Here is a 46686-nt window from a genome sequence, read left to right on the forward strand (position 1 = left end):
TCGTAGCGGGCCATGATCTCGTGCTCGGGGGCGAGTTCGCGAGCCCGCAGCAGCACGCTGCGGCCGGTCGCGAGGCCGGGCGAGTTCAGGTCGACCAGCAGCGGGCGGGCCTGCCCGAAGGCGGCCAGCAGCTCGTCCTGGGCGTCCAGCACCCGGCGCGCGTACGGCAGCAGCCGCTCGCCGTCGGCGGTCGGGGTGACCTGCCGGGTGGTCCGGACGAACAGCTCGGTGCCCAGCTCGCGTTCCAGCCGTCGTACGTCGCGGCTGAGCGCCTGCTGGGCGATGTAGAGGCGGGCCGCGGCGCGCGTGAAGTGCAGCTCCTCGGCGACGGCGACGAAGGCGCGCAGCAGCCGCGGGTCCAGGTGGCGGACGGGCAGGTGGGCGGACATGCCGTGAACCTACAACGAGGACTCACAACGCGAGTGCGTCAATGGGCTCCGATCAGGTGTTGGACCGCTTGATCCATTCGGGGTGACGGTGGGGACATGCCAAGAACACCCAACGACGCCACCCCCGCGGCACCGGCCGCCGCGACCGCCGGAGCCGACGCCGGAGCCGACACCGGAGCCGACACCGGAGCGGAATCCGAGGCGCACGCGGCGGCGAACGCCGGGGCGGCCGGGCGGACGGGCGGCGGGCCGGCCGGGAACCCCTACCGGCGCCTGTTCGCCGTCCCCGGCGCGCGGGCCTTCACCGCCGGGAACCTCATGGCCCGGCTGCCCCAGGGCATGTTCGGGGTCAGCGCGGTGGTGATGATCGCCGGGGTCCGCGGCTCGTACGCGCTCGCCGGCGCCGTCACCGCCACCGGACTCGCCGCCACCGCCGTCGCCGCGCCCTGGATCGCCCGGCTGGTGGACCGGTACGGCCAGGCGCGGATCGCCGTGCCCGCCACGGTCTGCGCGGTCCTGGGCAGTCTGGCCCTGGTGCTGTGCGTGCGCGGCGGGGCTCCCGACTGGACGCTGTTCGCCGCCTACGCCGCCACCGCCACCACACCGAACACCGGCGGGATGTCCCGCGCCCGCTGGGCCCACCTGCTGCGCGAGGACGACTCGGCCCTGCACACCGCGAACTCCTTCGAGCAGGCGGCCGACGAACTGTGCTTCATGCTCGGGCCGGTCCTCGCGGCCTTTCTGACCGGGACGTTCTTCCCGGAGGCCGGCACGCTGACGGCGGCGGCGCTGCTGCTCGCGGGCGTGCTGCTGTTCGCCGCCCAGCGCTCGACCGAGCCGCCGCCGCGGCCCCGCACGCCCGCGAGGGCGCCGCTGCGGGCGCCGGGCATGCCGGCCCAGCTCGCCGTCTGCCTCGCCCTGGGGACGGTGTTCGGCGCGACGGAGGTCGTCACGGTGGCGTTCGCGGACGCCCAGGGGCACCGGTCGGCGGCGGGCGTGGCGCTCGGGCTCCAGGCGGCCGGGTCGTGCGTGGCGGGGCTGGTGTACGGGGCGGTGCGGCCGGCCGGACCGGCGGCGCGGCGGCTGGCGTGGTGCGTGGCGGCGATGACGGCGCTGATGACGCTGCCGCTGCTGGCCGCCGCCCTGACCGGCGCCCTGCTGCCGCTCGCCGTGGCCCTCTTCGTGGCCGGTACGGCGACCGCGCCGACCATGGTCACCAACATGACGCTGATCCAGCGGCGCACTCCCCCGGACCGCCTCAACGAGGGCATGACGCTCGCGGTGACCGGCCTGCTCGGCGGCATCGGCTGCGGCAGCGCGGCGGGGGGCTGGGTGGTGGAGCATCTGTCTCCGGTGGCCGGTTACGGGGTGCCGGTGGCGGCCGCGGCCACCGCCCTGCTCATCGCGCTCGCCGTACGGTCGCGTACGGCGCGTACACCTCGTACGCCCCATGGGCCCCGCAGGCCCCGTACGCTCCGTAAGCCCCGTAAGCCGTGCGCAACCGGTTGACCGTCCACCCCGTCCACCCCGCCCGCGCCGCCCGCGCCGCCCGCCCCGCAGTCCCGGCCGCCCGTCAGCCGAGTCCCCAGGTGCGCCCGAGGCGGTAGGCCGCGCACAGGTCGACGTCGAGGATGTACGCGGCGGCTGTGCCGCACTGCTCCTCGCCGGTGCCCGGGTCGACGGGCTGGCCGTGGCCCATGCCGGTGAGGGAGTAGGTCTCCACGGCCGGGTCGCCCGCCGGGTCGCGGAAGACCTGGTGGGGGTAGCCGGCCACGGTGTCGGTGACGTCGGCGGTCCGGTCGGCCCCGTGCACATCGGTCCACTGCCGCACCAGGTCGGTCATGTTGACCGGCTTGACCGTGTAGTCGGCCGTCCCCTGGAGGACGGTGAGGGCCGGCCAGGGGCCGGTGTACCCGGGCCGTGCGGCGCGCACCCGGTCGCCCCACTGCTCCGGCGTCTGCGTCGCCCCTACGTACATGCACACGTACGGCGATCCGGCGGCCTGCGCGCACCCGTACGGCAGTCCGGCGACGATCCCGCCGGCGGCGAACTTCTCCGGGTAGGCGGCCATCATCACGGCGGTCATCGCGCCCCCGGCGGAGAGCCCGGTCACGTACACCCGGCGCGGGTCGCCCAAGACGTCGGCGAGCTGCCGGTCGACCATCTGGACCACGCTGGCGGCCTCGCCCCGGCCGCGCTCCATGTCACCGCTCTGGAACCAGTCGAAGCACGAGGAGATGTTGTTGGCGGTGGTCTGCTGCGGCAGCACGAGCGAGAAGCCCCAGCGGTCGGCGAGCCGGGTCCACCCGCTGCCGTCGCCGTAGCCGGCGGCGTCCTGGGTGCATCCGTGCAGCGCCACGACGACCGGCCGCCCGGCCGGCAGACCGGCGGGGACGTAGCGGAACATGCGCAGCGCACCGGGGTTCGATCCGAAGGCGGTGACCTCCCGCACGGAGGCGGTGGCGGCGCGGGCCGAGGCCCGGCCGGGCGGTGCGAGCAGGACGGCGAGGAGGGCGACCAGCAGGGTCGCGAGGGCTGTGACGCGGCGTGCGGCTCCGGTGTGTGTCATGCGGAGGGAAGGTAGGGGCGGCCGGCGCACCCCGATATGGGGCCCGGCCCCACAACCCGCGTCCGGGGACGGGGGCACCGGACCATTCCCGCGCGCAGGTCCGCGCGCAGGCGCGGGCCCCGCACAAAGCGTACGCACGCCCGTACACCCCGTAGACCCGCACGCCCGCACCAGGCCCGCATCAGGCCCGCACGCACAGCGAAGGCCCCGCCGCTCGGAGCGGCGGGGCCTTCGCCCACATGGGGTACCCGTACGGGTGAGTGGAGATGGCGGGAATCGAACCCGCGTCCAACGGTGCGGAACCAGGGCTTCTCCGTGTGCAGTCCGCTTCGCTTTTCTCGGCCCCGGAGATCACGCGGACAAGTCTCCGACGGGCTCAGTCACTGTGTGGTTTCCCTCTTCACCCCGTGACCGGGATCGAGGTTGAGTTCCCTAGCTGATGCCAGGATCCGGGTCGGGAACAGCCCCGGGCTGACACTCCCTTAGTAGGAGGCTCGCTCGCGCTGCCTATCAGGCAGCGAGGGCGAAGGCCTGCTGGGAGGAATCGCGCTTGGTGTTGGCGATTATTTTTTTCGGCCTGTGGTTTACGAGATCATGGCCGCTTCCTCGACACGCTTCCCCTGCTTCGACAGCCGTTGTCGAAACCGATCATCCCCATGTTGATTTTTCAAACCCCTCCGGAGAGGGGCCGCGCGCACCGTCCTACGCGGTGCGATCCCATCGTACGTGACCAACGCCGGTCGATGCCAGCGTATTCCCCGCGTCCCGAATCGGTTCCCCGGCCGGCGCCCGGACCGCTTCCCCGGCCGGCACCCGGACCGCTCCCGGCTACGCCCGCTGCTTGCGCCGCACGGCGGAGATCGCGCGCTCGGCCTCGCGGCGGTCCTGCTTCTCGCGGAGGGTCTGGCGCTTGTCGTACTCCTTCTTGCCCTTCGCCAGCGCGATCTCGACCTTGGCGCGGCCGTCCTTGAAGTACAGGGCGAGCGGCACGATCGTGTGACCGGTCTCCTGGGACTTGGCCTCCAGCTTCTCGATCTCCACACGGTGCAGCAGCAGCTTGCGCTTGCGGCGGGCGCTGTGGTTGGTCCAGGTGCCCTGGCTGTACTCGGGGACGTGCACGTTGTGCAGCCACGCTTCGTGACCGTCCAGCTGCACGAAGCCGTCGACCAGCGAGGCCCTCCCCTGGCGCAGCGACTTCACCTCGGTGCCGGTGAGGACCAGGCCGGCCTCGTAGGTGTCGAGGATGTGGTAGTCGTGCCGCGCCTTCTTGTTCTGCGCGATCAGCTTGCGCCCTTTTTCCTTAGCCATAGTGCCGCCCATTTTCGCACCACACGGGGGCCCCGGGGAAAGTCCATTGTTCGGGCGTCCGCCCGCGTGCCGGTCTGTCGGCGTCCGCGGGCCCCGCCGCCGCCCGCGGGCCTCAGGACTGGTCGCCGAGGCCGCCGAGGACGGTCCGCGCGCGGCTCAGCGCGTCGGGGCCGGCGTCCAGGTCGGGGGTGATGCCGCGGCCGTCGACGGCGCGGCCGGAGGGGGTGCGGTAGTGCCCGACGGTGAGTTCGGCGACGGAGCCGTCGGGCAGCCGGCTCGGCATCTGGACCGAGCCCTTGCCGAAGGTGCGCGAGCCCACGACGACCGCCCGGCCGCGGTCCTGGAGGGCTCCGGCGAGCAGCTCGGCCGCGCTCATCGTGCCGCCGTCGACGAGCGCGACCAGGGGTCTGGCGGTGTCGCCGCCGGAGTCGGCGTGCAGGGCGCGCTGTCTGCCGTCGACGTCGTAGGTGGCCACCAGGCCGCCGTCGAGGAACACCGAGGCGGTGCTGACCGCCTCGGTGACCAGGCCGCCGGAGTTGCCGCGCAGGTCGAGCACGAACCCGGAGGCGGGCGGCGAGTGGCGTACGGCCGTGCGGACCTGTTCGCCGACGCCCTTGGTGAAGGCGGCCACGCGGATGACGGTGACGCCGTCGGCGGGCCGCCGCACCGTGACCGAGTCGGTCGACAGGCGGGCCCGGCGCAGCGTCTCGGTCCACGCGCGCGTGCCGCGCTGCAGGCCGAGGGTCACGGCGGTGCCTGCGGGGGCGTCGTCGGCGTCGCCGCGCAGTAAGGAGACGACGTCGGTGACGGGGAGCCCGTCCACCGTGCGGCCGTCGACGCTGCGCAGCCGGTCGCCCTCGCGGATCCCGGCGCCGGCGGCGGGCGAGCCCGTCTGCACCCCGGTGATGTCGATGCGGCCGTCGCGCTCGCGCCGCGCCCTGAGGCCGACGCCGGTGTACCGGCCGTCCAGGGACTCCTGGAACTCCTCGTACTCGCCCGGGGAGTAGACGGCGCCCCAGCGGTCGCCGCTGCGGCTGACGGCGCGTTCGGCGGCCTCCATGGGGGAGGTGCCGTCGGCCATGGCCTCGGCGGCGGCCCTCGCCACCTCCTCGTGGCGGCCCGCGGCGTCGGCCGCCGGCGCCGAACCGGACGCCTGTGCCGGGGACTTGCGCGCGGCGCCGGCGGGCGCGCCGGGCAGTGAGCCGGTCGCCGCGCCCGCCACGAGCACGCCGACGAAGACGAGTGTCAGGGCGGCCCCGGCGCGGTTGCGGCGGGGTTGGCAGAACAGGACACGACCTGACATGGCGGTGAGTCTAGGACACCGTTTCGGGGCCGCACGGCCGGTTGACCGTACGACCCCGGGGTGCGGCCGGAGGCGTGCGTCACACCTTGAGGTACTTGCGCAGCGCGAAGAACGCTGCCAGCGCGGGCATCAGCAGGCTCGTGGCGAGGATCAGCGGCAGCTTGGTCAGCACGGCGTCCCAGCCGATGAAGTTGATCAGGTTCAGCTTGTGCGACAGGTCCAGGCCGTGGTCGATGATGAAGTAGCGCGCGATCACCAGGAATCCGCACGCGACCGTGCCGCCGATCAGCCCGGCGACCGCCGCCTCCATGATGAACGGCGCCTGGATGTAGAAGCCGGAGGCGCCCACCAGGCGCATGATCCCGGTCTCGCGCCGGCGGCTGAAGGCGGACACGCGCACCGTGTTGACGATCAGCATCAGCGCGACCACGAGCATCAGCGCCATCACCGCGCGCGCGGCCCAGTTCATGCCGTTGAGCAGCCCGAAGAGGTTGTCCAGGATGCCCTTCTGGTCCTGCACGGACTGCACGCCGTCGCGCCCGTTGAAGGCGCTGGCGATGACCTTGTACTGCTCGGGCTTCTTCAGCTTGATGCGGTACGACTCCTGCATCTGGTCCGGGGTGAGGGAACTGGCCAGCGGGGAGTCGCCGAACTGCTCCTTGTAGTGCTTGTACGCCTCGTCCTGGGACTCGTGGGTGACCTTCTGGACCACCGACATCTTCTGGAGGTCGGCGAGGATCACCTTCTTCTGGTCCTCGGTGACGGCGCCCTTGGCGCACTTGGGGTCGTTCTGGGCGTCGCTCTTGTTGCAGAGGAAGATCGAGACGTTGACCTTGTCGTACCAGTAGCCCTTCATCGTGTTGACCTGGTCGCTCATCAGCAGCGACCCGCCGAACAGGGCGAGGGACAGGGCGACGGAGACGACGACCGCGAAGGTCATCGTCAGATTGCGGCGGAGACCGACGCCGATCTCCGACAGGACGAACTGGGCGCGCATGGCCTTGGGTCAAGCCTTTCCGTGGACGGGTGCTCGGTCGGCGCTCAGTGCTGGTAGCCGTAGACGCCGCGTGCCTGGTCGCGGACGAGACGGCCCTTTTCCAGCTCGATGACGCGCTTGCGCATCTGGTCCACGATGTTCTGGTCGTGGGTCGCCATCACCACGGTGGTGCCCGTCCGGTTGATGCGGTCGAGCAGCTTCATGATGCCGACGGAGGTCTGCGGGTCGAGGTTGCCGGTGGGCTCGTCGGCGATCAGCAGCTTGGGCCGGTTGACGAAGGCCCGCGCGATCGCGACGCGCTGCTGCTCACCGCCGGAGAGCTCGCCGGGCATCCGGTCCTCCTTGCCGCCGAGCCCGACCAGGTCGAGCACCTGCGGCACCGACTTGCGGATCTCGCCGCGGGACTTGCCGATGACCTCCTGCGCGAAGGCGACGTTCTCGGCGACCGTCTTGTTCGGCAGGAGGCGGAAGTCCTGGAAGACCGTCCCGAGCTGGCGGCGCATCTGCGGCACCTTCCAGTTGGACAGGCGCGCGAGGTCCTTGCCCAGGACGTGCACCTGACCGTGGCTGCACCGCTCCTCGCGGAGGATCAGCCGCAGGAAGGTGGACTTTCCGGAGCCGGAGGACCCCACGAGGAACACGAACTCGCCCTTCTCGACCTCCAGGGAGACATCCCTGAGGGCCGGGCGGGTCTGCTTGGGGTAGACCTTGGAGACGTTGTCGAATCGGATCACGGATGCACCACGGGTCGCCGGGGGTAGATGAGCGTGACCATACGCGAGTCGGCGGTGCGAGCGCAGTCGCCGGTTGGGGTTGGACGACAGTTGTACGTTTTGTCCGCGCCCCGGCGCCGCGCGTGCCGCGTGCGGGGGCGGTCCGCGGGCTGTCCGGCGGCTGTCCGGAGGTACGCGGTTGCGGGGACCTCGCGCTGAATTCCGGGGAACCTGGCATTGTGGGGAGGGGAACGTTCGCGTGTCCGCGGACGTTCTACGGATGGAACCGGTGCAAGGAGGGCGAGCGCATGACGTACGACCGGTTGGTGTGCGCGAACTGCGCGGCGCCCGTGAGCGAGGGCCGGTGCCCCGTGTGCCGCGCGAACCGCGAGCGGCTGCAGCAGGAGAACTTCTTCGCGGGACTGAACCCGATGGCGCTGATCGCGCTGCTCGCGGTGCTGATCGCCGCGGTGGCGCTGCTGGCGCACCAGACGGCGTAGCGGGCACGCCCCGCCTCGCGCGGCGGGCGGCAGGCCCGCGGCGCGCGCAAGGCGCGCCGCCCTCGCGGCACGCCCCGACGACGCACGCAGGGCCCGGAGCGTGGGAAACGCTCCGGGCCCTGTGCCGTCCCCGGCACTCACGCACCGCGACGGGGCGAGCGCACCGGGGGACGGACCTCACGATCGTCGGGCAGGCGCCGCACTCAGGCGGCGGCGCCGCCCCGGCCGCCCATGAGGCGCGGCAGCACCCGGAAGCCGATGCCGCCGGCGATCATCGTGGCGGCGCCGACCAGCAGGAACGTGGTCTGCGCGGCACCCGTCTCGGCGAGCTCCTTGCCGCTGCCCTGGGCCGAGGGGTTGGTGTCCGGACCGGTCTCGGTGAGCGCGGAGCTGCCCGCCTCCTGGGCGGAGGTGCCCGAGCCGCCGTCCGGGTTGGTGTGGTTGCCGTTGCCGGTCTGGCCGCCGCCGTTGCCGGTGTGGCCGCCACCGCCGCCGTTGCCCGGCTGGGACGGCTGCCCGGTCGGCTGAGTGGGCTCCTCGGTGGGCTGGGTGGGCTCCTCCGTCGGCTGGGTCGGCTCCTCCGTCGGCTGAGTGGGCTCCTCCGTCGGAAGGGTCGGCTCCTCGGTCGGGAGGGTCGGCTCCTCGCTGGGCTGGGTCGGAATCTCGGTCGGCTCCTCGGTGGGCTCACCGTCGACCTTGACGCCGGCCTTCACCGTGCCGCTGTCCGTGTCGGCGCTCACGCCGATGGTGACCCCGGCGGCCGAGGCGGCACCCGCGGCGGTCAGCGAGGCGCCGGCCGCGATCACGGCGCCGGCCGCCAGGCGCGCGACACGTATCCGCGTCTTCTTCGTCATAAGCTTGCTACCCCCAGTAGCTACATGGTCATTGAGCGTCACTCGGGACCGTGATCAACGGGGGCAGCCGACGAAGCGTGCGAGTCCCCCCGGTTCACATGCGCCCCGGACATACGCATCCCGCGTTTCACCCTCCCGAGTTTTCAAAAGACCGTCAAGGTCATTGCGGGCGCAATGTCCACTTGCACCGCGTTTGCGGGACGTTGAAGGCTGTGAGTGTGATGTAAAACCCAGACACCCGCACACAGAAAAGGCAACTGCCGCCCGGTGGGCGGCAGTTGCCAAGTCGACAAATTGCTGTTCGCGGCGTCCGGTTCTGCGGGTCCGCTACTTGTCCTGCTGTTCCTGCTGCTTGCGCCAGCGAATGCCGGCCTCCAGGAAACCGTCGATCTCACCGTTGAACACGGCCTCGGGGTTGCCGACCTCGAAGTCGGTCCGCAGGTCCTTGACCATCTGGTAGGGGTGCAGGACGTACGAACGCATCTGGTTGCCCCAGGAGTTGCCGCCGTCGCCCTTGAGCGCGTCCATCTTGGCCTGCTCCTCCTGGCGGCGCCGCTCGAGCAGCTTGGCCTGGAGGACGGCCATGGCGGTCGCCTTGTTCTGGATCTGCGAGCGCTCGTTCTGGCAGGAGACGACGATGCCGGTGGGCAGGTGGGTGATGCGCACCGCGGAGTCGGTCGTGTTCACGCCCTGGCCGCCGGGCCCGGAGGACCGGTAGACGTCGACGCGCAGTTCGCTCTCGTCGATGTCGACGTGGTCGGACTGCTCGACGACGGGCAGGACCTCCACACCGGCGAAGGAGGTCTGGCGCCGGCCCTGGTTGTCGAAGGGCGAGATGCGCACGAGCCGGTGCGTGCCCTGCTCCACGGAGAGGGTGCCGTAGGCGTAGGGCGCCTGCACGGCGAAGGTGGTCGACTTGATGCCGGCCTCTTCGGCGTACGACGTCTCGTAGATCTCCGTCTTGTAGCCGCGTTGCTCGGCCCAGCGCAGGTACATGCGCTGCAGCCGCTCGGCGAAGTCGGCGGCGTCCACGCCGCCGGCCTCGGCGCGGATGTTGACCAGGGCCTCGCGGGAGTCGTACTCGCCCGAGAGCAGCGTACGGACCTCCATCTCGTCCAGCGCCTTCTTGACCTCGGCGAGCTCCGCCTCGGCCTCCGCGCGGGTGTCCGGGTCGTCCTCGGCCTCGGCGAGCTCGAAGAGCACCCCGAGGTCGTCGATCCGCCCGCGCAGCGCCTCCGCCTTCCTGACCTCGGCCTGGAGATGGGAGAGCCGGCTGGTGATCTTCTGCGCCTCGTCCGGGTTGTCCCACAGGGACGGCGCGGCCGCCTGCTCCTCGAGCACGGCGACGTCTGCCCTCATCTTGTCGAGGTCCAGAACGGCCTCGATCGACTCCATGGTCGAGGAGAGGGACTTGAGCTCTTCGGATACATCGACGACTGCCACGCCTCCAGCGTAACGGCTCCACCAACCGACCAACGCCGCCGCCGAGGGGCGCAGCCCCCGCCGGGGGCCGGGGCGGAGCCCCGCGGGGTGCGGGGGCGGAGCCCCGCGGGGGGTGCGGGGCGCAGCCCCGTGGCGGTGCCGTCTTGGCCCACCGAGTCGGGCGGGCCGGATGGGGCAAAGGGGGGTGCAGGGGGCGCAGCCCCCGCCGGGGTGCAGGGGGCGCAGCCCCCGCCCGGGGTGCAGGGGCGGAGCCCCGCATGGGGTCCGGGGCGCAGCCCCGTGGCGGTGCCGTCTTGGCCCACCGAGTCGGGCGGGCCGGATGGGGCAAAGGGGGGTGCAGGGGGCGCAGCCCCCGCCCGGGGTGCAGGGGCGGAGCCCCGCATGGGGTCCGGGGCGCAGCCCCGTGGCGGTGCCGTCTCAGCCCACCGAGTCGGGCGGGCCGGATGGGGCAAAGGGGGGTGCAGGGGGCGCAGCCCCCTGCCGGGGTCCCGGGGCGGAGCCCCGGGGGACGGCGCCCTCACCCCACCGAGTCGGGCGGGCGGGTGGGCAGAGCCCAACCGGGGCCGCGGGGGCACAGCCCCCGCCGGGGCCCCGGGGCAGAGCCCCGGGACCACCTCACGGCACCGCAGGCGCCGAGTGCCCCGGCTCCCCCGCCCCACCACCCCCGTCGTCCGACGTGACCCACCACGCCCCCGCCCCCACGACCACCGCCACCACCAGCCCGGCCACCCCCAGCGTCACCCGGCGCCGCCGCGCCGCGGCCCGGTGCCGGGCGGAACCGGGCCGCGGCGCACCCGTGGCCCGCGGCGCCCGCGCCGTACCCCGCGCACCCCCGGCCAGCTCGTCCGGCGCGGGCACCCGCATCGACGTATGCGTGTCGCGGTTGGAGTCCGGCCGCGCACCGGGCACCAGCGGAACCGCGCCCCGCCGCCGCCCGGGCCCACCACCGGCGCCCACACCCACGCCCGCACCGGCGCCGGCACCCGTGCCCGCACCGCCCCCGTCCGCCCCCGGCACGGAACCCCCCGCCGCACCGTCCTCCGTCTCCCCCGCCGCCTCCGCGTCCGGCTCGTCCACGTCCAGCGGCGGCATCCCCGCGAGCATCGGCAGCAGCTCCCTCAGCCGCGCCGCCAGCTCGGAGGCGCGCAGCCGGGACGCCGGCGCCTTCGCCAGGCACTGCACGATCAGCTGCCACAGCTCGTCGGGGATGCCGGGCAGCGGCACCACCGTCTCCGTGACATGCCGCCGCAGTACCGCGCCCGGATGTCCCCCGCCGAACGGGGTGAAGCCCGCCAGCAGCTCGTACAGCACCGTGGCCAGCGCGTAGATGTCCACGGACGCCCGCGGGGGCAGCCCCTCCACGATCTCCGGCGCCAGGTAGTCCGGCGTTCCGATGATCTTCGTGGCCCGGGTCCGCTTCGGCGTGTCGATGAGCTTGGCCACGCCGAAGTCCGTGAGCAGCGCCGGATGCGCCCCGCCGGGGCCGAGGGGGCCCTGCATGTCGAGCAGTACGTTCTCCGGCTTGACGTCGCGGTGCACGACGCCCGCCGCGTGGGCCGCGGCCAGCCCGTCGGCCACGTCGGCCACGATGGCGACCGCCGCCTCGGGGGCCAGCCGCCGCTCCCGTTCCAGGCGGGTGCGCAGGTCCGTGCCGCGGACGAGGTCCATCACCAGGGCGAGGTCGTTGCCGTCGACCACGAGGTCGCGCACGGAGACCACGTTCGGGTGCTCCAGACCCAGCAGCGCCGTCCGCTCCTGCACGAAGCGGCCCACGAGCTCCTCGTCCGAGGCCAGGTCCTCACGCAGCAGCTTGATGGCGACGGGGCCGTCGGGTCCCTCGCCGAGCCACACCGTGCCGGCGCTGCCCCGCCCCAGGATCTGGTTCGCGGTGTACCGGCTGCCGATCTTCCGTGCCAAGACTGCTCCTACAGACGCGTGTTGCCGACAAAACTACGCGTCCGGGAAGCCAACCTTCACCGCGGAGACGGAAATCACCCATCAGATGTCGACAAATTTCCAAACCCGCGGTCAGCGGTCAGCGGCCACCGATCAGCCTCCGGTCCGGGGCCGGCCGGCCGGTCAGTTCCCCTTCCCGCCGCCGCCTCCGCCGCTCCCGCTGTCGCTCCCGCCCAGCTCCTTGAGCCAGTTGCCCACCGAGTGCGCCCAGGAGTTCAGCTGGGACCAGTAGCCCCTGCCGGTCCCGATCCAGTCCTGCAGCGGGCTCAGCTCCCAGACCAGCCAGCCCGCCACGAACAGGATGACGATCGTGAACAGGCACCCCTTCAGGCAGCCGAGCCCGGGGATCTTCATCGGGTTGGCGCCGCGCTGCCGGCGCTGGCCCGGCTCGCGCTCCGGCCGCCGGGGCTCGGGCGCGGGGGCGGGCGGCGGGGCGTACCGCTGCGGCCCCCCGCGGGGCTGCCGCGGCTGGGGCTGCGGCGGGGCGTACTGCTGCGGCTGGTGCTGCTGCGGGTACCCGTGGCCGGGCTGCTGCTGCGGCTGCGGGCGCTGCTGGGGCCGGGGCTGCTGCTGGGGCCGGGCGACCTGGCGCTGCGGGCGGCGGCGCAGCGGGTCCTCCGCCGGGTCGAGGTACTGGACCTGGGTCTGCTCGTTGCGGTCGCGGGCGGCGCGCAGCTGGGTCTGCCAGGGGTGCGGCTGCTCGGGCTGCTGCCCCTGGGGCGGCTGCTGACCGCCGCCCGGGCCGCCGCCCGGCTGTCCCTGCGGCATCGGCGGCATGACGCGCGTGGGGTCGGCCGCGCCGTGCTGCGGCAGCACGCTGGTCGGGTCGGCGGCCCCGGCGGGGCCGCCGGTGTGCGGCAGCACACTCGTCGCGGCGTTCGGGTCGTACGCCCCCGGGCCCGCCCCCGCTCCCGCGCCCTGCGGCAGGACCTGCGTCGGGTCGGCGGCACCGGGCACGCCCGATCCGGGTACGGCCGCGGGTGCCGGGTCGGGCGCCAGCAGGGCGCCCACGCCCTCCGCGGCGGCGATCTGGGCCGCGTTCGCGTGCACGCCCACGCCCTCGGCGACGACGCGCAGGGCGCGGGCGAGGTTCTCGGCGCTCGGCCGCCGCTCGGGGCGCTTGCTCAGGCAGCGCTCTATGACGGTCCACAGCGGGTCGGGGACCGTGGAGGGGCGGCGCGGCTCGGCGCTCAGATGCTGGTGCAGCACCTCGAGGGCCGAGGCGCCGGAGAACGGCGGGCGGCCGGTGACCAGCTCGTACAGCAGGATGCCGGCGCCGTAGATGTCGACGGCGGAGGTCTGCGGGCGGCCCTCGGCCGACTCGGGGGCGATGTAGGCCGGGGTGCCGACGAACTCCTGGGTGCGGGTGAGACCGGGCGAGTCGGCCAGCCGGGCGATGCCGAAGTCGGTCAGCATCGGGTGCATCTGCCCGCCGTCCTGCCGCAGCAGGACGTTGGCGGGCTTGAGGTCCCGGTGGACGACCCCGTCGGCGTGGCTGGCGGCGAGCGCGTCGGCGATCTGCGCGGTGAGCAGCGCCGCGGCCACGGGTGTGAAGGGGCCGTTCTCGCGCAGGTAGCGGTGCAGGTCCGGGCCGTCGACGAGGTCCATGACCAGCGCCAGCAGATCGCCCTCGACGACCAGGTCGCGCACCCGGACGATGTTGGGATGGGTCAGCCGGAGCAGCACGGAGCGCTCCCGCAGGAACCGCATCACGACGTCGGCGTCGTTGGCCAGCTCCTCCTTGAGGACCTTGATCGCGACCAATTCGCCGGGCTGACCGGGCACGGCCGCCTCGGCGCCCGCGGTCTGACGCTGGCGGGCTCGCCAGACGGTGCCCGTGGCGCCGCGTCCGAGCGGCTCCTCGAGCAGGTACTTGCTGCCTACCGGCCGCACGTATGCGCTCCCTGCTGCTTGCTTGCCTGGTCTTCCCGCGCCTTCCGTGGCCTGCTGCGGGTGTTCCGACCCACTTTAGTGCCGCGGTGCGCGCCGCCGGGCGGTCGTGCTGCCGCGCCCGGTGGTCCTGCCCTGCTCACGGTCCTCTCGAGGCGACTTACGCATGGGGTGCCGTACATGTTCGACGGGAAGACGCTCGGCTCGGGTCGCTTGGTTGCCCCGGGTGGACGTGACCGATCTCAAGCCGGTCGCAAGCGAACATCCACAGGCCATGCGACAGGCACTTTTGCGGGCAGAGCCGACCAATCAAGATCACTTGGCGGCGGGCGGCGGGCGCGGTGTCAGTGGCAGGTGCGAGGATGCCCCCAGTATTGGCCGACGTGCTCGTGCGGCGGTGGGGGAAGCCCGCGGTGGGGGACCGGGGGCCGCTTCGCCCCCTGCCGTGCGCGGGCGCCCGCGCAGAAGGGACCGCTGACGGCGATGCAGATCCGGCTGACCGTCGTAGACCCGCTGGGCCCGCCCTCCGGCGCGCGGCCGCGCGCCGCGAGCTGCGACGTGCTGGTCACGGCGCCCGCGGGCACGGCCCTGGCCGCGGTGGCCTCGGCGCTCGCCGCCGCGGTCGCCGGGGACGGCGGCGCGGCGGCGGAGCGGGCCGGACGGGAGCGCGGGGGCCGCGAGCGGGCGGCCGAGCGGGGCAGGGAGCCCGGCGCGGGCCCGGTCGTGCTGTACGCCGGCGCGGAGCGGCTGGACGCCCGGCGCTGCACCCTCGGCGAGCCGCCGCTGCTGGACGGCGCGGTGCTGTCCCTGGGCGCGCCCGCCGAGCCGGAGCCGCATCCCGAGCTCGACGACGCCCCGACCCAGCTGCACGTGGTCGCGGGCCCGGACGCCGGCGGGGTCCATCTGCTGCACGGCGGGCAGATCACCGTCGGCCGCTCCGCCGACGCCGACGTCCCGCTCGACGACCCCGACGTCTCCCGCGTGCACTGCGCGGTGACGGTCTCCCCCGACGGCCGGGTCTCGGTCGCCGACCTGAACTCCACCAACGGCACGGCGCTGGACGGCGAGCCGGTCGGCTCCCGCCCGGTGCGCTTCGCCCCGGGCGCGCTGCTGCGCATCGGCGAGTCGGCGCTGCGCCTGACCCCGGCCGCCGGACCCGGCGCCCGCGTCGCGACCGCGCCGGACGGCGAGGGCCATGTACGGGTGACGGCCTCCCCGGACGCCCCGCCGCCCCCGCATGCTCCCGGTTCCCCGCATGCTCCGGGCTCCCCACACGCTCCGGGCTCCCCGGACGCGCCCGGGTCCGCCGGCGTGCCGGTCTCCGGCGGTGCGCCGCTCCCGGACGGTGTGTCCGCCGGCCCCCACGCGCACGGGCCGGCCGGGGAGGGCCACGGCGGTACGGTCCACGGCTTCGGCCAGGCTCCCACGGGCACGCTCCCGCCCGGTGCCTCCGGACGGACCGGTCTGTCCTACGGCTCCCTGAGCTGGGGTGCCTCCGGTGACGCCCCCGGCGCCCAGGAGCACGGCCCGGCGGCACCGCCCGTGGTGCCCGCCCAGGGCGGCGCGCCGGGGCCGGAGCGCCCCGGCGGGAACACCCACGGGGGACGGTCCGGGGCGCTCGGCCCGGCCGGAGGGGCCGACGACGGCGAGGCGGCCGGTGACACGACCGGAGACGCCGGTGCGTACGGCGCCGGTGCGTACGGCGCCGTCGACACGCCCGGCCGCAAGGGGACGCCCCCGCGCGGCACCGAGGCGCCGCACGTCCTGCGCAGGCGCGGCGGCCTCGGGGCGTGGGCGCGCAGACTGGCCGGCGGGCGCGGCGAGCAGACGCCGTCCCGGCGGGAGCCGGACGAAGCCGCCCCGGCCGGCCCGGCGCAGGGCACGTTCACGGGTACGGGCACGGGCGCGGCCCTGGGCGCCCGGGTCCCGGCGGAGTACGCCGCCGCGCCCCGGTCGCCGGAGACCTGGCCGGACCCGGCGGCCCTGCTGCTGACCGCCCTGGGCCCGGGACCGCGGCTGTGGGAGCGCGGTCCGGGGCATCCCGAGGCGCTCGCCGTCCGGCTGGGCACGGCCGACCGGGCGGCCCCCGACGGCTCCGGACTGCTGCCCGCGGTCCCGGTGACCGCGGGGCTGCGCGAGGTGGGCGCGCTGGGCCTGGCCGGACCGCGCGCCCGTCTGGCGGGGCTGGCGCGCGCGGTGCTCGCCCAGCTCGCCGCGCTGCACTCCCCCGACACACTCGAGATCGTCCTGCTCAGCGCGGACCGCACCCGCCCGCTGCCGGAGCGCACCGCGGAGTGGGCCTGGCTCGGCTGGCTGCCCCATGTGCGCCCGGCCCACGGCCAGGACTGCCGTCTCCTGCTCGCCTACGACCGCGAACAGGCCACCGCCCGCACGGACGAGCTGCTGCGCCGCCTGGAGGACCAGCTGGCGGAGCGCCGGCCGGGCGGCGCGGCCGGGCCCGCCGCCGGGGCGGGCGATCCGGCGGCCGCGGACCGGGGGGACGTACGGCGGCCGTCCTGGGCCCGGGAGGACGAGGCGCGGGACGAGCGGTTCGCGGGCCCGTACACGGTGGTGGTCGTGGACGGCGACCCGGGCGGCGCCTCCGTGCGGGAGGGGCTGGCACGGCTCGCGCAGGAGGGGCCGCGCGCCGGGATACACGTGGTGTGTCTCGCGGAGGCGGCGCCCGCCTCGCCCGCGTCCCCGGTGACGGAGACGTACGAGGCGGCGTGCGCGGCCTCGCCCGTCTTCCGCGACTGCGGGGCCGTCGCGCTGCTCAGCGGTGACGTGGCCACGGCGCTGCGGCTGATGCGCGTGGCCCGCTCCACGGCGGACACGCCCCACCCGGCCGCCCCGGCCGCCACCGGCCGCACGGCCCACCCCCACGCCCACCCCCAGGGCCCCGCACCCGCATCCCCGCAGGCACCCGCACCCGCACCCGCACCCGCACCCGCACCCGCGCCCCCCCATGCCCCCGCGCCCCCACCCACCCCCTCCCACGCCCACGCCCAGGCGTCCGCGACCACCGTGACGGCCCCCGTCCCGCCCGGCACCGTCGCCGTGGTCGACGCCGTGTCGCTCGCGTGGGCCGAGCGGTTCGCGCGGGCGCTGGCGCCACTGCGGACGGACGCCGTGGCCGGCGACCGGCCCGCGCGGGTGTCGGCGCCGCTGCCGCTGTCGGCGCGGTTGCTGGACGAGCTGGGCCTGGCCCGGGCCACCCCCGCCTCGCTCCAGGCGCGCTGGGCGGACGCCGCCGACGACACGGCGGCGCTCGGCGGCCGGGCCTGGGCGATACTCGGCGCCGGACCCCGCGGCCCGGTCTGCGCGGACCTGGTGGCCGACGGCCCGCACCTGCTGGTCGAGGGACCGGCGGGCAGCGGCCGTACGGAACTGCTGCGCTCCGTCGTCGCCTCGCTCGCCGCCGCCGAGCGCCCCGACCGCCTCGGCATCGTGCTGCTGGACGGCCGGGACGGCGTCGCCGCGGACGGCGGGCACGGCGAGGGGCTGCGGGTGTGCACCGACGTGCCGCACGTCACCACGCATCTGACCGCCAACGACCCGGTGCGCATGCGGGAGTTCGCGCAGTCGCTGAGCGCCGAGCTGAAGCGGCGGGCCGAGCTGCTGGGCCGGTCGGACTTCGCCGAGTGGCACGCCGGGCGCGAGGTGTCCGGCCGTATCGTCGCCCAGCGCACACCGGCCGGCCGGGGCGGACCCGGCCCGGCCGCGCCCCCCGCGCCGTCCGCGCCCGCCGGGGCGGGCGCCGCCGATCTGGACACCCCGCCGAGCTCCACCCTGCGGCTGCGCCCCGCGGCGGCCCGGGCGCGGACCGGTGCGGCGACCGCGCCGCCGCTGCCCCGGCTCGTCGTGGTCGTCGACGACCTGGACGCCCTGGTCTCCCCGGCGCTCGGCTCGCCCGGACGGCCCGCGGCCGGGTCGGTGGTGCGCGCCCTGGAGGCGGTGGCCCGGGAGGGCGAGCGCCTGGGCGTGCACCTGGTGGCCGCCGCCGCGCCCGGGGGCCGTACGGCGGAGACGGAACCGGCGCGCCGGGCCACGCTGCGGGTCACCCTGGACGCGCCGGCCACCGGACCGGACGAGCCGGCTCCCGGACGCGGGCGGCTGGCCCGTGCCGACGGCCGGGTGACCGCGTTCCAGGCGGGCCGGGTCACCGGGCGGATACCCAGGACGGCGACCCAGCGCCCCACGGTGGTCCCCCTGGAGTGGCAGCGCATGGGCGACCCGCCCGCCCGGCGCTCGGTCCGGGAGCTGGGCAACGGCCCGACGGACCTGGCCCTGCTGGCCAGTGCCCTGGAGCGGGCGGCCCGGGAGGTCTCCGCGGCCGAGGTCCCGTCCCTGCTCTGACGCCCCTTCTCCGGCGCGGAGGCCCGGCTCCCGGTGCGGGAGCCCGGCATCCGCCCGCCCGCGGCCCGGCGCCCCTCACGGCCCTGCCGGCGCCGCGCACGATCATGGCTGACATAGAGTCACGACGTGGTCACGATCGCCCGCTTGACACCGTGGGCACTCTTGCCGACTCCCGGGCCCCGGCGTAGACCAGAGCGCACGGGACAGCGCTCGACGTTCGACGAGTTACGAAGAACGGGGCAGTGATGCGCAGCACGAGCAGCACCATCCGGACACGCAGGGCCGCCAGGACGGCGGCGGCCGTCACCGCGGGGGCACTGGCTCTCTCCCTCACCGCGTGCGGCGGCGGAAGCAGCGACAAGAAGAGCGGCGGCGACGGCAGCAGCGCCCCGGCCGGCGCCACCGTCACCCTCCCCAAGCTGAACGGCACGACCCTGGAGGTCGCCGCCGTGTGGACCGGCGCGGAGCAGAAGAACTTCAAGCAGGTCCTGGCGGAGTTCACCAGACGCACCGGCGCCAAGGTCACCTTCGTGCCCGCCCAGGACCCGATCATCAACTTCCTCGGCTCGAAGATCGCGGGCGGTCAGCCGCCGGACGTCGCGCTGCTCCCGCAGCCGGGCGCCATCAAGCAGGCCGTGGCGAAGAAGTGGGCCAAGCCGCTCGGCCCTCAGGCGCAGGCGCAGCTGGCGAAGAACTACTCGCAGGGCTGGCAGGACATCGGCAAGGTCGACGGCAAGCAGTACGGCGCGTACTACAAGGCCGCCAACAAGTCGCTGATCTGGTACAACGCCAAGGTCTTCGAGAACGCGGGGGCCAGTGAGCCCAAGACCTACAAGGAGCTGCTGAGCACCGCGCAGCAGGTGTACGACTCCGGTGTCACGCCGTTCTCGGTGGGCGGCGCCGACGGCTGGACGCTCACCGACTGGTTCGAGAACGTCTATCTCTCCCAGGCGGGGCCGGAGAAGTACGACCAGCTCGCCCAGCACAAGATCAAGTGGACGGACCCGTCGGTCAAGCAGGCGCTGACCACCCTCGCGCAGATCTGGTCCAAGAAGGACTACATCGCGGGCGGCCCGGACGGCGCGCTGCAGACGGAGTTCCCCGCCTCGGTGACCCAGACCTTCACCGGCGGCGACCAGCCCAAGGCCGGCATGGTCTTCGAGGGCGACTTCGCGCAGGTCAACATCGGTGAGACCAAGGCGAAGGTGGGCACGGACGCGAAGGTGTTCCCGTTCCCGGCCGTGGGCGCCACCGCGCCCGTGGTCTCCGGCGGCGACGCGGCGGTGATCCTGAAGGACTCCAAGGCGGCGCAGGCCCTGGTCACCTTCCTGGCGTCGTCCGACGCGGCGACGATCCAGGCGAAGCTCGGCGGCTACCTCTCGCCGAACAAGAACGTGCCCGGCTCCGCCTATCCGAACGAGGTGCAGCGGAAGATCGCCCAGGCCCTGATCGCCTCCGGCGACAGCTTCCGCTTCGACATGTCCGACCAGGCCCCGCAGGCCTTCGGCGGCACGCCCGGCAAGGGCGAGTGGAAGGACCTCCAGGACTTCCTGAAGAACCCCTCGGACGTCGCGGGCACCCAGGCGAAGCTGGAGAAGGACGCGGCGGCGGCGTACGGCGGCGGGAGCTGACCGGCGATGACCGCTCGCACCCACCGAGGACATCCGCGCGCAGGGCGGGGCCGGCGATGACGCCGGCAGCCGCGGGGGGCGTCGCCAAGACACCGGCGGCGCCCTCCGCTCCCCGCCGGCGCAAGAGCGTGACCGGCACCCGGCGCACCGTGGCGGCCCTGTTCCTGCTGCCGGCCCTGGTGCTGCTCGGCGCGCTCGTGGTCTACCCGATCGGGTACTCGATCGTCCGCAGCTTCTACAACGCCTCCGGCGACGGCTTCGCGGGGATCGACAACTACAAGGCCCTGTTCACCGACGACGGCATCCGCACCGCGCTGAAGAACAACATCATCTGGGTGGTGTTCGCCCCCACCGTGGCCACCGCGCTCGGCCTGGTCTTCGCGGTGCTGACCGAACGGGTGCGCTGGGGCACGGCGTTCAAGCTGGTCGTCTTCATGCCGATGGCCATCTCGATGCTGGCGGCCGGCATCATCTTCCGGCTGGTCTACGACCAGGACCCGGACAAGGGCGTCGCCAACGCGGTGTGGGTGGGCGTGCACGACACCTTCGCCCAGTCGTCGGCGTTCCCCAAGGCGCACCCGGGCCGGAACTCGCCGCTCAGGCCGGACCGGGGCGGGTTCATCACCGCCGGCCCGGTCCACGCGGGCCAGTGGGTGGCCCTGCCGCTCGTCGGCGTCGCACCCGACCAGATGCCGGACAGCGCCGAGAAGGCCGCCCGGCCCGAGGCGAAGCCCGGCGAGATCACCGGCACCACCTGGCAGGACTTCACCCGCGGCAAGGGCGTCGGCCGGCTCGGCGAGGTCGATCCGGCCGAGCTGGGCTACGCCGGGATGCGCATCGAGGCCGTCAAGGACGGCGAGGTGGTGGCCTCGGCCAAGGCCGCGGACGACGGCACGTTCACGCTGCCCGCGCAGGCGGACGGCGCGCGGCTGCGGCTTCCGGCGGGCAACTTCAAGGCGCCGTACAACGGCGTCGACTGGCTCGGCCCGTCGCTGGTCACACCGGCCATCATCGGGGCGTACGTGTGGATGTGGGCCGGGTTCGCGATGGTGCTGATCGCCGCCGGGCTCGCGAGTGTGCCCCGGGAGCTGCTGGAGGCGGCCCGGGTGGACGGCGCCACCGAGTGGCAGGTGTTCCGCCGGGTCACGGTGCCGCTGCTCGCGCCGGTGCTCGCGGTGGTGGTCGTCACCCTGATGATCAACGTGCTGAAGATCTTCGACCTGGTCTACATCATCGCCCCGGGCTCCTCCCAGGACGACGCCAACGTGCTGGCCCTGGAGCTGTACCGCAAGGGCTTCTCGGAGGGCCGGCCGGGTATCGCCAGCGCCATCGCGGTGTTCCTGCTGCTGCTGGTGATCCCGGTGATGTTCTTCAACATGCGCAGGCTCAGGCGGGAGGTGCGGCGATGAGCGTGGAAGCAGGGGCTCCGGCCAGGACGGCCCCGGTGGCGCCGGTGCGGGTCCGCAGGTCCCTGGCCTCGCGGCTGGCGGACGCCGCCGGCGGCGGCGCGGTCCGGGTGTTCCTCGTTCTGGTGGGCCTGTTCTGGCTGGTGCCCACGATCGGTCTGCTGCTGTCGTCGCTGCGCTCCCCGGAGGACATGAGCGGCAGCGGCTGGTGGACGGTCTTCAGCGAGCCCGCCCAGCTCACCTTCGGCAGCTACCGGAAGCTGCTGGAGAACGGCGACATCACCGACTCCCTGGTGAACACGGTGCTGATCACGGTCCCGGCGACCGTCCTGGTCGTCGTGGTCGGCTCGCTCGCCGGTTACGCCTTCGCCTGGATGGAGTTCCCGGGCCGGGACTGGTGGTTCCTGATCGTGGTCAGCCTGCTGGTGGTGCCGGTTCAGGTCGCGCTGATCCCGATCGCCGAACTGTTCGGCGACATCGGCCTGTTCGGCACGATCTTCGGGGTGATCCTGTTCCACACGGGCTTCGGCCTGCCGTTCGCGGTGTTCCTGCTGCGGAACTTCTTCGCGGAGATCCCGCGCGAGCTGCTGGAGGCGGCCCGGCTGGACGGCGCCGGCGAACTGCGGCTGTTCGCCCGCGTGGTGATGCCGCTCGGCGGGCCCGCGATCGCGAGCCTGGGCATCTTCCAGTTCCTGTGGGTGTGGAACGACATGCTGGTGGCCCTGGTGTTCACCAAGTCCGGTACGCAGCCGATCACGGTGGCCCTGCAGACACAGGTGCGCCAGTTCGGCAACAACATCGACGTACTGGCACCGGGGGCGTTCATCTCGATGGTGATCCCGCTGGCCGTGTTCTTCGCGTTCCAGCGGCAGTTCGTGTCCGGTGTGATGGCGGGCGCGGTCAAGTAGCCCGGGGAGCTGGGGCGAGGGGGGCGGTCCGCCGGCGGACCGCCCCCCTTCCGTTCACCGTGCGGTCCCGCGCCGCTTGGGGAAGGTCGTCCCCCGCGGCGGCGCGGGACCGCACGCTGCGGGAGGCCTCGTCCCCCGGATGCCGCATCGGAACGTAACCCGACCGGCCCATCGGCCGTTTGAGGGCCGACCGCCCTCGTCGGCCCTTGGAAGTCGTATGCCCAGGTTCCGTGTTCCGCCGTGCGGCCACCGCGCGGCGTTCCCGCGCCTGGCCCGCGCGTGGCGCGCCGCCCCGCCCCCGGGCGCGCCCCCGCCCGCCCTCTCCGCGCGGGCCGCCGGTCGCCGGACCGTCACCGACGGCCCGCGAACACCGTTTGCCCTTCCGGGAGTCCGTGTGCGCGCCCGCACGGCGCGGCCCACCCCCACCCGGCCGTCCACCTGGCGGCCGTCGGGACGGCCGGGCCGGGACCGCGACAGCACAGCCAGGACCAGGACCAGGACCAGGACCACGACGGAAAGAGCAGAATGCCCCGCTTCAGCATCATCGTCGCGCCCCACGGGGACGGTGCTCCCCCCGGCCGAGCCGGTTCGAGGCCGGGGGCGGGCCGGCTGTCCCAGGCGCTGGACTCGGTCCTCGCCCAGTCCTTCGCCGACTTCGAACTGATCGTGGTGTGCGACGGCCCGGACGCCCCGGCCGCGGACGTCGCCGCCGCCTGCGCGGAGCGGGACGTGCGGGTGCGGCCGGTGCACTCGCCGCAGGCCGGTCCGGGCGCGGCGCGCAACGCGGGGATCCGGGCGGCGGCGGGCGCGTACCTGCTGTTCCTCGACGGCGACGACGCGCTGGCGCCGGGCGCGCTGACCGCGCTGGCGGCCCGGCTCGAGGAGACCGGCGACGTCGACGTGCTGTACGCCGAGCACGAGCGGGTGCCCTGGTGGGAGGGGGAGCCCGCGGAACCGGCCCGCCCGCTCCCGGCGGACCTCCCGGAGCACGCCTACTCCCCCGCCGGGCACCCGCGGCCGGCCGGCGTCCGGCTGCCCGCCCGGAGCGCCGCCTACCGCCGTGACTTCGTCACCGGGCACGGCCTCGCCTTCCCCGACGGGCACTTCACGGACCTGGGGTGGGGCGGCCTGGTGAGCGTCGCCGCCGAGCGGGTCGCGGTGCTGCGGCAGGTCGTCGTACGGCATCGGCTGCACCGCCGGGGCAACCGGCTCGATCTGCCCGGCGAGCACCAGTGCGACCTCCTCGACCAGGCCGAACGGGTGCTCGTGCGGGCCGCCGGGGCGGGTCTGTCCGCCGAGCGGTCGGCCGCGCTGTTCGAGGAGGTCTTCGCCGCCGTGCTGGACGCGGCGGCGCATCCCCGGCGGGTGCCCGCGCGCCGGCGCCGGGCCTTCTTCCGCCGGGCGCGCCGTCTGTACCGCTGCCACCGCCCGGCCGGTTTCCGGGTGCCCGGCGGCGTGAGGGGTCTGCGGCACCGGCTGCTGGCGGCGGGCGCGTACACCGTCTTCCGTGTCCTGGGCCGCGCCGCACGGCCGGCCGGCGCGGGGGCCGGAGCGCGGGCCGCGGGGCCGGCCGGGCGGCCGTCCCGGGGGCGGACCGGACGGCCGGCCGGCCGTGCCGGACGGGCCCTGGCCCGCGTCCGGGCCCTGGGCACCCGCCTGGCCTACTGGTGGCAGCGGCACCTGCCGCTGGATCCGAACCTCGTGGTGTACTGCGCCTACTGGGGCCGCGGCTACGCCTGCAACCCGGCCGCGCTGCACGCCAAGGCCCGCGAACTCGCCCCGCACCTGCGGGCGGTGTTCCTGGTGGAGCCCGGCCTGGAGCACACCCTGCCCGACGGCGTGGACCACGCGGTGATCGGCACCCGGCGCTGCTGGAAGGTGCTGGCCCGCGCCACGTACCTGGTCAACAACGCCAACTTCGCCGACGCCGTGGTCAAACGCCCGGGCAGCGTGCACCTGCAGACCCAGCACGGCACCCCGCTGAAGACCATGGGCTGCGACCAGTCGACGTACCCGGTGGTCGCGGCGCAGACCGGCAGCTTCACCAGGCTGCTGGCCCGCGTGGACCGCTGGGACTACAACCTCTCCTCCAACCGGCACTCCACCGAGATGTGGGAGCGGGCCTTCCCGGGCGCCTACGAGCCACTGGAGTACGGCTATCCGCGCAACGACGTCTACCTGACGGCGGGCGCCGCGGACGTGGCCCGTGTCCGCCGCGCGCTGGGCGTGCCCGAGGGAGCGACCGCCGTCCTGTACGCCCCCACCCACCGCGACCACCACAGCGGTTTCGAGACGGCGCTCGACCTGGAGGCCTTCTGCGAGGCCGCCGGCGACGACGTCGTCGTCCTGCTGCGCGCCCACTACTTCTACGACCGGGGCGCGCGGCACGCCAGCGGCCGGATCATCGACGTCACCGCGCACCGCTCGGCGGAGGACGTGTGCCTGGCCGCCGACGCGCTGGTCACGGACTACTCGTCGATCATGTTCGACTACGCCAACCTCGACCGGCCGATCGTGATCCTCGCCGACGACTGGGAGGTCTACCGGGAGACCCGGGGGGTCTGCTTCGACCTCATGCGGACGCCGCCGGGACCGGTGGCGCGCACCCCGCGGGAGCTGGCCCGGATCTTCCGCGACGGCTCCTGGGCCGGCGCCCGCTCGGCGGCGCTGCGGACGGCGTTCCGGGAGCGGTTCTGCCAGTTCGACGACGGACGGGCCGCCGAACGCGTCGTGCGCCGGGTGTTCCTCGGCGAGCCGCCCGAGGCGCTGCCGCCCGTGATCCCGCTCGCCGCGCGCGTCCCGGCCCCGGCCGCCGCCCCCCTGGTAAGGAGCTGACGACAGCAGTGCCCCGCTTCAGTGTCATCGTCCCGTGCTTCAAGGTGCAGGGCTTCCTGCGCGAGTGCCTCGACTCGGTCCTGGGCCAGTCCTTCCGCGACATCGAGGTGATCGCCGTCGACGACTGCTCACCGGACGGCTCGGGCGCGATCCTCGACGAGTACGCCGGCCGCGACCCGCGCGTCCGCGTGCTGCACCTGCCGGAGAACGTCGGGCTCGGCCGGGCGCGCAACGCCGGGATGCCGCTCGCCACCGGGGACTACCTGTTCTTCCTCGACAGCGACGACACGCTCACCCCGGGCGCGCTGCGCGCCATGGCCGACCGTCTGGACGAGGCCGCCGGCCCGGACGGCCGGGCCGCCCCCGACGTGCTGGTCTTCGACTACGCGCGCACCTACTGGTGGGGCGGCACCCGCCGCAACGCGCTGGCCCGCGTCCTGTCCTCGGTGGGCGCCGGCACCTTCACGGCCGCCGAGCACCCGGAGATCCTCGACCTGCTGATGGTGGTGTGGAACAAGCTCTACCGCCGCGGCTTCGTCGAGGCCAACGGCTTCGCGTTCCCGCCGGGCTACTACGAGGACACGCCCTGGACCTTCCCGGTGATGCTCAGCGCGGAGCGGATCGCCGCGCTGGACCGCATCTGCGTGAACTACCGCCAGCGCCGCCAGGGCAACATCCTGTCCACCACCAGCCGCAAGCACTTCGACATCCACGACCAGTACGAGCGGGTGTTCGCGTTCCTCGACGCCCGCCCGGAGCTCGCGGACTGGCGGCCGTATCTGCACCGGAAGATGGGCGAGCACTGCCTGGACATCCTCGCCAAGCCGGACCGGCTGCCGCCGTCGGACAAGGCGGAGTTCTTCCGCCGGACCGCCGAGTTGTTCCGGCGCCACCGGCCGGCCGGCGCGCCGGTGGACGGCGAGGTGCGGGCGCTGCTGGGCTCGTACGCCGCCTACCAGGTGGCGCGGCAGTCCGGGCGGGCCCGCCGGGAGCTCGGGCGGCGGGCGCGCAGGGTGCGCCGGGCCGCGGCCCGGCGGGTCAAGGGCGCTCTGGCCGCGGTGGACGCCCGCCGGTCACTGGACGAGAACCTGGTCCTGTACTCGGCGTTCTCGCACCGGGGCCTGCTCGGCGACCCGGCGGCGATCTACCACAAGGCACGCGAGATCGCGCCGCACCTGCGGGGCGTGTGGGTGCTCAAGGACGAGGAGCGGGCCGCGCTGCTGCCGCCGGACGTGGAGTACGTCCTGCTGGGCTCGCTGGGGTACCGGCGGCTGGCGGCGCGGGCCGGGTTCTTCGTCAACAACGTCAACTGGCCCGGCTCGCTGCCCAAGCGCCCCGGCAGTGTGCACATCCACACCCATCTGGGCACGCCGCTGAAGTACATGGGGGCCGACCTGCTGGGCAAGCCCGGCGCCCGGCACGGCCTGGACGTGCCGGCGATGCTGCGCCGGGCCGACCGCTGGGACTACAGCCTGGTCGCCAACCGCCACTCGGAGCTGGTGTGGGACCGGGCCTACCCGTGCGACTTCGTGTCGGTGCGCACCGGCAGCCCGCGCAACGACGTGCTGGTGAGGGCGCGTGCCGGGGACGCCGCGGCGCTCCGCCTGCGCGAGCGGCTCGGCGTCCCGGCCGGGAACACGGTGGTGCTGTACGCCCCGGCCCGCCGCGACTACCGGCGCGGCGGCCACGTCGAGCGGTTCGACCTGGCGCGGTTCGCCGAGGACCTCGGCGCGGACCACACCCTCCTCGTCCGTCTGCACCCCTCGCTCGCGACCGGCCCGGCGCGCGGCATGGGCCTGGCGGAACTGCACCGGCGCGGGGTGCTCATCGACGCGACCGACGAGCCGCACGTCGAGGAGGTCATGCTCGCCGCCGACGTGCTGGTCACCGACTACTCGGCCCTGATGTTCGACTACGCCTGCCTGGACCGCCCCCTCGTGGTCCACGCCGACGACCTCGGCGCCTACACGGCGAGCCGGGGCGTCTACTTCGACGTCACCGCGCAGCCGCCGGGCCCGGTGAGCCGCTCGTACGAGGAGCTGGCCGGCCTGTTCGCCTCGGGGGACTGGCGGGACGCGGAGTCGGCGCGGCGGCGGCAGGCGTTCCGCGCGCGGTTCTGCGAGTTCGACGACGGGTGGGCGGCCGAGCGGGTGGTGCGGACGCTGCTGCTGGGCGAGGAGGGCTGGACGCCGCGGCCGGCCCCGCCGCCGGCCGCGGCGGCGTCCGGGCAGGTGCCGGCGCAGGCGTCCGGACGCGATCTGCTCGCCCCGTCATGAGGCCGCGCGCCCGGCGCCCGCATGTTCACGGTCAAACACTCCCAGGCGCTGTTCCCCGGGCTGTCCCTGGCGGCCGCCGGCGCGCTGATCGCCGTACGGCGGAGGCGGCGTCCGGGCGGGGCGGCCGGGCCGGGTGTCCTGGCGGTCACGGCGGTGGCCGCGTGCGTGGCCGCCGGCACGCTGCTCGCGGCGCGGGCGCTGCGCTACCCGACGGGGACGGAGGGTCCCGGGGCCGCGGCCGGTGAGGGAGCCCGGAGTGATCACTCGATGAGGTGACATCGGGCCACACTGTTGACGGTGGCGGGGATATACGGTCAATGCCCCGCACCTTCGCGTCCGCCGGCGTCCCGGTCCGGTGAGCGCCGGCGTCCTCCTCCGGCGGTCCGTGCCCGGCGCGAGCGCGCCCGGCCGTCACCGCGCCCTGCGCCCGAGCCCGTGTCAGGCGGCCGGTGCGCTGTTCTGGGTGGTGGTGTCGCTGGCGTACTGGCGGGTGCCGCCGTGCTGCGACGCCGGGCAGCACGCGGCGGTGATCGAGCGCCTGCGGTCCGGTCTGCTGGAGCCGCGTCACCCGATGGCCGACCTGCCGGGCGCGGGCAGCCCCTACTACTCGCCGTACGCCGTCACCGAGGGCGTCCTCGCCCGGCTGACGGGGCTGACCGGATGGCAGCTGCTGCGGGTGGCCGGGCCGTTGAACCTGCTGGTGCTGCTCGGCGGCCTCGGCCGCTTCGTGCGGGTGCTCACCGAGCGGCGGTGGGCGCCCGTGCTCGCCCTGGGCTGTGTGACGCTGCTGTGGGGCACCGAGCGGGCCTGGTGGTCGGGCTACCTGGGGCTGATGCCGCTGACGGGCAACCTCGGGTACCCGTCGACGTTCGCCACCGGCCTCACGCTGTGGGCCTGGGCGCTGACCGGCAGGCGGGCGCGGGACGCGGGCCCGGTGCGCTTCGTGGGGCCGCGCGGACTGCGCGGCCCGGGCGGGTACGCGGGGCTGGGCGTGCTGTACGGGGTGGTGCTGCTGGTGCACCCGATCACGGCGGTGGCGGCCGGGCTCGGGGCGTCGGCCTGTGTGGCGGGGTGGCAGCGCCGCTGGCGGCCCCGGGTGGCGGCGCGCTGGCTGCTGACGGCGGCCGTGGCTCTCGCGGTCGCGGCGGCCTGGCCGTACTTCGACCTGTTCGCGCTGGCCGGGGACGGACGCCTGGACGCCATCCACGAGGTGCTGTACCGCGATGTCGTGGGCCACTTCTGGCTGGCCGCGCTCGGGCTGCCGGCCCTGGGCGCGCGGGCGCGGCGGTCGCGGGGGCGGGACCCGCTGGTGCTGATGTTCGCGCTCGACTGCCTCGTCGTGGCGTACGGCCGGGTCAGCGGCCACTTCACCTACGGACGGGTTCTGGGTCCGGCGCTGCTGGGGCCGCAGCTCGCGGCGGCCGTGGAAGTGGCGGCGGCGCGGCCGTGGGCGCCGTGGCGCAGGGCGCTCGGCTGGGTCACGGCGGCGGGCGCCTGTCTGGGCCTGGTCACCGTGCAGGCCGGGGCGGTGGTGCCGCGCTCGCTGGACCCGGTCGGCCTCGAGCAGCCGCCGCGCTGGCCGTCGTACGGCTGGGCGGCCCGGCACATGCGGCGCGGGGACGTGGTCCTCACCGACGGCTACCGCGCCCTGCACTCGATCGCCGGGTACGGCGTGAACCTGGTCGCGCCGCTGTGGCCGGACCGCGCCCTGGACGAGCGGGTCCGGCAGCGCAGGGCCCGGGACGTGCGCGCCTACCTGGACGGCCGCACGAGCCGCGCCGGCCGGCTCGCCGTCGTCCGCCGCTACCACGTGCGCTGGCTGCTGCTGACGCGCGGGCAGCCGGTGCCCGGGGAGGCGGTGACGGTGGCGCGCAGCCGGCGGACCGGCGAGGTGCTGGCGCGGGTCGGGGGCTGAGCCGTATCCGGCGCGCCCCCGGACCGGTACCGGCGGGCCGGTCCGGACCGGCTTCCGGCCTCCGGCCTCCGGCGCCGGGCTCCCCGGCTCCCCGGCTCCCCGGCTCCCCGGTTACTCGACCACGAGCTCCACCGGGATGTTGCCGCGGGTGGCGTTGGAGTACGGGCACACCTGGTGGGCCTGCTCGACCAGCTTGCGGCCGGTCGCCTCGTCCACGGAGGCGGGCAGTTCGATGCGCAGGGTGACGGCGAGCCCGAAGCCCTGGCCCTGCTTGCCGATGCCGACCTCGCCGGTGACGGCGGCGTCGCTCACGTCGACCTTGGCCTGGCGGCCGACCAGGCCGAGGGCGCTGGCGAAGCAGGCGGCGTAGCCGGCGGCGAAGAGCTGCTCGGGGTTGGTGCCCTGGCCGTTGCCGCCGAGCTCCACCGGAGGAGCCAGCTGGACGTCCAGCTTGCCGTCGCTGGTGTAGGCGCGGCCCTCGCGGCCGTGGGTGGCGGTGGCGACGGCGGTGTAGAGCGCGTCCATGGAAAGACCATCCCTCTCGAGTGTCATGGGGCGGCCGGCCGGGTTCCGGTGTCGCGTCCCGGCGGCCTCATGGCCACGAGTAGAGCACACAATTCAGTTGTGCACAACTGAATGGCGGTCCGGCTATCCTGGACGCATGACGACCGAGGTTCCGCAGAGCGCCGCGCCCGACGAGGAGTGGCTGCGCCTGGACCGCCAGATCTGCTTCTCGCTGCACGCCGCCTCGCGCGCGTTCAACAGCGTCTACCGCGTGCTGCTCAAGGAGCTCGGGCTGACCTACCCGCAGTACCTGGTGATGCTGGTGCTGTGGGAGCACGGCGAGACGCCCGTGAAGAAGCTGGGCGAGCATCTGCGCCTGGACTCCGGCACCCTGTCCCCACTGCTCAAGCGCCTGGAGGCGGCGGGCCTGGTGCGGCGCGAGCGCAGCGTGCGGGACGAACGCTCGGTGCAGGTGCGGCCGACGCCCGAGGGCACGGCCCTGCGGGAGCGCGCCGCCGACGTGCCGCGCCGCATCCTGTCGGCCACCGGCTTCACCGTCGAGGAGATCGTCGACCTGCACGCCCGCCTCAGCCGGCTCACCGAGGCGCTCGACACGGCGGCACTGGAGGAGACGCCCGGCTGCCGTTAGGCAGCCTTCAGGCGCCTTCAGGCGGGCCGCCGCCGGACGCGCTCCCGCCGGACGGGCTGCCGTCGGACGGGCCGCCGTCAGGCGGGCTCCCGCCGGGACGGGCCGCCGTTGGAGAGGCTGCCATCGGACGGGCTGCCGCCGCACGGGCCGCCGCCGGACGGGCCGCCGTCAGGCGGGCTCCCGCCCCACGAGCGGCGTATCGGCACAAAGGCGGCATCCTCCGGCATTACGATCCGCCGTGATGACAGCCACCCGTGCCCTCCACCGCGTGCCGCGCGCCCTCACGCACGCCTCGACGGGAAACCGCCTGCTCGCCCTGGCGGCCGCCTGGCTCCTCACCCGCGCCCTGATGCTGTGGCTGCTCGCCCACAACACCCGGCCCCTGCTGGGCAGGGGCGCGGTGGCGCGCGAGGTGTGGAAGCTGTACCACCACTGGTACGTCGTGCTGTCCCACGGCGCCTTCCCGGCGCACGACACCCTGTGGCAGTACCCGCCCGGCGCGGGCCCGGTGCTGCTGTCGCCGGCGCTGCTGCCGGGACTGACCTACTTCCAGGCGTTCGTGACGCTCACCCTGGCCGCCGACGCGCTGGTCGCCCTGGCCCTGGCCCGGGCGGGCACCCGCCCCGGCCGCTCGCTGCGCGGCGCGGGCTACTGGACGCTGGGCCTGCCGCTGCTGCTGCACGTCCCGCTCGCCCGCTACGACATCCAGGTCACCGCCCTCGCCGTGCTCGCCCTGCTGGCCCTGGCGCGCTCCACGCGCGCCTGCGGCGCCCTGGCCGCGCTCGGGGCGCTGGTGAAGGTGTGGCCGGCGCTGACGCTCCTCGGCACGCCCCGGGGCCGCGCCACGCGCTCGGCGTGGACCTGGGCCGCCGTCACCGGGCCACTGGCGCTGGCGGTGCTCGCCGGCGCGTTCCGCAATCCGCTGGCGTTCGTGCGTCAGCAGGGCGGCCGGGGCGTGCAGATCGAGTCGTTCGGCGGCACGGCGCTGGCCCTGGCGACCCACGCGGGCTGGCCGGTCCGGGTGCGCTACCAGTACGGGGCACTGGAGTTCACCGGACCGCACGTCCCCGCGGTCGCGCACGTCTCGCTGGCCCTGTCGGCGGCGGCCCTCGCCCTGCTGGTGGCGTGGCGGGTACGGGCCCGCCGCTGGACGCAGGCCACGCCCTACGACGCCGCGCTGTGCGCCGTGCTGCTGTTCACCGTCACCAGCCGGGTGATCAGCCCGCAGTACATGATCTGGCTGCTGGGCCTCGCGGCCGTGTGCCTGACCTCGCGGCACACCACCCAGCGCCCGGTGGCCGCGCTGATCGCCGCGGCCAGTCTGGTCAGCGCGATCGCCTACCCCACGCTCTACCACCAGGTCGCCGCCTGCACCTGGACCGGGTGTGCGCTGATGGTGACCCGGAACGGTTTACTGGGCACCGCCACGGTAGTGTCCTTGGCCCGGCTGTGGCGCTCGACCAAACTGGTCGCGCACCGAAGGCAACCCGAAAGGGACGTACTCCGTCTTCCGCACGGGACGCCAAGTCCCTCTTAACGGGAGATTACCGACCACACCTACCATTCGCGCCCGTGGATTCCATGCAGCCGCAGACCCCGCAGAAGCCCGACGCCGACGTCGCCGTCGTCGTGATCGGTTACGACGACGCCGGCCACATCGCCGACGCGGTCCGCTCGGCCCTCGCCCAGGGGGCCGCCGTACGCGAGGTGGTGGCGGTGGACGACTGCTCCACGGACGGCACCTACGACGTGCTGACCCGCCTCGCCGCGACCGAGCCGCGACTGCGCGTGATCCGGCACGACACCAACAGCGGCGGGTGCGGCAGCCCCCGCAACACCGGCATGGACGCGGTGGAGTCGCCGTACGTGATGTTCCTCGACAGCGACGACGTGCTGCCGCCTGGCGCGGTCGACGCGCTGCGCACCGCCGCCCGCCGGGAGCGGGCCGAGGTGGCCGCGGGACTGTGCGTGCGCCGCGAGCTGCCCTCGGGGCGCGAGGTGCCCTGGCAGGAGGAGCTGTACCGGGTGGCCGCCGCACCCGCGCGCCCGGCGGAGCTGCCGCGGCTCGTGCACGACACCCTCTGCGTCAACAAGCTGTACCGCACCGGCTTCCTGCGCGAGCACGCCGTCCGCTTCCCCGAAGGGCGCTTCCCCTACGAGGACTTCGTGTTCACCGCGCGGGTGCTGGCCGCCGGGCCGCGCATGGCCCTCGTCCCGGACCGGGTGTACGTCTGGCACGTGCGGCGGTCCGCCGAGCAGCTGTCGATCTCGCTGGACCGCTCCGGGATCGACAACTGGCGGGCCCGCGCCGAGGCGAGCAGACAGGCGTACGAGATCCTGCTCAACGCCGGGCAGAAGGAACTCGCCCGGGCGGCGCGCGCCAAGTTCCTCGACCACGAGGTGCGCATGTACGCGCGTGAGCTGGGCCTGCGCGACGCGGAGTACCGGCGCGCGTGGTGGGCGCACACGCGGGCGTTCCTGGCGGAGTACGACGCCGCCGACTGGGCCGTCAACCCGGCCGCGCCGGGCCGCCTCCTCGCCCGGGTGATCCTCGCCTCGCCCGAACCGCGCGACCTGCCGCGGCTCAGGGAGCTCGCCGCCCGGCCGGCCCGCCTGTGCCCGCCCTACGCGCGGGCCGGGGACGGCACGCCCGTCTGGGCCGAGGACCTGCCGCAGGTCACCCTGGAGCCCTTCCTGTCCCGCCCGGCCCACCGGCTGCCCCTCGCCGTGGACGCCGCGCTGCGCCCCGGCGCGAACGGCACCCTGCTGCGGCTGCGCCTGCACGAGATGTACGGCCGGGTCGCCGAGGCGGGACCGCGGGCGCTGGAGGTGGAGTGGCGGCACCGGGAGCGCGGGTTCACGCGCCGGCAGGGCGCGGTGGCCCTGGCGGCCGGGGCCGGCGGCGCCTGGACGGCCGAGACCGCGGTGGACCTCGCGGCGCTGGGCGCGGGCACCTGGGACCTGCGGCTGGTGGTGCGCTTCGCCGACGGCACCCGCCGCGAGGTGACGGCGCACGCCCGCGACGGCGCCGGCCTGCTGCGCCGCCGGATCGTGCCGAGCGTGCTGTACGGCGTGCTGCTGGTCCAGCCCTACGCCACGCACTCCGGGTCCCTGGCCCTGCGCCTGGCGGCCGGCGCGAGCGGGGTGACCTCGGTGCTCCGGGGCAGATTCCGCCGCATGCTCCGGCTGCTGCGCCGCCGGGCCGGGTAGGTACCCGGACGGATGACCCGTACGCCCGCACGGACGGACGAACCCGCACGCCCCGCACGGGCAAATGAACCTATAGACCCGCATACACGTACCCATGCCATACCCGCACTGACGAGGAGACGCCCGCACATGACCTGGCTGATCACCGGTGGCGCCGGCTACATCGGAGCGCATGTCGTCCGCGCGATGACCGAGGCGGGCGAGGGGACGGTCGTCTACGACGACCTGTCCACGGGCATCGCCGAGCGCGTCCCGGAGGGAGTGCCGCTGGTGGTGGGCTCCACGCTGGACGGGGAACGGCTGGCCCGGGCGCTGGCCGGGCACCGGATCACCGGTGTCGTCCACCTGGCGGCGAAGAAGCAGGTCGGGGAGTCGGTGGAGCGCCCGCTGCACTACTACCGGGAGAACGTCGAGGGGCTGCGCGTGCTGCTGGAGGCGGTGACCGCGGCCGAGGTGCCCTCGTTCGTGTTCTCCTCCTCCGCGGCGGTCTACGGTATGCCGGACGTGGACATGGTGACCGAGGAGACGCCGTGCGCGCCGATGTCGCCGTACGGCGAGACCAAGCTGGCGGGCGAGTGGCTGGTGCGCGCCACGGGCCGGGCGGCGGGCCTGTCCACGGCCTCGCTGCGGTACTTCAACGTGGCCGGCGCGGCGAGCCCCGAGCTGGCGGACGTGGGCGTGTTCAACCTGGTCCCGATGGTCTTCGAGAAGCTGACGCAGAACGCGGCCCCGCGCATCTTCGGCGACGACTATCCGACGCCGGACGGCACGTGCATCCGGGACTACATCCACGTGGAGGACCTCGCGGAGGCCCATGTGGCCACGGCGCGCGCCCTGCAGAGCAACCCCGGCCTGGACCTGACACTGAACATCGGGCGCGGGGAGGGCGTGTCGGTCCGCGAGATGATCGACACCATCAACGCCGTGACCGGCTACGACCGGCCCCCGCTGGTCACTCCGCGCCGCCGTCACAGGGCCTTGATCGCCGCCGCCGTCGAGCGGGCCAGGGCGTCCAGGTAGCCCAGCGGGAGCTTCGGGGTGCGGATGACCACCGATCGCCAGTACAGCGGGCCCGAGATCAGGTCCAGGGCCAGCTGGCGGTCGACGCCGGGGCGGATCTCGCCGCGCCCCTGTGCGGCCGCCAGGATGCTGCTGGCGACGCTCTCCTGGCCGTCGCGCAGGGCCTTCTGCATGGCCTCGGCGATCTCGGGACTGCGGGCCGCCTCCGCCTGGAGGTCGGGGATGATCTGCGAGGCCACCGGGTGGCGCAGGGCGCGCGAGGTGACCTCGTACAGCAGCCGCAGGTCGCTCTCCAGGGAGCCCGTGTCGGGCGCGGGCAGCCCCTGCACCGCGAGCGCGGACACGATGTCGAGCACCAGGTGCAGCTTGGAGCGCCAGCGGCGGTAGACGGCCGTCTTGCCGACCCCCGCGCGCCGCGCGATCCCCTCGATGGACATCCGGGCGTAGCCGACCGCCGCGAGTTCCCCGAAGACGGCGGCGCGGATCGCCTCCGTCACATCCTCCCGCAGTACGGCCGCCCCGGCGGGGGTGCGGCGGCGCGGACGCGTCCGGGGCTCGTCGGCGTTCGTCGTCATGCCGTCCAGCATAGGGCGTTACGACGAAACGGTTGCGTTGCGACGTCGCTTGGCCCTACGCTCACGTTGCGACGATACGGTCCCGTTCCGGCGTAAGAGAACGTGAAGAGAACGGTAAGGAAACGGGTGGCCGGCCCGGACCCGGACGCCCGCCCCACCCCCCGAGCGAAAGCAGCGGATGTGAGCCAGGTACTCCACACACCGCCCCCCGCCCCGGCCCAGGAAGAGGAAGACCTGGCGGCGCTCGCCGCCCGCCACGGGCTGTCCGTCAGCGGCGCCCGCCCCTCCCTGCCGCAGTACGTGCGCCGGCTGTGGGCGCGGCGCCACTTCATCACCGCCTTCGCCACCGCCAAGCTCACCGCCCAGTACAGCCAGGCGAAGCTCGGCCAGGTCTGGCAGGTGGCCACCCCGCTGCTGAACGCGGCGGTCTACTACTTCATCTTCGGCGTCCTGCTCGGCACCAGCCGGGGGGTCGCGGACTACATCCCGTTCCTGGTGACGGGCGTGTTCATCTGGACGTTCACGCAGAGCTCGATCATGGCGGGCACCCGGGCGATCTCCGGCAACCTGGGCCTGGTGCGGGCCCTGCACTTCCCGCGCGCCGCGCTGCCCATCTCCTTCGCGCTGCAGCAGCTCCAGCAGCTGCTGTTCTCGATGGCCGCCCTGGTGCTGATCCTGCTGGGCTTCGGGGTGACGCCCGGCCTGTCCTGGCTGCTGGCGGTCCCGGTGCTCGTGCTGCAGTTCGTGTTCAACGCGGGCGTGTCCATGGTCATGGCGCGGATGGGCGCGAAGACACCCGACATCGCCCAGCTGATGCCCTTCGTCCTGCGTACCTGGATGTACGTCTCCGGCGTCATGTGGAGCATCGACCAGACGCTCAAGGACACCGACCTGCCGCACTTCGTGAAGGTGCTGCTGGAGTCCAACCCGGCCGCCGTCTACATCGACCTGATGCGCTTCGCGCTCATCGACAGCTTCAAGGCCCAGCAGCTCCCGCACCACGTGTGGGCCTACGCGCTGGGCTGGGCCCTGCTCGCCGGCGTCGGCGGCTTCGTCTACTTCTGGAAGGCCGAGGAGAGGTATGGCCGTGGCTGAGCAGTACGGCGCGGACACCCGCGCGGAGGACCGCGCGCTCGACTGCGCACCGGTCCCCACCGTCGTCGCCGACCGCGTCGACATCGTCTACCGGGTCAACGGCACCGGCGCCGGGCGCGGCAGCGCGACCGCCGCCCTCAACCGCATCCTGCGCCGCGAGAAGGCCGAGAAGGCCGCCGGCGTGCGCCGGGTGCACGCGGTGAAGAAGGTCTCCTTCGTCGCCTACAAGGGCGAGGCGATCGGTCTCATCGGCACCAACGGCTCCGGCAAGTCCACCCTGCTCAAGGCGGTCGCGGGCCTGCTGCCGGTGGAGAGCGGCCGGATCTACACCAACGGCCAGCCCTCGCTGCTGGGCGTCAACGCGGCGCTGATGAACGACCTGACCGGTGAGCGCAACGTCCATCTCGGCGGACTGGCCATGGGCATGTCCCGGGAGCAGATCAAGGAGCGTTACCAGGACATCGTCGACTTCTCCGGGATCAACGACAAGGGCGACTTCATCACCCTGCCCATGCGGACCTACTCCTCCGGCATGGCGGCCCGGCTGCGCTTCTCCATCGCCGCCGCCAAGGACCACGACGTGCTGCTGATCGACGAGGCGCTCGCGACCGGCGACCGCGCCTTCCAGCGGCGCTCGGAGGAACGCATCCGCGAACTGCGCCGGAGCGCGGGCACGGTGTTCCTGGTCAGCCACAACAACAAGTCGATCCGCGACACCTGCGAGCGGGTGCTGTGGCTCGAGCGCGGCGAGCTGCGCATGGACGGCCCCACGGAGGAGGTCCTCGCGGCCTACGAGTCCTTCACGGGCGGCAAGTCCTAGCCGACGGCCCTGAACCTTGTCCTGGCCCTGACTCGGCTTGGCCTGGCCTGGACCGGCCTGGCCTGGACCGGCCTGGCCTGGACCGGCCTGGCCTGGACCGGCCTGGCCTTACCCGGCCGCCGTCGGGCCGCCGTCCGGCCGGGTCAGCGCGCCACCGCGAACAGGATCTGGCCCGCCGGGCCGCGGGCCACCGGCCGCAGCGCGGGGTCCCGGCGCCACGCCCGCGCGGTGTCGAGGACCCACCGCACGTGGTACCTGCGCAGGATGTCCCCCCGTACGGCGCCCGGGGTGCTCCGGGTGTAGTAGCGCCGCACGGCCGCCTCGCGCCGGTCCTCGTCCGGGAGGAAGAAGTCCGGGTAGCCGGGGGCCACGGTGTAGGGGCCGTACGCCGGGATCAGCCGGGCCGGGAAGTCGCGGGCCATGACCACGTCGCCGTACCGCACGTACGGGGTGATCCAGTGGTAGCCGGTCCACGGGCGCGTGTAGTGGGCCGCGAGCGCCTCGGGCAGCGCGGCGCGCCCCACGACGTACCCGAGCACTCCGGCCTGGCTCCACGCGCCGACGGCCAGCCCGCCGGCCAGCAGCCACGCCCAGCACAGCCGCACGGCCCGCCGGCCGTCCTCCCGGACCACCTCCAGCGCGGCGGCGAGCTGGGCCGGGATCAGGGCGGCGGGCAGGGCCCGGCCCCACGAGTAGTGCCCGCTCGCCAGGCCCGCCGCGCACACCGCCGCGCCCAGCGCGAAGAACACCGCCAGCGGGTCCCGGCGGTCCCGCCGCCACCGCGCGGCCAGCGCGGCCACACCGAGCAGCGCCAGCCAGTAGCGTCCGGGGAACTGGTCGTACAGCGCCCGGTGCACCGACTCCAGTCCGTCGCCCGCCGAGAACAGCGCGAAGAAGTCGTAGTACGGCCACAGCCGCAGCACCAGCAGCCCCAGCCCGGCAGCGGCCGCGAGCCGCGGCCACAGCGTGCGCGGGGGCCGGGCCGCGAGCACCGCGGCGAGCGCGCCCAGCGTGGCGACCACCCCGGTGAACTGGTGGCAGAGCAGGATCACCGCCCACAGCGCCCCGAGTCCGAGCCACACCGCCCATCCGGCGGCCGTGCGCAGCGCCCGGGTGAGCCAGGCCCAGTGGTGGAAGGCCAGGCCGAGCGCCAGCACGCTGGGGTACGACACCGTCAGCGCCAGGGAGTTGAGGGAGACGAAGCCGCTCCAGTTGATCAGGACGGTGCCCCACAGCAGGACCAGGCTCAGCGCGGCCAGCGCGGGCGCCGCCGGGTGCCGGCTCAGCGTCCTGACGTACCGCCACACGCCCGTGACCCACAACGCCAGCCCGGTGACCGCCGCGAGCCGCAGCACGACGAAGACCGACAGGCCGCTGACCCGGGCGAGGCAGCCGAGCAGCAGTATCCACGGCGAGTAGTACGGGCTCGGCGTGTCGGCGTCGACGAGCGGATTGCCGGGGTGCAGCGGGCTGTTGCGCAGACGGATCACGGTCGCCGCGTGCATGCCGAGGTCACCGGCCCACGGCAGCCGGGCGATCACCGCGAGCAGCAGCACGACCAGGAGCACGGCGGCCGCCCGGGCGGCGGCGGCCCGTCGGGCGCCTGCCGTGTGCCGCGGCGCGGCCCGGTCCGCGCGGAGCGCCTCAGACGGCGCGGAACGCATCGTGCCGGCGCCGCCGGATCCCGCTGTCGGTGAGGTGCACAGTCACCCGCGCCACTTTATTCGGGATCATCCTGATTGCCCGGAAAGTGGGGATGTGCCGTACGGCGTTTCCTGGGCGGGGGCGGGGCCCGACAGCGGGGCGCCCCGGGCTCTCGGCCCGGGGCGCCCCCTCGTCTGCGGCTTCGCGCCGCTACGTGTGCCTGCGCAGCAGGGTTATGTGTGCGTGCGCAGCAGGGTGCGCATCGTCCGCATCGCCACCGACAGGTTGGCGAGGTCGAACTCGTCGGAGCTGCGGATCTCCACCAGGGTCGAGCGCGCCCGGGAGAGGATCGCCGCGTTCTTCTGCTCCCACACCTTGAACCGCTGCTCGGGCGTGGCGTCGCCGTTGCCCACGGCCAGCACGTCCGCGGTCAGGGCCGCGTGCGCCGCGTAGAGGTCCTCGCGGATCGCCGCGCGGGCCATCGACTGCCAGCGGTCGTTGCGCGGCAGCTCGATGATGCGGTCCATCAGCTGCGTGATGGACAGCCGGTCGGCGAGGTCGTAGTACACCTCGGCGACGTCCATCGGGTCCTTGCCCATCCGGTCGGCCACCGAGACGATGTCCAGCGCCGGGAAGGCGGAGGAGAACCCGGCCACCCGCGTGGCGAGCTCGTCCGGGACGCCGGCCGCGGCCAGCTCGTCGTAGACCTGCTGGTACCACTCCAGGTCCGCGCCCCTGAGCAGCTTGGGCAGCGCGGCCCACACCTGCTCGACCCGGTCGGAGAAGAACTCCACGGTCTCGGTCAGCTCCAGCGGCTGCGGCCGGTTGTTCAGCAGCCAGCGGGTGCCGCGCTCGACCAGGCGCCGCGAGTGCAGCCGGATGCGGGTCTGCACCTCGGCCTCGACCTTGTTGTCGAGCGCCTCGACCGCGTCCCACACGGGTGCCGACCGGAAGATCGCGCGGGCCGCGGTCTGCGCCCGGACGATCTCCTCCAGCGACGCGCCCGTCTCCTCCCGCAGCCGGTGCAGATACGTCGTACCGCCCGTGTTGACCGTGTCGTTGACCAGGACGGTCGTGGTGATCTCGCGGCGCAGCGGGTGGTTGTCGATGTGCTCGCCGAACCGCTCGCGCAGCGGCGTGGGGAAGTAGGCGTGCAGCAGGCCGCGCAGATACGGGTCGTCCGGCAGCGAGGTCCGCAGCAGCTCCTCGGCGACCGTGATCTTCGTGTACGCCAGCAGGACGGCCGTCTCCGGGCCGGTCAGGCCGTGCCCGGAGGCCAGGCGCTCGCGGATCTGCCGGTCGGTGGGCAGGAACTCCAGCGCCCGGTCCAGATGGCCCTCGCGCACCAGGTGCTTCATGAACCGCTGCTGGGCGTGGAGCATGTCCTTGGACTGGGCGAGCGCGTTGGCGATCGCGGTGTTCTGCGCGTAGTTGTTGCGCAGCACCAGCGCGCCGACCTCGTCGGTCATCTCGGCGAGCAGCTTGTTGCGCTGCTTGATCGTCATGTCGCCTTCGGCGACCAGGCCGTTGAGCAGGATCTTGATGTTCACCTCGTGGTCGGAGGTGTCCACGCCCGCGCTGTTGTCGATGGCGTCGGTGTTGACCTTGCCGCCCGCGTGCGCGAACTCGATCCGCCCCAACTGGGTGCAGCCGAGGTTGCCGCCCTCGCCGATCACCTTGACCCTGAGGTCGGCGCCGTCGACGCGGATGGCGTCGTTCGCCTTGTCGCCGACGTCGGCGTTGGACTCGGTGGACGCCTTGACGTACGTACCGATGCCGCCGTTCCACAGCAGGTCCACCGGCGCCTTGAGGATCGCCCGCATCAGGTCGGCCGGGGTCAGCTTGGTGACGCCGGAGTCGATGCCGAGGGCCTCGCGGATGTGCGCGTTGACCGTGATCGCCTTGGCGCTGCGCGGGAACACGCCGCCGCCGGGCGACAGCAGGGAGGTGTCGTAGTCGGCCCAGGAGGAACGCGGCAGCTCGAACAGGCGGCGGCGCTCGGCGTAGGAGGTGGCCGCGTCCGGGTTCGGGTCGATGAAGATGTGCCGGTGGTCGAAGGCCGCGACCAGCCTGATGTGCTCGCTGAGCAGCATGCCGTTGCCGAACACGTCGCCGGACATGTCGCCGATGCCGACGACCGTGAAGTCCTGGGTCTGGGTGTCCACGCCCAGCTCCCGGAAGTGCCGCTTGACGGACTCCCAGGCGCCGCGCGCGGTGATGCCCATGCCCTTGTGGTCGTAGCCCGCGCTGCCGCCGGAGGCGAAGGCGTCACCGAGCCAGAAGTTGTAGGACTCGGCGACCTCGTTGGCGATGTCGGAGAACGTCGCCGTGCCCTTGTCGGCCGCGACCACCAGATAGGTGTCGTCGCCGTCGTGCCGGACCACGTCCGGCGGGGGCACGACCTCGCCCGCGACCATGTTGTCGGTGATGTCGAGGAGCGCCGAGATGAACGTCTTGTAGCTGGCGATGCCCTCCGCCATCCACGCGTCCCGGTCCACGCCCGGGTCGGGCAGCTGCTTGGCGACGAAGCCGCCCTTGGCGCCGACCGGCACGATGACGGTGTTCTTCACCATCTGCGCCTTGACCAGGCCGAGGATCTCCGTGCGGAAGTCCTCGCGCCGGTCGGACCAGCGCAGACCACCGCGCGCGACCTTGCCGAAGCGCAGGTGCACGCCCTCGACGCGCGGCGAGTACACCCAGATCTCGTACGCCGGGCGCGGGGCCGGCAGGTCGGGGATGGCCTGCGGGTCGAACTTCATGGACACGTAGTCGTGGGGCTGCCCGCCGCGCGCCTCCTGGAAGAAGTTGGTGCGCAGGGTCGCCTTGATGACGGTCAGGAAGGAGCGCAGGATGCGGTCCTCGTCGAGGGACGCCACCTGGTCCAGGGCCGCGTCGACCTCTTCGAGCAGCGCGTCCACCAGCTCGTGCCCGGCCCGCTGGCGCTCGGGCGCCATCCGCGCCTCGAACAGGTTGATCAGCAGGCGGGTGGTGTGGACGTTGTTGCGGAGGGTGTCCTCCATGTAGTCCTGGCTGAAGGTGGAGCCCGCCTGGCGCAGGTACTTGGCGTAGGCGCGCAGCACCATCGCCTCGCGCCAGGTCAGCCCGGCGCTGAGCACCAGCGCGTTGAACCCGTCGTTCTCCGCCTTGCCGGTCCAGGCCGCGGCGAAGGCGTCCTGGAAGCGTTCGCGGGCGTCGTCGCCCAGGTAGTCGCCGGCGGTGGTGCCGGTCGCCCGGGGCATCCGCAGACCGAAGTCGTAGATCCACGCCGTCGTGCGGTCCGCGCAGCGCAGCTCGTACGGCCGCTCGTCGGTGACCTCCACGCCGAGCCGGCTCAGCACCGGCAGCACGGCGGACAGGGAGACCGAGCCGCCCTTCTGGTAGATCTTGAAGCGGCGCTCCTGGGGCCCGGCGCCCACCGGCTCGTACAGGCTCAGCGCGAAGGTCTTGTCCTCGTTGAGCTGCTCGAGGTTGACCAGGTCGGCGACCGCGGCGCGCGGGGTGTGGTCGGCCTTGTAGCCCTCGGGGAAGGCGTTGGTGTAGCGGCGCAGCAGCTCGGCCGCGCGCTCCTCGCCCAGCTCGGCGGTGAGCGCCTCGGAGAAGGCGTCGGCCCAGGACCGGGCGGCCTCCACCAGGCGGGCCTCGATGCGCTCCTTGTCGGCGTCGGAGAGCTCCGGCAGTTCGGTGCCCTGCGGGACGCGGACGACGAAGTGCAGCCGGGACAGGATCGACTCGGTGTTCCAGGCGGTGAAGTCGACGCTGGTGCCGCCGAGCTCCTCCTTCAGGATGTCGATGATCCGCAGGCGCACGCCGGTGGTGTAGCGGTCGCGCGGGAGGTAGACGAGGGCCGAGTAGTAGCGGCCGTACTCGTCCTGGCGCAGGTACAGGCGCAGCCGGCGGCGCTCCTGGAGGTACAGCACCGAGGTGACGATCGACTGCAGTTCGGCGACCGGGGTCTGGAACAGCTCGTCGCGCGGGTAGGTCTCGAGGATCTGCAGCAGGTCGCGGCCGTCGTGGCTGTTGGGCGAGAAGCCGGCGCGCTCGAGGACCTCCTCGACCTTGCGGCGGATGACCGGAACGCGCCGTACCGATTCGGTGTAGGCGGCGGAGGAGAACAGACCGAGGAAGCGGCGCTCGCCGATCACCTCGCCGTTCTCGTCGAACTTCTTGACGCCGATGTAGTCCAGGTAGGACGGCCGGTGCACGGTGGCCCGGCTGTTGGCCTTGGTCAGCACCAGCAGCTTGTGCTCGCGGGCCTTGGCGCGGGCGTCGGCGGGCAGCCGCTCGAAGGACGGGCTGACCGGGTGGCTGTCGTCGCCGCCGTGCTGCGGGTCCGATCGCAGTATGCCGAGCCCGGTGCCGGGCACGGCGGCCAGGGAGTCGTCCTCGCGCAGCCGGTACTCGCGGTAGCCGAGGAAGGTGAAGTGGTCGGCGGACAGCCAGTGCAGCAGCTCCCGGGCCTCCTCGACCTGCTGCTCGGGCAGGTCGGCGGGGACGGGCTCGTCGGGCAGCGCGTCGGCGAGCCGGGTGGCCGCGTCGCGCATCTTCTCCCAGTCCTCGACGGCCTCCCGGACGTCGGAGAGCACCCGCAGCAGATCGGCGGTGATCTGCTTGAGGTCGGCGCGGTCGGTCTCGCGGTCGATCTCGACGTGGATCCAGGACTCGATGTGCGCGTCGTGCGGCAGCGGGGCGCCCGGCTGCCTGGCGGGCAGCACCTCGATCAGCTTGCCGGTGAGGTCCCGGCGGACCACGAACTGCGGGTGGATGACGACATGGATGCCGCGGCCCTGCCGGGTCAGCTCGTTCGTCACGGAGTCGACGAGGAAGGGCATGTCGTCGGTGACGACCTCGACGACGGAGTGGCTGCAGGTCCAGCCGTTCTCCTCGACGGTCGGGGTGTGCACCCGCACATTGGCCGTGCCCTGGGGGCGGTTCTCGGCCAGCCGGTAGTGCGAGAAGGCGGCTCCGAAGACGTCGACCGGGTCGCGGTCGACGAGGTCCTCCGGGGCGGTGTGCAGGTAGTAGCGCTGGAGGAAGGCGTGCACGGATTCCCGGTCCGGGGTGTCCTCGCCCTTGGGCCCGGTCGGAAGGTGCCCCCCGACCGGACTGTTCTCAGCTACCCGAGCGGCCCTCTCGAGCAACTCGGCCTTGGCTTCGTCCAGCTTGGTCTGCATTGTCCTCTGGCTCCTGTCGCGCGCCGTTGCGTGACGTTGAAGGAAGTACGGTCTCTTCCTGTTCGGCCCAACGCCTCGGCCCGGGGTGTCCGGTCCACTTCGACGCTATGCCGCCAGGTGAGATGAGCGGGGGGATGTCAGCCGACTTCGACGCGTCCGACGGGTGTGACGCTGCTCTCGGCCGCGTCGCCGCCCGGGACCGACGCGGCGTCCCAGGGGCCGTCGAGGCCCCTTCCCGCCCGCGAGGACCAGCGACGGCCGCCCGGTCACGGAGGTGTTCCGTGCTCACCGGGCGCACAGCGGAGGCGACGGCGCCCCCGCGAACTATCGCGCTGATCACGCCACAAGGCTATCGCTCCCGACGGGTGCCCCGTCATGAGCCGTATGTGTACAAAACCGGGGGTGGAACTTTGACGTTCTGCACAGCAGCGGCGGCGCCGGGCACCGCGTAAGGGAGGCGGAGGGGGCCACGCCGCCGGACGCGGCCTGCGCCGCCGGGCGCGGGCCTACGCCGCCAGGCGCTCCGCCAGCTCGACCGCCTCCGTGAGGGTGTCCACCACGGGTGCGCCGGCCCCCTCCAGGCTGGCGCGGCTGTGCGAGCCGCCGCTGTAGAGCACGGCCGCGGCCCCCGCGTACCGGGCGGCCAGCGCGTCGTCCGCGGCGTCCCCGATCACCACCGTGCGCTCCGGGCGCACCGTCGCGGCCAGCGCGCCGAGGTGGCGCACCATGTGCTCGGCCTTGCTGCCGCCGGACGGGCCGGTCCGCCCGTCGACGCGTATGAAGTGGGCCTCGATCCCGAAGCCGCGGACCAGCGGGACCAGGTCCGTGTGCCCGTACATGCTCAGGAGGGACTGGCTGTGCCCGGCGGAGGTCCACGCGGCGAGCAGCTCCGCCGCTCCCTCGGTCAGTCCGCAGCGGACCCGGTGCTCGGCGTAGTACCGGTGGAAGACCTCGTCCATGGAGGTCCACTCGGCCTCGGTGGGCAGCCGCCCGAGCAGCCGCTCGTAGAACTTCGGCACCGGCACGCAGTACAGCGCGCGGTACTGCTCCAGCGTGATCGGCTCCAGGCCGAGCTCGGCGAACGCCGCGTTCGTCGCGCCGACGACGGCGTCGTTGTCGTGGAACAGCGTGCCGTTCCAGTCCCAGACGATGTGCGCCCCTGACTGCTTCCCCATGCCGGAAAACGTACCCGCCGCCACTGACAATCAGCTGCCCTCGCCCAGTCCCACCAGGTTCGGGATCTCCTGCGTGGCGTACCAGAGCAGCTCGTGGTCCTCGGCGCCGTCCACCACGAACTGCGCGTCGTCGTCCCCCGCGTCCGCCGCCCCGAGCGCCTGTGCCGCCGCGGTGACGTCCGCCTCGGCGTCCCCGGAGTCGACGTGCACCGCCGCCGCCCTGGACAGCGCCACCGTCCCGGTCACCCGGACCTCGCCGAGCGCGGCCGGGTCCAGCCCGCGGTCGGGGTCGGCCACCGCCGCCCCGTCCGGCACGTCCGCGGCGACGACGACCCTGCGCCGGGGCGCGCCCGGATCGGCCGCCAGCAGCCGCAGCGAGGCCAGCGCGGCCCGGCTGAGCGCGGCGTACTCCAGCTCCTCGATGTCATCGGAGAGGTACCACTCGCGCAGGGCGGGCGTGACGGCGTACGCGACGAACGGTCCCGCCCCCAGCTCGCCCGCCTTGTACGCCTCGGCGAGACCGGGGAGGGTCAGGGGGACGTAGACGCGCATGGCTGGCCGCTTTCTTGGTCGGAAGGCTCCGCGAGGCTCCGGGAGACAGCCGGACCACGGCCGGCGGCGCTCGGCGCGTCGGTCCCACGGCTCCCGGGGCGGCCTCAAGGATACGTGCGGGCGTCCCCTTTCGGGTCCCCGGCCGCACCCTCCGACGCGTCCACCGCATGCCCCGCTCCTCACCCGGCGCACCCGCCCGATCCCGGGGTCCGGGGACCGCACGATCACACGGATAGGTGAACTTCCCCGCCGCCCCGACCCGGAACCGGCCTTCCTTGCCGCGGCCGGCGCGGGGCCCGTAGAAGAGGCCCAGCAGGAAGTTACTGCCCGGTAGAACCCGGCCGACACCGAAACGGGGACCCCCATGAACAAGGTCATGACCAGGACGCAGCGCCGCACCGGCAGCCGCCCGCCGGGCCGCGGCGACACCCGCCGCCCGGGCACCGCCCCGCCCCGCACACCGGGCGGCCCCCGCCCCCGGCCACGGGGCGGCGACCACCGTCCGGGACCGTCGGGCGGTCACCGCCCCGCGGCCGGCGCCTCCGCGCCCGGCGGCGCAGGTGCCGCCCCCTCGGGGCCCGTCGTCTCCCGGCCGGCGACGCTGCCCCTCACCACGGACGTCTTCGCCGACCGGCTCCTCGCCGTGCTCAGCGGGCAGAAACCCGTGCACTGGATGCTCCGCCACACCGCGGGCCGGGCCTACGACGAACTGGCACGGCTGGCCGAACGGGGCCCGCTGCGGGCCCGCGGCACACGTCCCGTCGTACGCGACATCGGCTACTACGAGCCGCGCCCCGGCGCCCTGGAGGCCTTCGCCCGGATCGGCGCGGGCGAGCAGCTGCGGGCGATGGCGTTCCGCCTGGAACTGGGCCGCGACCTGCGCTGGCGCTGCACCGCCGTGGGGCGGGGGGGGCCCCCCCCCCCCCGCCCCCGCGCCCCCCCCCCCCCCCCCCGCCCCCCCCCGCGCCCCCCCCGCGGGCCACCCCCCCCCGGCCGCCCGACACCACGCCCCGCCCCGGCCC

At 74.2% G+C, this 46686-nt stretch carries 31 protein-coding genes, 1 other RNA gene and 2 pseudogenes (1 of these 34 cut by a window edge); 17 read left to right on the forward strand and 17 right to left on the reverse strand.

What is annotated here, in order from left to right:
- On the reverse strand, nt 1-389 hold the 5' portion of the coding sequence (locus ACI2LW_RS22060) for a LysR family transcriptional regulator (RefSeq protein WP_404732912.1). Its footprint begins 592 nt before the window's first position; only the first 389 of its 981 coding nucleotides appear in the window; the start codon lies at nt 387-389; its stop codon lies beyond the left edge, outside the window.
- A 96-nt stretch (nt 390-485) separates the two neighbouring features.
- Here ACI2LW_RS22060 and ACI2LW_RS22065 point away from each other — a divergent pair, with 96 nt between their 5' ends.
- The gene (locus ACI2LW_RS22065) at nt 486-1898 is read left to right on the forward strand and encodes an MFS transporter (protein ID WP_404732913.1); all 1413 of its coding nucleotides are present in this window, start codon (nt 486-488) and stop codon (nt 1896-1898) included.
- A gap of 64 nt (nt 1899-1962) precedes the next feature.
- On the opposite strand, the gene ACI2LW_RS22070 is transcribed toward ACI2LW_RS22065, so the two are convergent.
- The 6 genes from ACI2LW_RS22070 to ftsE all read right to left on the reverse strand — a co-directional run bounded on the left by ACI2LW_RS22070 (nt 1963) and on the right by ftsE (nt 7300).
- Nucleotides 1963-2958, reverse strand: coding sequence for an alpha/beta hydrolase family esterase (locus tag ACI2LW_RS22070; RefSeq protein ID WP_404732914.1), 996 nt, complete (start codon nt 2956-2958; stop codon nt 1963-1965).
- A gap of 258 nt (nt 2959-3216) precedes the next feature.
- Nucleotides 3217-3614: a transfer-messenger RNA gene (gene ssrA, locus ACI2LW_RS22075) on the reverse strand.
- Nucleotides 3615-3786: 172 nt separating this feature from the next.
- Nucleotides 3787-4266, reverse strand: coding sequence for an SsrA-binding protein SmpB (smpB, locus tag ACI2LW_RS22080; RefSeq protein WP_404732915.1), 480 nt, complete (start codon nt 4264-4266; stop codon nt 3787-3789).
- 112 nt (nt 4267-4378) lie between these two features.
- Entirely contained in the window at nt 4379-5569 is a 1191-nt protein-coding gene (locus ACI2LW_RS22085) for a S41 family peptidase (RefSeq protein WP_404732916.1), read from the reverse strand.
- 79 nt (nt 5570-5648) lie between these two features.
- Entirely contained in the window at nt 5649-6566 is a 918-nt protein-coding gene (ftsX, locus tag ACI2LW_RS22090) for a permease-like cell division protein FtsX (protein ID WP_404732917.1), read from the reverse strand.
- A gap of 44 nt (nt 6567-6610) precedes the next feature.
- Nucleotides 6611-7300: a cell division ATP-binding protein FtsE gene (ftsE, locus tag ACI2LW_RS22095; RefSeq protein ID WP_004000799.1), complete on the reverse strand. Its 690-nt coding sequence runs from the start codon at nt 7298-7300 to the stop codon at nt 6611-6613.
- A gap of 287 nt (nt 7301-7587) precedes the next feature.
- Here ftsE and ACI2LW_RS22100 point away from each other — a divergent pair, with 287 nt between their 5' ends.
- Complete coding sequence (locus tag ACI2LW_RS22100) at nt 7588-7779, forward strand: hypothetical protein (protein ID WP_016438128.1); 192 nt, start codon at nt 7588-7590, stop codon at nt 7777-7779.
- A 203-nt stretch (nt 7780-7982) separates the two neighbouring features.
- On the opposite strand, the gene ACI2LW_RS22105 is transcribed toward ACI2LW_RS22100, so the two are convergent.
- The 4 genes from ACI2LW_RS22105 to ACI2LW_RS22120 form a co-directional block, all read right to left on the reverse strand.
- On the reverse strand, nt 7983-8633 hold the full coding sequence (locus ACI2LW_RS22105) for a hypothetical protein (protein ID WP_404732918.1): 651 nt from the start codon (nt 8631-8633) through the stop codon (nt 7983-7985).
- A gap of 327 nt (nt 8634-8960) precedes the next feature.
- On the reverse strand, nt 8961-10076 hold the full coding sequence (gene prfB, locus ACI2LW_RS22110) for a peptide chain release factor 2 (RefSeq protein WP_404732919.1): 1116 nt from the start codon (nt 10074-10076) through the stop codon (nt 8961-8963).
- Between the two features lie 615 nt (nt 10077-10691).
- Complete coding sequence (locus ACI2LW_RS22115) at nt 10692-11993, reverse strand: serine/threonine-protein kinase (protein ID WP_404732920.1); 1302 nt, start codon at nt 11991-11993, stop codon at nt 10692-10694.
- 162 nt (nt 11994-12155) lie between these two features.
- Entirely contained in the window at nt 12156-13925 is a 1770-nt protein-coding gene (locus tag ACI2LW_RS22120; RefSeq protein ID WP_404732921.1) for a serine/threonine-protein kinase, read from the reverse strand.
- Nucleotides 13926-14405: 480 nt separating this feature from the next.
- Here ACI2LW_RS22120 and ACI2LW_RS22125 point away from each other — a divergent pair, with 480 nt between their 5' ends.
- The 8 genes from ACI2LW_RS22125 (at nt 14406) to ACI2LW_RS22160 (ending at nt 29249) form a co-directional block, all read left to right on the forward strand.
- Nucleotides 14406-18278 carry an FHA domain-containing protein gene (locus ACI2LW_RS22125; protein WP_404732922.1) on the forward strand — a complete coding sequence of 1291 codons (3873 nt, stop codon included), beginning with the start codon at nt 14406-14408 and terminating at the stop codon, nt 18276-18278.
- A 245-nt stretch (nt 18279-18523) separates the two neighbouring features.
- The gene (locus tag ACI2LW_RS22130) at nt 18524-19909 is read left to right on the forward strand and encodes an ABC transporter substrate-binding protein (RefSeq protein WP_404732923.1); all 1386 of its coding nucleotides are present in this window, start codon (nt 18524-18526) and stop codon (nt 19907-19909) included.
- Nucleotides 19910-19965: 56 nt separating this feature from the next.
- Nucleotides 19966-21318: a carbohydrate ABC transporter permease gene (locus tag ACI2LW_RS22135; RefSeq protein ID WP_404732924.1), complete on the forward strand. Its 1353-nt coding sequence runs from the start codon at nt 19966-19968 to the stop codon at nt 21316-21318.
- Nucleotides 21315-22223: a carbohydrate ABC transporter permease gene (locus ACI2LW_RS22140; RefSeq protein ID WP_404732925.1), complete on the forward strand. Its 909-nt coding sequence runs from the start codon at nt 21315-21317 to the stop codon at nt 22221-22223. Before ACI2LW_RS22135 ends, ACI2LW_RS22140 begins: the two co-directional genes overlap by 4 nt.
- 525 nt (nt 22224-22748) lie before the next feature.
- Complete coding sequence (locus tag ACI2LW_RS22145) at nt 22749-25058, forward strand: CDP-glycerol glycerophosphotransferase family protein (protein ID WP_404732926.1); 2310 nt, start codon at nt 22749-22751, stop codon at nt 25056-25058.
- 8 nt (nt 25059-25066) lie between these two features.
- Nucleotides 25067-27334: a CDP-glycerol glycerophosphotransferase family protein gene (locus ACI2LW_RS22150; protein ID WP_404732927.1), complete on the forward strand. Its 2268-nt coding sequence runs from the start codon at nt 25067-25069 to the stop codon at nt 27332-27334.
- 21 nt (nt 27335-27355) lie between these two features.
- Nucleotides 27356-27610, forward strand: a complete 255-nt coding sequence (locus tag ACI2LW_RS22155) for a hypothetical protein (protein WP_404732928.1) — start codon at nt 27356-27358, stop codon at nt 27608-27610.
- Nucleotides 27611-27689: 79 nt separating this feature from the next.
- Entirely contained in the window at nt 27690-29249 is a 1560-nt protein-coding gene (locus tag ACI2LW_RS22160; protein ID WP_404732929.1) for a hypothetical protein, read from the forward strand.
- Between the two features lie 111 nt (nt 29250-29360).
- Here the strand turns inward: ACI2LW_RS22160 and ACI2LW_RS22165 are convergent, their stop codons facing one another.
- Nucleotides 29361-29774, reverse strand: a complete 414-nt coding sequence (locus tag ACI2LW_RS22165; protein ID WP_404732930.1) for an organic hydroperoxide resistance protein — start codon at nt 29772-29774, stop codon at nt 29361-29363.
- Between the two features lie 136 nt (nt 29775-29910).
- On the opposite strand from ACI2LW_RS22165, the gene ACI2LW_RS22170 reads away from it, so the two are divergent.
- From ACI2LW_RS22170 to galE, 4 genes and pseudogenes are all read left to right on the forward strand, one after another.
- A complete protein-coding gene (locus ACI2LW_RS22170; protein WP_404732931.1) occupies nt 29911-30402 on the forward strand; it encodes a MarR family winged helix-turn-helix transcriptional regulator in 492 nt (163 codons plus the stop codon).
- 241 nt (nt 30403-30643) lie between these two features.
- Nucleotides 30644-31939: a glycosyltransferase 87 family protein gene (locus tag ACI2LW_RS22175; RefSeq protein ID WP_404732932.1), complete on the forward strand. Its 1296-nt coding sequence runs from the start codon at nt 30644-30646 to the stop codon at nt 31937-31939.
- Nucleotides 31940-31983: 44 nt separating this feature from the next.
- The gene (locus ACI2LW_RS22180; RefSeq protein ID WP_404732957.1) at nt 31984-33612 is read left to right on the forward strand and encodes a glycosyltransferase family 2 protein; all 1629 of its coding nucleotides are present in this window, start codon (nt 31984-31986) and stop codon (nt 33610-33612) included.
- 129 nt (nt 33613-33741) lie between these two features.
- A pseudogene (gene galE, locus ACI2LW_RS22185) lies at nt 33742-34617 on the forward strand (UDP-glucose 4-epimerase GalE); the annotation flags it as partial.
- On the opposite strand, the gene ACI2LW_RS22190 reads toward galE, so the two are convergent.
- Nucleotides 34581-35219, reverse strand: a complete 639-nt coding sequence (locus ACI2LW_RS22190) for a TetR/AcrR family transcriptional regulator (RefSeq protein WP_404732933.1) — start codon at nt 35217-35219, stop codon at nt 34581-34583. The pseudogene galE and the gene ACI2LW_RS22190 overlap by 37 nt on opposite strands.
- A gap of 168 nt (nt 35220-35387) precedes the next feature.
- Here ACI2LW_RS22190 and ACI2LW_RS22195 point away from each other — a divergent pair, with 168 nt between their 5' ends.
- Entirely contained in the window at nt 35388-36302 is a 915-nt protein-coding gene (locus ACI2LW_RS22195) for an ABC transporter permease (RefSeq protein ID WP_404732934.1), read from the forward strand.
- Entirely contained in the window at nt 36289-37122 is an 834-nt protein-coding gene (locus tag ACI2LW_RS22200; protein ID WP_404732935.1) for an ABC transporter ATP-binding protein, read from the forward strand. The genes ACI2LW_RS22195 and ACI2LW_RS22200 overlap by 14 nt, the downstream gene beginning before the upstream one ends.
- Nucleotides 37123-37265: 143 nt before the next feature.
- Here the strand turns inward: ACI2LW_RS22200 and ACI2LW_RS22205 are convergent, their stop codons facing one another.
- The 4 genes from ACI2LW_RS22205 to ACI2LW_RS22220 form a co-directional block, all read right to left on the reverse strand.
- A complete protein-coding gene (locus tag ACI2LW_RS22205) occupies nt 37266-38786 on the reverse strand; it encodes a hypothetical protein (RefSeq protein WP_404732936.1) in 1521 nt (506 codons plus the stop codon).
- A 213-nt stretch (nt 38787-38999) separates the two neighbouring features.
- The gene (locus tag ACI2LW_RS22210) at nt 39000-43937 is read right to left on the reverse strand and encodes an NAD-glutamate dehydrogenase (protein WP_404732937.1); all 4938 of its coding nucleotides are present in this window, start codon (nt 43935-43937) and stop codon (nt 39000-39002) included.
- A gap of 506 nt (nt 43938-44443) precedes the next feature.
- Nucleotides 44444-45112, reverse strand: a complete 669-nt coding sequence (locus ACI2LW_RS22215; protein ID WP_404732938.1) for an HAD family hydrolase — start codon at nt 45110-45112, stop codon at nt 44444-44446.
- A gap of 30 nt (nt 45113-45142) precedes the next feature.
- Nucleotides 45143-45664 carry a DUF6912 family protein gene (locus tag ACI2LW_RS22220; RefSeq protein ID WP_404732939.1) on the reverse strand — a complete coding sequence of 174 codons (522 nt, stop codon included), beginning with the start codon at nt 45662-45664 and terminating at the stop codon, nt 45143-45145.
- A 364-nt stretch (nt 45665-46028) separates the two neighbouring features.
- On the opposite strand from ACI2LW_RS22220, the pseudogene ACI2LW_RS22225 reads away from it, so the two are divergent.
- Nucleotides 46029-46592, forward strand: a pseudogene (locus ACI2LW_RS22225) (Rv3235 family protein); the annotation flags it as partial.
- Between the last annotated feature and the right edge of the window lie 94 nt (nt 46593-46686).

Source organism: Streptomyces sp. NPDC004065, assembly GCF_044903565.1.
Lineage (GTDB): Bacteria > Actinomycetota > Actinomycetes > Streptomycetales > Streptomycetaceae > Streptomyces.

Bases quoted from the DNA above. Each gene is read 5' to 3' on its own strand.
- ACI2LW_RS22065 (WP_404732913.1), top strand. From the start codon at position 486: ATGCCAAGAACACCCAACGACGCCACCCCCGCGGCACCGGCCGCCGCG.
- ACI2LW_RS22070 (WP_404732914.1), bottom strand. From the start codon at position 2,958: ATGACACACACCGGAGCCGCACGCCGCGTCACAGCCCTCGCGACCCTG.
- smpB (WP_404732915.1), bottom strand. From the start codon at position 4,266: ATGGCTAAGGAAAAAGGGCGCAAGCTGATCGCGCAGAACAAGAAGGCG.
- ACI2LW_RS22085 (WP_404732916.1), bottom strand. From the start codon at position 5,569: ATGTCAGGTCGTGTCCTGTTCTGCCAACCCCGCCGCAACCGCGCCGGG.
- ftsX (WP_404732917.1), bottom strand. From the start codon at position 6,566: ATGCGCGCCCAGTTCGTCCTGTCGGAGATCGGCGTCGGTCTCCGCCGC.
- ACI2LW_RS22100 (WP_016438128.1), top strand. From the start codon at position 7,588: ATGACGTACGACCGGTTGGTGTGCGCGAACTGCGCGGCGCCCGTGAGC.
- ACI2LW_RS22105 (WP_404732918.1), bottom strand. From the start codon at position 8,633: ATGACGAAGAAGACGCGGATACGTGTCGCGCGCCTGGCGGCCGGCGCC.
- ACI2LW_RS22125 (WP_404732922.1), top strand. From the start codon at position 14,406: ATGCAGATCCGGCTGACCGTCGTAGACCCGCTGGGCCCGCCCTCCGGC.
- ACI2LW_RS22130 (WP_404732923.1), top strand. From the start codon at position 18,524: ATGCGCAGCACGAGCAGCACCATCCGGACACGCAGGGCCGCCAGGACG.
- ACI2LW_RS22135 (WP_404732924.1), top strand. From the start codon at position 19,966: ATGACGCCGGCAGCCGCGGGGGGCGTCGCCAAGACACCGGCGGCGCCC.
- ACI2LW_RS22140 (WP_404732925.1), top strand. From the start codon at position 21,315: ATGAGCGTGGAAGCAGGGGCTCCGGCCAGGACGGCCCCGGTGGCGCCG.
- ACI2LW_RS22145 (WP_404732926.1), top strand. From the start codon at position 22,749: ATGCCCCGCTTCAGCATCATCGTCGCGCCCCACGGGGACGGTGCTCCC.
- ACI2LW_RS22155 (WP_404732928.1), top strand. From the start codon at position 27,356: ATGTTCACGGTCAAACACTCCCAGGCGCTGTTCCCCGGGCTGTCCCTG.
- ACI2LW_RS22165 (WP_404732930.1), bottom strand. From the start codon at position 29,774: ATGGACGCGCTCTACACCGCCGTCGCCACCGCCACCCACGGCCGCGAG.
- ACI2LW_RS22170 (WP_404732931.1), top strand. From the start codon at position 29,911: ATGACGACCGAGGTTCCGCAGAGCGCCGCGCCCGACGAGGAGTGGCTG.
- ACI2LW_RS22175 (WP_404732932.1), top strand. From the start codon at position 30,644: ATGACAGCCACCCGTGCCCTCCACCGCGTGCCGCGCGCCCTCACGCAC.
- ACI2LW_RS22180 (WP_404732957.1), top strand. From the start codon at position 31,984: ATGCAGCCGCAGACCCCGCAGAAGCCCGACGCCGACGTCGCCGTCGTC.
- ACI2LW_RS22190 (WP_404732933.1), bottom strand. From the start codon at position 35,219: ATGCTGGACGGCATGACGACGAACGCCGACGAGCCCCGGACGCGTCCG.
- ACI2LW_RS22200 (WP_404732935.1), top strand. From the start codon at position 36,289: ATGGCCGTGGCTGAGCAGTACGGCGCGGACACCCGCGCGGAGGACCGC.
- ACI2LW_RS22205 (WP_404732936.1), bottom strand. From the start codon at position 38,786: ATGCGTTCCGCGCCGTCTGAGGCGCTCCGCGCGGACCGGGCCGCGCCG.
- ACI2LW_RS22210 (WP_404732937.1), bottom strand. From the start codon at position 43,937: ATGCAGACCAAGCTGGACGAAGCCAAGGCCGAGTTGCTCGAGAGGGCC.
- ACI2LW_RS22215 (WP_404732938.1), bottom strand. From the start codon at position 45,112: ATGGGGAAGCAGTCAGGGGCGCACATCGTCTGGGACTGGAACGGCACG.
- ACI2LW_RS22220 (WP_404732939.1), bottom strand. From the start codon at position 45,664: ATGCGCGTCTACGTCCCCCTGACCCTCCCCGGTCTCGCCGAGGCGTAC.